The sequence below is a fragment of the Candidatus Solincola tengchongensis genome (genome assembly GCF_015711935.1).
In the GTDB taxonomy this organism is placed as follows: Bacteria; Actinomycetota; Geothermincolia; order Geothermincolales; family RBG-13-55-18; genus Solincola_A; species Solincola_A tengchongensis.
On the sequence record NZ_JACVJJ010000084.1, the window covers coordinates 1 to 57,671 of the forward strand.

Here is a 57,671-nt window from a genome sequence, read left to right on the forward strand (position 1 = left end):
GAGAGAGGTCGGTTGAGGACGGGAAAGGAGGAACACCCCCACATGAAGATCGCCAGGTATTCATATAAAGGGCACATCCGTTTCGGTATCCTGGAGGACGGCCTCCTCCACGAGCTGGAGCGCACCCCCTTCACCGGAGAGGCGACATCGTGAGGTTGTGGACGGAAAAGGGGGAACACCCGCAGATGAAGATCGCCAGGTATTCATATAAAGGGCACATCCGTTTCGGTATCCTGGAGGACGGCCTCCTCTACGAGCTTGAGCGCACCCCCTTCACGGAGATGAAAAAAACGGGTAGCACGTATCGCCTGGAGGAAGTGGAGCTCCTCACGCCCGTCTTCCCCCAGAAGATCATCGCCGTGGGTCTCAACTATCGGGACCACGCCGCGGAATTCGGCCTGCCCACCCCGGAGGAGCCGGTGCTCTTCATGAAACCGCCCTCCTCCCTCCTGCCCCACGGGGGGGAGATAGTCTATCCCTCCATGAGCGGGAGGGTGGACTACGAGGCCGAACTGGCTCTGGTGGTCGGCAGGGAATGCCGGGAGGTGAGCGTGGAAGAGGCTGCCTCCTGCATTCTGGGCTACACCTGCGGCAACGACGTCACGGCGCGTGACCTGCAAGCCAGAGACGGGCAGTGGACGCGGGCCAAGAGCTTCGACACCTTCTGCCCCCTTGGGCCCTTCATCGAGACGGAGGTGGATCCCCTGGGGCTCACCGTGGAGCTGCGCCTCAACGGGGAGTTGCGCCAGTCCTCGCCGGCCTCCAACATGATCTTCTCCCCGGCGGAACTCCTCAGCTTCACATCCCGCGTCATGACCCTCTACCCGGGAGACGTGATTATGACCGGCACGCCGTCCGGGGTGGGGGAGATGCGCCCCGGGGACGTCGTGGAGGTGGTCATCGAGGGCGTGGGCACCCTGCGCAACACGGTGGTCGCCCCGTAGCGCTGAATCCTTATCGCGACTCACGAAAGCCCGGGCCGTTGTCCGGATCACCGCCATGCCTCTCAGGCCATTCCTTATCAAGCCCGTCGCCTTTGCTGCCGAAAAATGGAAAAAGGTCGAGAGGGGGCAAGGTCATGGGATACTGGGTGTTCCTGATGTATGCCGTGGTCATCCTGCTTTTCCCGGTGGGCCTCTATTTCGCCCTCAAGGGAGAGGCGAAGAGAAAACAACAGCAGTACATGAAGATTATGGAATCCCGGGATGAGGAGGAATGCCTCGCCGCCGTCAGGGAGATGATCGCCCCCTTGAGAAGGGCGGAGAGGGGGCCTTTCGCCGGGAAGGGGGTCGACGGTCTGTCCGGCGAGGAGTGCGCAAGGCTGCTCCATTACCACTACCTTCCACTGATGGAGAAGAGGGTCAGTATATCCCGGAGGATCATACCCATAACGCTCATGACCTTCCCTCTGATTTTTCTTCCCTCACTCGTCAGGGCCTTTTCCTTAACCAGATTGTCGGTGGTGCTCGTCTTCTCCGCTTTTACCATCTCATACCTGTGGTTTTTCATAAGCCGGATAGTCTATCCCTGGAACGAAAAACACCTGGAGATGATGAGGGAGATCGACAGGCACGTCTTTCCGCTTCTGGGAGGCTCCGGGACGGTACAGGGATGACAGGGATGATGCCTGAGGGGGCGGGAGAGAGGGCTGTGAGCACGGGGTGGAAGCTCGTCATCCTGGATGTCGTTAACTGGTCGGTGTTCCTGTCCGCGGCAGGCCTTTTTTACCGGAACGCCCGGAAGGGGGAGAGCAGGATCGAGGCCATGCGGGAAGCGCTTGCCGCGCGTGACGAGGAGAGCTTCTACGAAGGGGTACGGGAGGTGGTGAGCCCGCATCCCCTGCGCCCGAGGATGGTGTGGGCGATGGCGCCCATGTTCGTGATGATGGTCCTTTTCCCCGCGATCTGCGCGAAGTTGGCCGCCGTCACGCGCAGGGAGGCGGACATGCTCCTCGCGGTGGATAAGAGGTTCGGGGAGCTCATGGCCCGGAAGCCCGAAAAGAAGGACCGTCCGGAGTCCCTTTGAAGGCCGGTTCGACCAAATCCTTGAGGTCAACGGTCTCTTCCCGCTGTCGGGAAGAACGTCCGCTGTCGAGGCGTCCGGTCGATACCCCCGACCGACAATACGCATAGACCGCCCATCTACCGATAATGACCGTAGACCGATAACAGGTGTCCTTCTCGCGGAGGAATCCGGTTTGGCGCGGAAGAGGTGGGCGAGCGGGGCGGTGACGCGCACCGAGGGCGCGGCGTGGGCGTCACCACGAGCGGCGTCCCGCTCCCGCGGGCGAGGAGTGCGTCCGGGTTATGCAGTGGGGCGGACGTCAAGCGCGGAAGCCTCGGCACCAGACGAAGCCATGCGGCCGCATGGTTTGCCCAAGGAGATCGGAAAGGTTGTGCGCGGGAAACATGATTCGGACGAGGTCCTGGCTTGAAGGGAGCGCAGAGGGGGGAGCAGCGAAATGATGGAAAGGGGGCCCTACAGGTCTCCCCCGACGGAGAACGACCCCGTGGAGGCCCACCCTCATAAGGGGAAGGGGGAGCTCTGGAGGACCGCCGGGCGCTTGGCCCTGCATGAGAGGCGCCTCTGGGCGGCGGCGCTTCTCGTCTCCGTGGGGCTTTCCGAATGCTGGCGCGTCCTCTTCGGCTGGGGTCCGCAGTGGGTCGGCGAGCGGGTCGCCGAACGGGTGCGGGTTGGGGCGGGGAAGGGCTTCCAGGACACGGCGCTCCTGGTGCTGACGGGCCTGGGCGTCTTCCTCCTCCTGCGGGCGATGGGTTACCTGGGGGAAACGGTCCTGGTGTCCCAGGTGGCCTTCCCGCGGCGCGGACAAGGGAAGGTCCCCGCCCCGGCTCTCAGGGGAGAGGGGGGAGCGACCGTCCCGGAGGAGGGCACGGTTCTCGCCTTTCGGGAGGCATTGCGGCAAGGCGGGGGACGCTGTTTCCGGCTGGCTCTCGCCCTCCTGCCCTGGGACGCGGCGAGGGTCGCGGTCGTCACCCTGGCCTCCCTCATGGTCCTCCTCTGGGGCAGGTGGGATCCGCACCTTCGCTTCATAGCCCCCTACCTCCTGGCCCTCCTGCTCTGGTTCCTGCTCCTCCTGGCGGTGTACGTGCTACTGGGCATCCCCGCGTACCTGGCCGCCCGCCAAGTGGTAATAAATGGCAAGAGCGTACCGGAGGGCTGGCGGGAAGGCCTTTCCCTTTTCCTGGGAAGGACGGAAGGTTGCCTTCAGGTCTGGCTCCAGGCCCTGTCCGCGGACGCCGCCTTCCTGGCCCTGGCATGGCCCCTTTCCTTCTTCCTGGCCTGGACCGCGGGGCGAGCGGCGGAGACTCTTCGGCCTCCGGCCCTGGCCTGGCTGGTCCGGGTGCCACTTTACGGACTGCTGGCTGTGGCCCTCGTTCTGGGGCAGGCCGTGGTGCAGGCCTTCAAATCCTCGCTGTGGACCACCTTCTTTCTCTCCGTAACGGCGACCCCGCCTGTGGTATCATAAATCCCGTTGCCGATGCGATGAGTTGGACTGTCCCGTGACGGGAGGTGGAGGAGGCTTGCGCCTGCGTTTCGCGCCCAGCCCTACCGGTTACCTGCACGTTGGAGGGGCCCGCACGGCTCTCTACAACTGGCTGCTCGCCCGCCAGTCCGGGGGCTCCTTCATCCTGCGCATCGAGGACACCGACCTCTCGCGCTCCACGGAGGAGGCCATCGAGGCCATCATGACCGACCTGCGCTGGCTGGGGCTGGACTGGGACGAGGGGCCGGACGCGGGCGGTGAGCACTGGCCTTACCGGCAGACGGGACGCTACGCCCTCTACCACGAGGCGGCCCTCCGGCTGCTGCGGGAGGGACATGCCTACCGCTGCTTCTGCTCCCCGGAGGAACTGAAGGAGAGAAGGGAGGCGGCACTCCGGGAAGGCCGCAATCCCATGTACGACCGCCGCTGCCGCTCCATACCCGAGGGCGAGGCGCAGCGCCTGGAGGAGGAGGGGCGTCCCTACGCCCTGCGCTTCCGGGTCCCGGAGGAGGGAGAGACGGCGGTGCGGGACCTCATCCGGGGCGAGGTGGTCTTCCGCAACCGGGAGATCGAGGACTTCGTCCTCCTGCGCAACGACGGGACTCCCACCTACAACCTGGCGGTGGTGGTGGACGACATCGACATGCGCATCACCCACGTGGTACGGGGCGACGACCACCTCTCCAACACCCCCAAGCAGCTCCTCATCTACCATGCCCTGGGGAAGGAACCCCCGGCCTTCGCCCACCTCCCCATGATCGTGGGTACGGACGGGAAGCCGCTCTCCAAGCGGCACGGGGACGTGGCCGTGGGGTACTACCGGGAGGCGGGCTTCCTGCCCGAGGCGATGATCAACTTCCTGGCCCTCCTGGGTTGGTCGCTGGACGACTCCACCACCATCATGGACCGGGAGACCCTGGTGGCCAACTTCGGCCTGGAGAGGGTGTCCTCCAAGCCCGCGGTGTGGGACACGGACAAGCTCTACTGGATGAACGCGCAGTACATCATGGCCATGGACGAGGAAGGGCTGGCGGAGGCCATCCGGCCTTTCCTGGTCCGTGAGGGGCTGCTGGCCGAGGGAGACGGGGAGGGGATGGAGAGGCTGCGCCGCGCCGTCCCCCTCATCCGGGAGAGGATAAAGGTGCTCGCCGACGCCGTGCCCCTCCTGGCCTTTCTCTTCCGGGAGGTGGAGACGGCGGAGGATTCCAGGGAATTTCTGGAAGGTGACGAGAACCGCGCCGTGCTTCGCGAGGCGGGAAAGCGCCTGCTGGAGCTGGAGAGGTTCGATGCCGAGAGCATCGAATCCGCGCTGCGGGCCATGGTTGAGGGGATGGGACTCAAGCCCCGAAAGGCCTTCCAGCCCATCCGGGTGGCGGTCACCGGGAGCAAGGTCAGCCCGCCCCTCTTCGAGTCCATGGAGCTCCTGGGGCGGGAGAGGTGCCTGCAGCGCATCGCCCGAGCCCTGGAGGGGAGCGAAAGGCGGGGCTCCAGGGTTCGCTGATGCCCGTCGGGAACGGGCGGGATGGCGATTACCCGCATCGGACAGGGGGAACGGGACGTCAGGGGGTGCGGCTTGCGTTACCGTTGGCTGGGAACGGCGGGCTTCGAGCTGGTAAGCGGGAGGACAAGCATCCTCCTGGACCCCTATATGACCCGCAATCCCGGAGCGCGCCCCGCCCAGCCCCTAAAGGCCCGAGACCTCGGGCACGCCGAGGCCGTGTTCCTCACCCACGGCCACTTCGACCACACCTTCGACGTTCCTCAGTTGGTAGAGAATTCCAGAGCGGTCGTCTATGCCTCGCCCACGGTGTGCGCTTCCTTGGCCCTCAGGGGCGTGGCCTGGACCCGGCTGCGTCCCAGGTGGCCGGGCGAGGCCGCGGAGGTGGGTCCCTTCCGGGTCACCGCGGTCCCCGCCTGCCATGTGACCTTCGATGCCCATCTAGTCCTCGCCACACTCTGGCGTTGCCGCGGCGTGCTGGCCGACCTGGCGCGCCTAGGCACCTCCCGCTATCCCACAGGCGAGGTACTGGGTTGGCTCGTGGAGGTGGAGGGAAAGACCTTGCTCCACCTGGGGAGCGCCTGCATGCGCTGGGTCCCCGACCGGCGGGTGGACGCCTTCCTGGTGCCGGTGCAGGGGAGGACGGACATCTGCGCCGTGGCTGCCGACCTAGTGGCCCGCGTGCGCCCGGGAACGGTCATCCCCCACCACCACGATGACTTCTACCCGCCGTTGAGCCAATATATTGACCTGGAGCCCTTCCTTCGGGAGATCGGGAGGAGGCACCCCGGCGTCAAGGTGAGGCTCCCGTCCATCAACCGCCTCGAGGAACTGTGATCTTTGAGGCGTTGGCCATCGGGGGAAAACGAGCTGGTGCCCGGATCGGGGTGGGAGCCTTCAAGACGGACCTCTCCGTTCGATGCCTATTCAAGGGGAAGGCGAAGGGCATCCCGGAAAGCAGGCCGGGGTCCCCGCGGTACCACGGCCTTTATAGTTCGTTTCAAGGGGTCGGATCAGCGGAGGCCCCGAATCGGGGGCAAGGGACCGCCTTTACTGGCGGATGAGCTTCAGGCGTCCGATCCACGGCTCAGTTCCTTTCTCTGCAGTTCAAGAGCCTTTTGAAAGCGGTGAGACTTTCCTCAAGCAGACGGCTTTTTCGGGGATAGCCGATCCGCGATGCGGCGTTATCGTCTGCGTAAGGCGGCCGGCCCTCGACGTTTTTGCGGTTTCGACGACGCCCTGCCGTCGCTCATACCTACCGTGGTTGGTGCCTCTGCGCTTTTTTCGCGCCGCGTCCTATTGTTCCGTGTTTCTTCGGGAGCCGGTGACCATAACGGAAAGCCCCTTTTGACCCTGCGTCCCGCAACAGGGATAATGAAAATGCGCCGGCTGGTGGATGGGGCATGCGGCCCATGGCGGGCGCCTTGAGGATGGCTTGTGTCGCCTCAGAAGAGCGGCAGCGATTTTCCGTAAGGCAAGCTTGTGTCGGAAGATGCCGAGGGATGGAGGAGGACGGATATGGGCAAGACTTTCCGGGCCATAGTGGTGCGCGAGCGGGAGGACGGCACCTTCACCCGCAGCATAGAGACAAGGGACACCGACGAGCTGCCTCCGGGAGAGGTGCTCATACGGGTGCATTACACCTCGGTGAACTACAAGGACGCCCTGTCGGCCATCGGCAACCGCGGGGTCACCAAAAATTACCCGCACACCCCGGGCATCGACGCCGCCGGGGTGGTGGAGGAGAGTTCCAGCGCAGACTTCAAACCCGGCGAGGAGGTGCTGGTCACCGGGTACGACCTGGGGATGAACACCTCGGGAGGGATGGCCGAGTACATCCGCGTCCCCGCCTCCTGGGTGGTGAGGCTGCCGGCGGGTCTTTCCTTGAAGGAGTCCATGATCTACGGCACGGCGGGTTTCACCGCCGCCCTCTCCGTCTACAAGCTCACCGGGGCGGGGGTCAGGCCGGACGCCGGGGAGGTGCTGGTTACCGGGGCCAGCGGGGGAGTAGGAAGCTTGGCCCTGCGTTTCCTGGCCAAGCTGGGCTACCGGGTGGTGGCCGCCGCCGGGCTGGTGGAGGAGTCCGAATATCCCCGCGTGGAGGAGAAGCTCAAGTCGCTGGGCGCCTCGCGGGTCATCCCCGCCTCGGAGGTCAACGACACCTCGGGGAAACTCCTCCTCAAGGGGATCTGGCCCGGCGCCGTTGACACCGTAGGGGGTAACGTCCTGGCCACGGTGGTGAAGCAGGCCGCCTACCTGGGGGTGGTGACCACCTGCGGGAACACCGGCGGGCACGAGCTGAACCTCAACGTGTATCCCTTCATCCTGCGTGGCGTGACCCTCATCGGCATCGACTCCGTGGAGTGCCCCATGGACCTCCGCCTCCAGGTCTGGGAGAAGATGGCAGGGGAGTGGAAGCCGGACAACCTGGAGGATTTCGCCACCGAGATAACCCTGGAACAGGTGGAGGAGAGGTTCCGGCTACTCCTGGACAAGAAATCCCAGGGCCGCGCCGTGGTGAGGGTTCAGTAAGGCGGGAACGGGTTTTTCGCCGGCCGTTTCACCAAAGCAGCCGCAGATGGCGAGACCGTCGGGGGCATGAGGGTGAGGGCCTGGGATCGGTCGATGGCCTTCGTGTTATCCCTCCTCGGTTCCCGCGGCGCTTGTCGTAAGGCGGAAGGCGTTCAGAGTCTGCCGTTGGCGGCGGCTGCCGGTGTGTGGCCTCCGATGACGTTCTTCACGCAATAAGCGATACCAGAAGTTTCCAAAGGTATTTCCAACCGCCGAGGGGCGAAATTGGAAGCCTTGCTTCTGCCGTTCGGAAGAAAGAGCGCGCGCATGGATGCCCGCTCAAGAGGTCGGGAAGGAAAGCCTTGTGGTCTCGCCGAACTTCGAGGCCCTGAGTGTGTGCCGCTCCCGCACCTTCCATGTACGGCCCTCCGCCGAAGCGACGAGGTTTATGGTAACGGCTGGTGGAGGTGGGAGGCGTTACCGGCGATACCTTCCCTGCCTTTGACCCGTGTTCGAGCCGCCCGCGGGACATTGGCCGATCGACGGCGGGTCCGCTGCCGTGACGCTGCTGTATACTTTATTAGAACGAATCTGGCAGTCCGTCGGCTGCGCGCTGAGGGAAGGCGATACGTTTGGAGGACAGGGAGTTCCGCGTGGACATGCGGCGGGTCATGGCCCGCCGCAGGCGCATGCGCCGTTTGAGAAGGTTGAGGTGGACCTGCATCGCCGCGGGATCCCTCGCGCTGCTCCTGGTGGGCTTTCTATTCTCTCCCTGGGGGCCGTGCAGGAGCGTCTTCTTCGGCCGGGACAGCGGGGAGGAGGCGGCCGGTGGGGCGGAGCAAGGCGCCGCGGTGACCTCTCCGGTGACGGCCGGCGAGTACCGTCCGGAACAGGAGGAAGGGGGCACGGGGGAAAGCGGGCAGGCTCGCGAACCGGCCAGGGAGGAGAAGGCCTCCATCGCCGAGCCCCCGGCGGTGGCCATTGTGGTGGACGACACCGGGGCCGACGTGGGAAACCTGGAGCGGTGGCTGGCGGTGGACGCCCCCCTCACCTTCGCCGTCCTGCCGCACTGCCGGGATTCAGCCTCCACGGCCGACAGGCTGTATTACGCCGGGTACCGCATCATGATGCACATCCCAACGGAGAACGATCCGCCGCATTCCTATTCCGGGGCCGGACAGCTCTCGGTGGGCATGAGCCGGGAGGCGGTGTTCGCCACGCTGGACGGAGACCTGGCCACGGTGCCCCATGCAAAGGGGATAAACAACCACCAGGGAGGGCGGGGTTGCAACGACTACCCGCTGATGTACCTCATGTGCGAGTGGGCGCGGGAACGCGGCCTTTACGTGGTGGACAGCGACAGCTCCACGCGCAGCCAGGTCACCAGAGCGGCGCAGGAGCTGGGGTTTCCCAGGAGGCGCAGCCAGGTATTCATCGACCACCAGAACGAGCCGGAATACATAAGGGAGGCCATGCGCCGAATGGCGAGGATAGCGCGGCAAGAGGGCACGGCCGTAGGTATATGCCACTTCCACCGCCCCAACACGCCCTCCGTGGTGGGCGAGATGATAAGGGAGCTCCGGGAGGAGGGCATCCACTTCGCCTTCGTGGAGGACATCCAGAACTGACCGGGATGGCGTCGGAATCTTCCGCCGCGGGCACCCTCGCCCGGTATCGGTTCGCTCAACGTCTGATGTTGAGCGGGAAAAGGCCTTGTGCTATCATATGCACCGGAGTTCCCTTGGGGGATCGTCTAATGGTAGGACGCGAGACTCTGGATCTCGTTGTGAGGGTTCGAATCCTTCTCCCCCAGCCAGAACCGAATATGGAATGCGTGGCGCATTAGTCTAGTTGGCCTAGGACGCCGCCCTCTCAAGGCGGAGATCGCGGGTTCGAATCCCGCATGCGCTACCAAGTCCAAGGCCCCGTAGGGGCCTTATATTTTTAGGGTCGCGGGCAGGCATCCGGGTGACCGGCCTTATCCCCCACGATTCCGGCGCTTCCGTGGGGGATGCACAGGCCTTTCCGGGGCATGGGTTTCCTCCACCCTCGTGCTCGACACGCGGCGGGCGCGGCGGCGTCGCTCGTGGCTGAGGCGGTAGTAGGTCTTTCCGGCGGCCTCGATGAGGCGGAACTGGTTCATGACCCAGGGGACCCGGAAGGCCCAGCGCCCGCGGGGCGGCGGGACCTCGCCCTTGCGACGGGTGGGGTCAAGCCGGACCTCCTCGACGACGACTCCCTCGTCTCCCTCCAGTTGAGCGAGGACGGTGCCGTCGGAGTCCGCGATGCAGGTGAACCCAGGAAAGGAGGACCTCTGGGTGAGGAAGGGCAACCCCGGTATGGGAGAGACCCAGGGCCCGCACTTGTTGACCATCACCGCCGGGATGCCCAGGAGGCGCGCGTAATGTGGCGCCAGCTCCCTCAGTCGGCGGTTGTACTCCTCCACCGCCCGACGCGGGAAGAGTGGATTGGGCATAGGGGAGGGGGCGGAATGGGGCATGAGGAGGAGGTCCACCCGGCCGGAGCCCATGAGGCAGGGGAGATAGGCCAGCTGGTTCTCGTAACAGATGCCCACGCCGATGCGCCCCAGCGCGGTCTCGATGAGGTGCGGGCCTCCCTCACCGCGGGTGAAGAAGGCCTCGGCGAAGGCCGGGGTCTGCTTGCGCACACGGCCCGCCTCACCGCCGTCTGGGCCGGTGATCACGAAGCTGTTGTAGAAGTCCTCGCCCTCCGCCTCCAGGTAGCTGGTCCCCAGCCACACGCCCAGCCTTCGCGAGGTCTCGCGCAGCCAGCGCATGGTGGGCCCTTCACGCGGCTCCGCGGCGTCCCATATCTCTTTGGAGAAGATATACCCGGTGGGCATGAACTCGGGGAGGACCACCAGCCGCGCTCCGCATTCCACCGCCTCCTCCACGAATCGGGTGGCCCGCTCCAGGTTTCCCTCGATGTCCCCGTTGGCCGATTCCATCTGCACCGCGCCCACGCGCAGCGTCCTGACCCCTTCTTCCATGACCTGACCTCCCGCCGTCCGAGCGGCCGCCGCAGATAAGAGCCCCGGGAGAGGAAGCGGAGCGACGGCCGTCGTCCATCACATCACCGCACGGTTTCGCCCATCGCCGACCGGAATAGGAAGGGGTGCGGATCAAGGCCTAAACCGTTCCGCTCGCCGACTTCCTAAGAATAAATGTATTTTCCACCTCCGGGAGGAGAGAAGGCAAGCCAGGCAAAAGGTCATCCTTTTCTCCACATGTTTTCTTCCTTGGTTCCTTCCAGCCCGTGAGGCGCCCGCTGAGACGTAGCGGTTTCTTGCCCTTGGCGATACATGTCAATCGCCCTTTTCCTGGAGATGGTCCTGACGCTGGCCGGCTTACGAACAACTGACATGCACGGTAATGCGCGTCCGTGTCCACCTTTTGACTGAGCCGGATGTTCCGGACGTCATCGTGAGGGCTTGCGGTGCGCCAGGCATCTTCGGGAACGATGGGCGCTTCGGTTGGTCTTGCCCGGCCTTTCTCGGGCCGGGAAGCGGCATGGAGGAGGGGTCATTGGAGCTCATAATTCCATGAAAATGAAGCATATCCATACCCGATGGACGCGATGGTGCTGTTTTGAGAGAGGTCGCTGGAGGCCGTGAACCCGGGCAAATGGAGAACATTCACATTCGTTCCACACCACCGGTGTGTTTAAAAAGAGGTCACCGGAGGCCATAATTTCTCCTGAAGGGAATATCACATGCAGGGCTGCATCTCGGCTGAAGACGGGCATCGTCTTCCGTATGCCGTTTTCGATCAACGTTGAAGGGAAGTCGGAGTTGCCGCCTCGGCGAAAAAAGGACACCGACTTTTTACGGATTTGCCTTGCCGCCCGTCTCAGGAGGGCCGGCATCGTCGGTTTCGTGAGCCACCGGGGATGGTAAAGGGGATGGGGCGGCGCGCGGTGAGGACTTGGGTGGGTTGGAGCCCGACGGGAGGATCCTCGAGGAATGGTGAAGGAAAGCGGTGGCGTGCGGAGTGGGTTCTTGCGTTGCGGCATTCGTTTCCCGGGTGGACGGGAAGCGGGTGTATCACTTGCCCGCTTTCCGGTTGTGTGGGTTCTTGCGCCGCGGCATCCGTTTCCCGAGCGCGTAGGGACGGGAAGAGGGATGAGGAGGGGGTAGAGATGGCCGGTATCACGGGAGGAGAGTTGCTGGTGAAAGCCCTCCTGCGGGAGGGGGTAAAGTACGTCTTCGGCATTCCCGGGGGGCAGCTGACCACCTTCCTGGACGCCATCCACCGCGTGGGGCGGCCGAAGGGCATGGAGTTTATCATGACCCGCCACGAGTCGGCGGCTGCCTCCATGGCCGACGCCTACTGCCGGGTGACTGGAGAGGTGGGGGTGTGCTGCGGGACGGTGGGGCCGGGAGCCCTGAACCTGGCGGCGGGCGTGGCCGCGGCCTACAACGACGGCATCCCCATGGTGGTCATCACCCCCCAGGTGCACTCCAACCGCTGCTACCCCTTCAAAGGTAGCCAGCAGCAGCTGAACCAGGTGGACTTCCTCAAGCCCATCACCAAGTGGAACGCCCTGGTGCACTGCTGGGAGAGGATACCGGAGATGGTGCAGTGGGCCTTCCGCGCCGCCACCACGGGGAGGCCGGGTCCGGCGCACCTGGACATCTGCGTGGACACCCTCTTCCAGGTGAGGGAGGAGGAAGGGGTCAAGCTCCCGCCGCCGGAGAGATACCGCCCGCTCAACCCGCCGTCTGGGGACGAGGAGGCCATGGACAGGGCTGTGGAGCTGCTGCTGAAGGCGGAGAGACCGCTCTTGCACGCCGGGGGAGGCGTGCTGCGTTCCGGGGCTTGGGAGGAGGTGCGCGAGCTGGCGGAATACCTCCAGATGCCGGTGACCACCAGCGTCTCCACGCGGGGGATCCTGCCCGAGGACCACCCGCTGCTCCTCCTCCCCAAGGGGGCGGGAGCCATCTTCGCCGAGTCCACGGCGGATGTGGTCCTCTGCGTGGGCTGCACCATGGCCGAGCTGGAATACTGGGGCAGACCCCCGTTGTGGGGCGACCCGGAGGCCCAGAGGTTCATCCAGGTGGACATCGACCCGCAGGTCATCGGCCTCAACCGGGAAGTGGACGTGGCGGTGGTGGGCGACGCGCGCCTGGTGCTCAGGAAATTGTTGGAAAAGGTAAGGGAAGCCACCGGTCCTTCCCCGGAAAGGATTACCAACACACAGTACCGCCAGGCGGAGAAGGAGGCCGTGGCCGCCTTGGAAGAGGCGTCGCGCTCCGATGCCAAACCCATCCACCCCGCACGCCTAGTGCGGGAGGCGGTGGAATTCTTTGGGAGGGAGGCCATCGTGGCCGTGGACGGTGGGAACATGGGGCTGTGGGCGTTGAACGGGGTGCGGGTGTACCGGCCCCGCTCCTTCCTGTGGTCCACGGACATGGGCATGCTGGGCACCGGGCTGCCCTTCGCCCTGGGGGCCAAGCTGGCCTGCCCGGAGCGGCCCGTTTACGTCCTGCACGGCGACGGGGCCTTCATGCTCAACAACCACGAGGTGGAGACGGCCGTGCGCTACAACCTCCCGGTGGTGGACATCATCGGCAACGACCGGGCCTGGGGGATGATCAAGGGGGCGCAGCACGCCGCCTTCGGTGGCCGTTACATCGGGGTGGACTTCGGTGAGACGCGGTACGACAGGCTGGCCGAGGCCATGGGGGCTTTCGGGGTACGGGTGGAGGACCCGAAGGACATCCGGCCGGCACTAGAGGAGGCGGTGAGGTCCGGGAAGCCGGCGGTCATCGACGCCCTCATAGACTGCCAGGTGAACCTGGAGCCGCCTCTCTTCCAGATCTACCTCGAGGTGGCCCTCATGGGCTGTGACCTCTCCGGCTGCAACCCGTGACCCGGGCGAGAACGCTTCAGTCGATCATGATGCCGCCGTCCAGGATGAGGGTCTGCCCGGTCATGTAGGTGGCGTCCTCGACGAGGAAGGACACGGCCCTGGCCACTTCCTCCCCGGTGCCGAAGCGGCGCATGGGGATGCGGGGGATGATCTTGGCCTTGTAGTCCTCGGGCATCCAGCCGATCATCTCCGTCTCTATGTAGCCGGGAGCTATGGCGTTCACCCGAATACCGTAGCGGGCCACCTCCCGGGCCAGGCAAACGGTGAAGCCGGTCACCCCTCCTTTGGAGGCGGCATATGCCGTGCCGCCGGCCATTCCGATCATGGACACGATGGAGGAGATGTTCACCACGCAGCCTGGGACCTGCCTGCGCAGCATGTCGGCTATGCAGTGCTTGGCCATGTAGAAGTAGCTGAAGAGGTTGACGTGCAGCACCCGCTCCAGCTCCTGCGCTTCCATTGACTGGATGGGGGAGAGGTGGCTCATTCCGGCGTTGTTCACCAGGATGTCCACCCCGCCCAGCTCCTCGACGCAGCGTTCCACCACCAGGCGGGCGCCCTCCTCGGTGGCCAGGTCGGACTGCACCACAAGCGCCCGCACCCCCATGCCCTCCGCCCGCTGGCGGACCTCCTCGGCGGCGTCCACCCGGCTCTGACAGCAGACCACCACGTTGGCCCCTCGCTGCGCCAGGTGCAGGGCTATGGCCCGGCCGATGCCCCGCGAGGAACCGGTGACGATGGCGTTGCTTCCCCGGATCATCTCCTACTCCTCCCTTGTCAACTCAGCGACGGACGTCTGGCTCGTCGTTCCCCGAGCGGTGGGGGCCGAGAATGCGCGGCCGTTCACCGGCGTGAGGGTATGCCGCTTTTGCACCCGAGCACGAACCGGTGCCGCCCGGGGGCCGCCTTCGCCCGCCGGGTCCGGAAACGAGAGGCCGCACGTCTCCCGAAGCCTCCGCAGAGGACGCCCAGGGTTGCACGTCAGGTTTTTTCCATTCTACATGACGGATCGGGTTGTATACACGATGCGCGGGCGTTGGTGTCGCGAGAAAGAAGGTATCGCGAATACCATGTACTTCTATCGTTTTGGCCGAGAGCTCGATGCGCGGGTCGTGGCGCCGTAAGCGGAGAAAGCCCCGCATGAGCTCCTCCAGGATGAGTGGTCGTGGGATTGTTGGGCGGGCGTTGGCGCTGCGATGGCTATAGGGCTCACGACTGCGCCAGGGTTTGAGGCATGCTCGCCCGGTGAGGGAAAGCCTCGCATCTCTTTTACCGCCGAGCCTCCCGCCCTCGCAGGGAAGGCCTCTGCGGGCCTTCGACCGGCGGGTCACGGTTTGCTGGCCAGCGCGGTGAGGGAGCTTCCCAGCGGGAGCCCGGGACCGGAAGCGACACGGGCCTCCAGTTCCAGAAGGCGGGTTAGGGCGCGGTTGATTGGCAGGGGCGGGAGGCGGAGGTCGGAGACCGCTTCCTCCTCCGGCGTGCCTCGAGTCAGCAGGCGGCGGGCAGCCAGAAGCGGCAGCAAGGTGAACATGAAGTAGGTGGCCTTCACCGGCCGCAGACCCGCGGCATCCAGCATTTCCATAATCTGGGAGCGGCGGTAGCGCCGCACGCCTCCCACGGCCAGGTCGTGGCCCCCGCGGAGCATGGGCAGGGCGGGCAGGTTGAGCAGCAGGTACCCGCCGGGAGCCAGGACGCGGGCCATCTCCCGCAACGCGGCCAGGTCATCGGACACGCTCCGGTGGTAGAGGACGTTGAAGGAGACCACCAGGTCGAAGGAGGCGTCCGGGAAAGGGAGGTATTCCACCGAGCAGCAGAGCAGCTCCTCCAGGCCCCTCTGGCCGCAACGACGGAGGGCCGCTTCACAGGCGTCCAGAGCCACCAGGCGACGGGGGTGGTAACGGTCCCTCAGCCAGGCGGTGAGCCCACCCGTGCCGCAGCCGGCGTCCAGCACCCTCCTCCGCGCCGCCTCGGGGCAGCGTGCGTCCAGGAGGCGCGCGTAGAGGGCTCGGTGACCCAGGTACCACCAGTGGGAGTCCTCCACGCCGTAGAGCCTTTCGTATTCCTCTTCCTTCATCGCCGCGCCACTCCGATCGCCTGCCCTTCGGAGGGTTCAAATGGTCTTATCCGTATATCCTCGAGAGACCGAAAGCATGCCTCGACTCGAAAGCGAAACCCCGTGACCCACGATTTGATGATAAACCGAAAACAGGGAAAAAGGCCCACCTCCGGCGCAAAAAGACAGCGGCCATGACTCCCGTAGAAGGTAAGGCAGGGAAAGCATACCTCGACTCGAACGCGAAACCCCATGACCCACGATTTGACGATGACCTGAAAGGTAGGCTGCATGCCCGTCTCCGACGGACTGGAGGACGCTGGTGTATCTCCCAAGAAGATAAGTCATAAGGCATGCCTCGATCGGAATCCTGGCTCCAACCTCCAACGGCTCGATGATTGGATGAAAGTCGGCGAGAGCTCGTGATCACGGTGGCCTGGATCCCTTCGCGTACTCCCAGTGGTCGGAAGGAGAAACTTCCATCACAAACGGCGTTTTCTAGCTTTGGCGGCATCGCTTCAGGAATGAGAGAGACAGTTGCTCACCTTTCCACCCGCGTCCCGCTCATGATATATGATTAACCTGAGTCGAGCTCGCATCGTCCCAAGTATCCAGATCGTTTCTCGGGGGAGGCATGTCCTATCTTCTAGGTCTCGACGCCGGAAGCTCCTCCATCAAGGCAGCCCTGATCGACGTGCAGACGGGCAGGGCGGTGGCCTCGGCCTCCTCCCCGCGGGAGGAGATGCCCATATCCTCGCCGCGCCCCGGCTGGGCGGAACAAGACCCCCTGATGTGGTGGGAACATCTGAGGCGAGCCGTCCTCCTCCTGGGCCGGGAGGGGGGTGTCAGCCTGGACCGGGTGGAGGCCATCGGGATCTCCTACCAGATGCACGGGCTGGTGGTCACCGACGCGTCGCTAGTGCCCCTTCGGCCGGCCATAATCTGGTGTGACTCCCGGGCGGTACCGGTGGGGGAGAGAGCCTTCCGCGAGGTGGGCGAGGAGAGGTGCCTGGCGCGGCTTCTGAACGCGCCGGGAAACTTCACCGCCTCCCGCATGAGGTGGCTGATGGACAACGATCCCGAGACCTGCAGGAGGGCGCGGTGGATGATGCTCCCCGGGGACTGGCTGGCGGCGCGCATGACCGGGGAGGCCTCCACCACGGCCCCCGGGCTCTCGGAGATGATTCTCTGGGATTTTCTGGAAGATAGGCCGGCTTATGAAATTATGGAGGCGATCGGTATAGAGGTGAGGCTTCTCCCTCCCCTGGTGCCCATCTTTTCCGTGCAGGGAGAGCTGAGGCGGGAGGTGGCGGAGGATCTGGGCCTCCGCCCCGGGATACCGGTGTCCTACCGCGCCGGGGACCAGCCCAACAACGCCTTCTCCCTCAGGGTCCTCGAGCCGGGGGAAGCGGCGGCCACCGCGGGCACCTCGGGCGTGGTCTACGCGGTCACTGACCGCGGGCTCCATGACCCGGAATCGCGGGTGAACGTCTTCCTCCACGTCAACCATGCGCCGGAGCGGCACCGTTACGGGATACTCCTCTGCGTCAACGGGACGGGAATCCTCTACCGCTGGCTGAAGCGGAACCTGGGGGGCGGGGAAGGCTGGGATTACCGGGTGATGAACGAGCTGGCCTCGCGAGTGCCCGTGGGCTCGGAGGGCCTGGTCTTCCTCCCTTACGGGAACGGCGCAGAGCGCACCCTCGGAAACCGCGACCCCGGGGCCTCGCTGCACGGCCTGGACCTCAACCTGCACCGCCGGGAGCATGTGTTGCGCGCCGCCCAGGAGGGGATAGCCTTCGCCCTGAAATACGGGCTGGAGATCATGGAGGGCATGGGTTTTCGTCTGGAGAAGGTGCGGGCCGGGCGGACCAACATGTTCCTGAGTCCCGTCTTCCGGGAGGCCTTCACCGCCCTCTCCGGCGTGGAGCTGGAGATCTACGAGACCGATGGTGCCCAGGGGGCGGCGAGGGGAGCCGGGCTGGGAGCGGGGATGTACCGGAATGCGGAGGAGGCCTTCCGTGGTCTCTCCGGGGCAGGCGGGATGCGGGTGGATGGGGACCTACGGGATGCCTACCTGGAGGCCTATACCCGCTGGCGCGAGGTCCTTCGCGGAGAGCTCCCCGGGTTGCCGGAGAGAAGGGGATGACCCGGGCATGGGAAAGGGACTCGTGGATAGGATGGGGGAGGAGGAGATGGGAGAGGTTTCCTTGCACAGCGTGTGCCGTTGGACTTTCCACGCCGGGAAGGGCGGTTTCGTCCCCGCGGATTCCATACCCGAATGGGGCCCGGAGCGCCTGGACTCACCGGGGGCGGTGGAGTTGGTGGCCGGCGAGATAGCCCCCCGCCTGCCGGAATACGTCGTGCTGGGCATGGAGTTCCACTACGACTACGAGGTGGACGAGGGGAACGCCTCCGCGGTGGCCGAGGCCCTGGTGGAGAACGGCATGTACCTGGCCCTGATAACCCCCGGCGCCCACCGGCATTTCGCCTACGGCGGAGTGGCCTCCCTGGACCCCGAGGAGAGGAGGAAGGCGGAGGAGTTCGCCCGGCGTGCCGTGGACCTGGCCTACGGGCCCCTGCGCCCCGCCTGGCACCCGGAACCGGAAAAATATCCCACCCTGGTCCTCTGGAACGGGTCCTGGGGGTACGACCTGGCCTCCCCGGCGGTGGCCGACATGTACCGGAACCTCAAGGAGAGCGTGGCCTCGCTGTGCCGCTACGAGGAGGAGAAGGGCGGGGAGCTCTTCGTGGCCTTGGAGCCCAAACCTAACGAGGGGCACCCGGCCATGCTCTTGCCCACCGTGGCCAGCGCCATCCTCTTCTGGAAGAGGCTGGCGGAGGAATACGGCATATCCCCGCGCCGCAAGGGGGTGAACAAGGAGTTCGGCCACTCGGAGATGATCGGCCTGGACCACGTCTACGACACGGTGGAGGAAGCGGACAACGGCATGCTGGTGCACATGCACGTCAACAGCCAGGGGTTGAACGACGGCATCGTCCTCGGCGGTCCGGGGAAGTTCGACGTCGACCACGGGGTGCGCATCAACGGGATGAACCTGGCCGTGGCCGCCATCGCCCGGGAAGCGGGCTTCGCGCGCTGGAAGGGGCACGACATGCAACCCCGCCCCTACGACGACCGGGAACGGGCCCTTGACCGGGTGGTGCGCTCCATACTCAGCTGGGAGGCTTGCGCCCGGGCGGAGAGAGAGATGGACCATGCCCTGCTGCGGGAGTACCTCTCCCGCCGGGATACGGCGCGGGCGGAAGACCTCATCCGCGAGGCGGTGATGGAAGCTTACCGGAAATTCCTGGAAATGTACCGGGGATAGGGCCGCCGGGGCGGGAAGGGAAAGCCCGGATACGACCTGCACGCGCAAATCCCCGAGTCGCCAGTGCTGGAGAAAGGCGGAGCGGTATACCACAAGGGGCCTCTCTACACGGGAATCCCCTGTCGCCCGCGCCGGCCGGAAGCGCTCTTCCGGCGTCCGGAGGAACGCCCCTCTACTCGCGCGGGTCGCTATGTCACGCGGAAGGAACCGCGTAGGGGCAGGTCCTCGAGGGCCGAGGAGGCCCCCACGTAGACGTCGTAGTCCGTGCGCTCCACCACCCACCTGCCGGCCCGGTCGTCGTAGTAAGCGAGGTCCTCCGCCCGCAGGGTGAAGGTCACGCGCCTGCTCTCCCCGGGCTCCAGCGGAACGCGGAGAAAGCCCTTGAGCTCCTTGACCGGCCGGTCCACGGCGGAGGCGGGATACCCCACGTAGAGCTGCACCACCTCCTCCCCGGCGCGCCGACCGGTGTTGGAGACCTCCGCCTCCACGGTGAGCGACCCGTCGGCGGGGATCTCCTCCGCACTCAGGCGGAGGGAACGGTATTCGTAGGTGGTGTAGGAGAGGCCGAAACCGAAGGGAAAGGCGGGGCGCATGCCCTTCCTGTCCAGGAGCCGGTAGCCGTGGTAGTAGCCGTATTCCACGCTCCGCGCCTTCTTGTCGAAGGGGGGCAACTGCTCGTTTCCCTCCGGGAAGGTGAGCGGGAGCTTCCCCGACGGGTTCACCAGCCCGAAGATGACCTCGGCCACCGCCCTCCCGCCTTCCATCCCGGGATACCAGGCCATGAGGACGGCGGGGATCCTTTCCCGCCAGCCAGAGGTGATGATCGCCGATCCTCCCTCCAGGACCACCGCGCAACGCGGGTTGGCCATGGAAATCGTTTCCAGAAGAACGATGTCCCGCATCCGCAGCGAGAGGTCCTCCCTGTCGCCCCCCAGCTTGACTGGCCCGGGCATGGCCTCCCCCTCGTCCCTGCCGGTGAGGCCCACGACGGCGATGCAGGCGTCCGCGGAACGCGCCGCCTCCGCCGCCTCGAAGGGGTCCGAACCGTCGCGGTATATCACCTCCGTGTTCGGGCCGGCGAGGTCGCGAAGCCCCTGCAGGACGGTCACCACGTAGGGCGGCCGGACCCGGCTTGAACCCCGGTCCCCTATGTTGGGAAGGTCGGCCAGCTTCCCGATGACCGCCAGCTTCCCGATCTTCCCGGGCTCAAGCGGGAGGAGGCCTCCTTCGTTCTTCAGGAGCACGATGCCCTTGCGCGCCGCCTCCAGGGCCAGATCCGCGTGTTCCCGGCAGGCCACGCGATGCGGTCCGTAATCCCCGGTGCCCGCGCGCGCGAACCTGGCCTTCTGGCGCAGGATGCGGGTGACCGCATCGTCCACCAGGGACTCGGGGACCGCTCCCCTGCGCACGGCGCGGACCAGCCTCCTCCCGAAGAAGACGGCATGGGGCATCTCCACGTCCAGGCCGCCGAGGGCGGCCTTCACCGTGTCCCGCGTCCCGAGCAAGAAGTCGGACATGACCAGGCCGCGGAAACCCCACTCCCCTTTCAGGATGTCCCGCAGGAGGTGGGAGTTGTGGGCGCAGTACTCGCCGTTGACCCGGTTGTAGGCGCTCATCACCGCCGCTGCCCCTTCCTCCACGCAGCGGCGGAAATGGGGAAGGTAGACCTCCCGCAGGGTGCGTTCGTCGACGCGCACGTCGACGTAGAAACGGGATTCCTCGATACTGTTGCAGGCGAAGTGTTTGACGCAGGCCATGAGGTGCTTCTGGGCGCCGCGGACCATGGCCGCCCCCATCTCGCCGAGGAGGAAAGGGTCCTCGCCGAACGTCTCCTGTGCCCGCCCCCAGCCCGGGTGACGCAACAGGTTGACGCACACCCCGCCGAAGAAATCGGCCCCCTGGGAACGGGCCTCCACGGCCATGGCCTCGGCCACCCGCTCCTCCAGGTCCACGTCCCAGGTGGCCCCGCGGGCCATGGAGACCGGGAAGCAAGTGGAACGGTTGAGGGCCACACCCCGCGGCCCGTCGGTGAAGCGCAGGGGAGGGATGCCCAGCCGACGGTCTTCCCCGGCGCGGAAGGGACGGAAGTTGTAACGGATCAGTGATACCAACATTTCCCAGGCTCGCATGCGTCCGGCCATCTGGTTCACCTTCTGGCGGACGCTCATCCCCCTCACCAGCTCCTTTATGAGCCGCTCTCGTTCCTCTCCCTCCGCCCGCAAGACGGATTCCCAGGAGGGTATCGAGGTCACCTCCCCTTTCCCGGCTCCTTTCCGGACGACTCGCACGAGCGAACCTCCTTCCCCCTCATTCGTGAAAGTTCGATAACGAAAAGTTATCATCCCTCAACTTTGGGGGCAAAGGGTGTTCGTTTGGCCGGTCCGTCACCGTGGTTCGGCTACCTTTACGGCCCCGATGAGAATCTGTCGAAAGGATACTGTAACCGTCCCCTCCAGCGGTTGTGAGGTCAATCGCTCCCTCTTGACGAATCGCCCCCACTTGAGAGGTGATCCGCATGGTTTCCCGGGCCTTTTCCGGCCCGTAGCGTCCGTGCGAACGACAAGCTGACGTTCTCGCATGACCGTTCTTCTTTTCCTCCGTTTGGATGTTTTCTCCGGGGATAGGGCGGACTTTTGAGCCTTTCAGGCCTCAAATGATCGCCGATCCGCTGGAGCAATACTCTTTGGGCTCGCCCGCCCAATCGTAATCGAGTTGCCCACGACCACCCTTGACATTCGATACGCCCGCCGCCGAAAGGAAAGGGAGGGTGGGTCTGATCGTGCGGAAAACAGAGCTCCCCCGCCTTCGTCCTCGGACCCGACGGCAGAGGCAACCGGCATCGGAGCAGATATTTTCTGTTTAAACTGTGGCTCCATGCTCACGGGGAAGGGCATGTTTATGTGCCCGCATCCGGAGGAGAAAAAGGGTTTCGATAAGGGCGCATATCCGGCCATGGCGAAGGCCCGCTCCCGGCTCGAGGGTCCGGGCGAGGACTTGGAAGGGAATGGCGGTTATAGGATAATTCCGAAAAGGCATGCGCGGCCGGCTTTTCCGCCGCTGCCGCTCGAGGAGAGAAGGGAAGAAGCGGTGGCCTTGGAGGGCCGTGAGAGCGGGGACCATGAGAGGCGGGGGGCCTGTCCCGCTGCGATGGCTGCAGGGGCGATCCTTCCTGCGGCGTCGTTCATCCTCCTGCGCCGGTGGAGGGAGCGGGTGATGCCCCGCCGCGACCCTCGAGTGCCCTTTGTGGAGTTCCGTCTCCTCTCGGGAGACGGCACGCCCATATGCGTCAGGCGCCTCGGTGAGCGTCTCGGGGAAGCGGTCGTGGTCGCCCATCCCGCGGTGACCGGCCAGCGGTACGCCCCCCTGGTGGAACTCGCCGAGCTCTTATGCTCGCGTTTTTCCGTTTACACCTTTGATTTCCGGGGTCACGGCTCGAGCGGGGGGCGACTGGAGATCGGCCTCCAGGGCCCGGTGGAGGACTTAGGCGCGGTGGTGAGGCATGCTCGTGAGCACGGCCACCGTTGGGTGGGGGTGGTGGGCTTCTCGCTCGGTGGGATGGCGGCCTTGGTGCGGGCGGCCCTCCACGGTGACCTGGACGCGGTGGTGGCGGTGAGCGCGCCACCGGTGTTCCCGGATGTCGAAGCCTATCGCAGGTGGCTGCCTCTCTGGTCGCTCTTCTTACGCTTTCTGGGAGCGCGCTTCCGGCCGGTGGGACCCTCAGGACCTGCACCGCTCGACGTGGCGGAGCGACTGCCGGATGTGCCCCTTCTTCTGGTCCACGGCGCCAGGGAGGCCTTCTACCGGCGCGAGGACCTGGACCGGTTCATGGAGTCCGCCGGAAAGCGTCCTGAACTGTGGGTTCTGGAGGGCGCCGCTCACACGGAGCTGGCCGGTCGAGAGCCGGACCTGCTGCGCTGGCTGGAGAAAGAGGCGGAGGCACGCGGGCCGGCCGTCGATGGTAATCCTCCCACGGACCTTGATAGTATATAACCGTTCGGAGGGCGGCGGCCGCCGGCGTCCTGTTCCCTGGAGGCGAAGGGTCGCATGAGCGGTCCGGGTGCGCGAGGAAAGGAGGTGATGAAGGTGATCCTGGAGAAGCCCTGGGGTACGATACGGGCCTACGCCCTGAACCAGCCCTGCACGGTGAAGCTCATCACCATAAATCCCGGCCAGGAGACAAGCCTTCATTACCACAAGCTGCGCGACGACGTATGGATAATCCTGGACGGCGGGTTGGAGGTCACCATCGGCGAGGAGACCTTCCGTCCCTCCGAGGGGGAGGAGTTCATGATTCCCGCCGAGAAGAGGCACAAGATAAAGGCCCCGCAGGGGCGGGGAAGGGTCCTGGAGATAGACATCGGCTTCACCAGCGAGGACGACACCTACCGCATCACCGACGTCTACGGGAGGGAGCTGGAGGAGAGGGAAGAACTGGGGCTCTGAGTCACGGCAGGCGAAGGCGGCGAGAGGACCACGGCCGGAGCGGCCGGATGGCGAGGGCGACTTCGAGGGTTTGAGCGGAGGGATACGGGTATCCGGCGGGTGGCGGTCGGAGAGTCGCATAAGTGGGCCCAGATCCTCCGGGTAAGGCGGGAGAGGGCGCCATCGACCCCGATGCATAGGAACGCAGTGAGGAGGGTGCGGAGAACCGCGGACCTTTAGGGCGGGCAGGGCGGAGGGGGGTTGGCTGAGAGGGAGCCGGGAAAGGGACGGAGGGAGACAAACGGGACCTGCGCAGGTCTGTTCGGGCCGTAAGGCATGAGAGCGAAAGTGGAGGAAGGAAAGGACATGCTCAAGTTCGTCATCCCCAAGGGCAGCCTGGAGAGCACCACCATGGAGATACTCGACGACGCCGACCTCACCGTCAGGCGCAGCGGGGACCGGGAATACCACGCCCGGATTGACGACCCGCGCATAGAGCAGGTGCGCATCCTGCGCCCTCAGGAGATACCCAAGTACGTGGAGGACGGTTTCTTCGACCTGGGCATCACCGGATACGACTGGATAAGGGAGACGGGAGCGCAGGTGGTGGAGCTGGCCGACCTGCCCTATACCAAGACCGCCGTGGGGACCGTGGTCCGCGTGGTGCTGGCGGTGGCCGGCGATTCCCCCTACCAGCGCCCCGAGGACCTGCCGGACGGGGTGCGGGTGTCCACGGAGTATCCCAACCTCGTGGAGGAGTACTTCCGGAAGCTGGGCAAGCGCGCCGCCGTATACCTCTCTTACGGGGCGACGGAGGCCAAGGTGCCGGAGATGGCCGACGCCGTGGTGGAGCTGACCGAGACCGGGGGGACCCTGCGCAAGCACGGATTGCGCATCATCGACACGGTCCTCGAATCCACGACCCGCCTGATCGCCAACCGCGAGAGCTACGCCGATCCCGAGAAGAGGCGGCTCATGGAGGAGATAAGGCTCCTCATCCTCGGGGCCCTGAACGCCAGGGGGAAGGTGCTCATAAAGTTCAACGTGGCCGAGAAGGACCTGGAGGCGGTCATGGAGGTGCTTCCCTCCATGAAAGCGCCAACGCTTTCCAGGCTTTTCCGGAAGGATTATTACGCCGTGGAGAGCGTGGTGGAGAAGAAGGGCATCAACCTGCTCATCCCCGAGCTGGCCAGGCGGGGCGCCGAGGACATCGTGGAGATGCCCATTACCAAGATAATCCCCTGAGGAGGAGAGATGGCCGCTCTGCGCGACCGGGCACGGGAGCTCCTGGAGCGCTGGAAGGAGGAGATACAGCGCCTCCCGGTGCCCGCTCACATCAAGCTGGTGGACGGCGAGGCCGGGGAAAACCTGGAGAGGATAGCCGCAGCGGTCCTGGAGATGGTGGAGAAGGAGGAGGCGGCGGTCTTCCAGCCGGGTGGAGAGATGTACCGCCTGGCAGGGGAGATGGGCAGGCTGCGGTTCCGGCAGGGTTTCTCGGTGGAGGAGCTGGTGCAGGAGCATGTCATCCTGCGCAACGAGTTCTGGAACCTCTTCCACCAGTCCGTGGACATGAAGCGGGTGGTGGACTTCCAGCTGGAGAAGAAGATAAACGCCTCCTTCGACGCCCTGCTGCAGGCCGCCGCAGCGGCGTATCACTACGAGAGTTCCAGGGAGATTATGGAAAACCCGCTGCGCGACCCGGTGACCGGGCTCTACAACCAGAGCTATTTCCACGGCCGCATGATGGAGGAACTGAGGAGGGCCGTGCGCTACAAGCACGAGATCACCCTGGTCATATGCGAGGTGGGCAACTATCACCGGCTGCTGGAGATCCAGGGCAAGGAGGCCGTGGAGGAAGCCCTGCGCTACACCGCCTCGGTGATAGCGCGCATGACCCGCGATTGCGACGTAATCGCCCGCATGGGCGAGGCCAGCTTCGCCGCTTTGCTCCCGGAGACGGGATGGAGGGGAGGGAAAGTGATGGCGGAGAGGCTCTGCCGCTACCTGGAGAAGGAGTTTCCCGCCAGGACGCCGGGTGTGGAGTGCCCGGAGCTCTACTGGGGGCTGGCCTCCTTCCCCGACGAGGTGCGTCAGCCGGAGATGCTCTACACCTGCGCGGTGGAGGCCCTTCGCGACGCCAGGTCGTTGGCCTGCGGGGAGGTCGCCGTGTACCGCGGCGCGGAGCACGGGGGTACGCCCTGATATGGCGGTGAAGCTGGTCGCCGACCTACACGGACGGTACTCCGACCTCCGTGACGAGGTGAAGGAGGAAGACGCCCTCCTGGTGCTGGGAGACATCCTGGACCTCATCGACTGGGCGGACCTCAGCGGCATCCTTCCCGAAGTGGTGGGCCGGGAAAGGCTGGTGGAGAAGCTTTTCGAGGCCGCGCGCAAAGGACCCCAGGCGGCGGTGGAGCTGCGCGAGGAGATAATATCCCCGCATGGAAGATATTACCATGCGATAACCGAACGCGCCCGCGAGCAATATGGTGAATTCGCGGATGCCCTCCGCAGCGCCGGATGCCGCGCTTACGTCATCTACGGCAACGGAGACCTGCCGGAACTCCTCGCCGAGGCCCTGCGGGAGACGGAGAACGCGGTATTGGCCGAGGGCAAGGTGGAGATAGACGGCACCTTGTTCGGGTTCGTCCCCGGCGCCGTGTATTCCCCTTTCCGCATGCCGGCGGAGATGGAGGACCGGGAGTTCGGCGCCAGGCTCGAGGAGCTGGGTGCCGTGGAGGTGCTCTGCACCCACATCCCACCGCGGGTGGAGGAGGCCCTCTTCGACGTGGTGGCGGGAAGGCCGGTGGAGGGGAGCGCCGCCCTCCTGCGTTACCTGGAGGGAAAGGCGCCCCATTTTCTCTACCACGGTCACGTGCACCAGCCGGCGCAACGGGAGCTGCGCGTTGGGAGCACAAGGGTGATCAACGTGGCCTACTACAAGAGGGAAGGATACGTGCACCTACACCGATGAGTTTCGACGTGGAACGTTTGCTCCGCGGGGAGGTCAGGGACCTCCCCGTCTACAGCCCGGGCAGGTCTCCGGAGGAGGTGGCCCGGGAACTGGGCATCCCCGATTGCGTGAAGATGGCCTCCAACGAGAATCCCCTGGGCCCCAGCCCCCTGGCCGTGGAGGCGGTAAGGGAAGCACTGCGCTCCGCTCACCTCTATCCGGACGCCCAGTGCCTGCGCCTGCGCGAGGCCCTGTCCGAGCGCCTCGGGGTAGGCGTGGACCGCATACTGGTCACCCACGGGGCGGACGAGGCCTTCGACCTCCTGGCCTACGCCTTCCTCGAACGCGGGGACCGGGTGGTGGTAGGAGACCCCACCTTCTCCTCCTATGAGCTGGCGGCCAGGACCATGGGGGCCGAGGTGGTGAAGGTGCCCCTGCGGGATTACCGCCAGGACGTCCCGGCCATGCTCCGTGCGGTGGAGGGCAGGACCAAGATGGTGGTCCTCTGTTCGCCCCTCAACCCCACCGGTACCACGGTCAGCGCGGAAGAGCTGGAGGAGGCCCTCTCCGGGCTGCCGGAGGATGTGCTCCTGGTCCTGGACGAGGCCTACCTGGAGTACGTCGACGATCCCGGCCACCCGGACTCGCTCCGCTACTTCGCCGCCGACCCGCGGATGGTGATAACCCGCACCTTCTCCAAGATCTACGGGCTGGCGGGTTTGCGCGTGGGTTACGCCCTCTGCTCGCCTCCCGTGCGGGAGGCCCTGGAGAAGGTCAAGCTCCCCTTCAACGTCAACCGCCTGGCCCAAGCGGCGGCGGAGGCGGCGCTGCGGGACGAGGCGCACCTGGAGAGGTCGCGGGAGATGAACCGCCGGGGCAAGCAGGCGCTGTACAGGGTGCTGGAGGAATGCGGCCTCTCCTACGTCCCCACCCAGGCCAACTTCATCCTGGTGCGCAACGGGGAGCACCCGGACCTCTTCATGCAGCTGCTGCGCCGGGGGATAATCGTCAGGGACGGAACGGCCCTGGGGATCCCGGGCCACGTGCGCATCACCATAGGCGACGAGGAACAGAACCGAAGGCTGGAAGCGGCCCTCCGAGATATCTGCGGAGGGGGTTGAGAGCGGGCCATGCCTCTTCTGGGAGAACGCGCCGCGAGAAGACCCGATGCGGACCGCATCTTCGTCTTCCTGGACGGACTGGAGTTCATCGCCGGGGAAGAGGAATACGAGCGCGTCCTGGAACCCCTCCTCGAGTTCGGGTCCTACCGCTATTACAAGAACCGCCTGGAGGAGAGCCACCTGCTACTGGAACGCATCCGCGACGCGCACGCCGTGTTCCTGGACTGGTCAAGGCTGGACGCCGGGGCGCTGGCCGCCTGTCCTCACCTGGAAATAGTTTCCTATATAGGGGTCGGGGCGGCCAGCTTCGTGGACATCCCCGAGGCCACACGGCGGGGCGTCGTGGTCACCAACACCCCGGATTACGGAAACCGCTCCGTGGCCGAGCACGCCCTGGCGCTCATCCTCGCCGTGGCCCGCAACGTCGCCCGCGGGGACCGTGACCTCCGGGCGGGGCGCTGGACCTCGGCGGAAAGGGAGGGAGTGCAGGTGGCGGGCCGCAACGTCGGCCTGGTGGGGCTGGGGGCGGTGGGCCGGGAGATGGCGAGGCTGTGCGCCTCCCTGGGGATGCGGGTCTTCTATTACGATCCCCGGCGGCAGCCGGAGATGGAGGACATAGCGACGTACATGGAGCTTGACGAGTTGCTGTCGCGCTGCGACGTCGTCAGCCTTCACGTGGCCTACACGCCCGAGACCCGAGGCCTGATAGGGGAGAGAGAGCTCTCCCTCATGAAGCCGGGCTCCATCCTGGTGAACACAAGCCGGGGAGAGGTCCTGGACCTCCGGGCACTGGCCGCCGCCCTGAGGGAGGGGAGGCTCCTGGGAGCCGGACTGGACAACTATCCGGGCGAGCCGCACCCAGACCTGAGCGAGCTGGTGGCCCTGGAGAACGTGGTCCTCACCCCGCACATCGCCTTCAACACCAGGGAGGCCAAGGACCGCATGACGGCCATAGCCGTGGATAACGTGGTCTCCTTCTACCGCGGTAGTCCGCGGAACGTGATGAATCCCGAGGCCCTGAGAAACCGCGTTCACATGCCTCGCGGAGAGCCGTGAAGGGCCGTTCGTGTCAAGGAGGATGAGAGAGGCGATGTCGTCAAACAAGTCCTTTACTTTGGTCATCCCCAGCTATTGGGGAAGGAGGAGGGACGAGCCCTTCCATCCCGAGGACGCCGTTTACGACCACCCCACGCCGGTGGACACCGAGGGCACCCTGGGGCGCGCCCTGGAGAGCATATGCCGGCTCCGCTACCCGCACTTCCGGGTGGTGGTCCTGGGGGCGGCGACGCACCCCTCTCTGGAGGCCGAGGTGGAGACAAGACTGGGGGCCGTCATCGCCCCCTTCAGGGATCGTTATCCGTTGGCCCTCTTCACCCACCGCCAGGAGAGGGAACTGCGGGAGAGGGTGGCAAGGGGGCCGAAGGGCGAGCTGGCGGAGATGATTTCCCTGCGGGGTTATTCCAATATCCGCAACCTTTGCCTGGTCGTGGCCTGCCTCAGCGACGCGGATGCAGTGGTGCTCTTCGACGACGACGAGGTCTACGAGGACTCCCAATACCTGGAAAAGGTGGCCGAGAACATCGGCGGCGTGCACGAAGGCCTTTTCGTGGGCGGCCTGGCCGGGTACTACATGAACAGGGACGGCGGTTACCGCCTTCCCCCCAACGCCGAACCGGCGCTCGCGGAGTGGCCAGCGGTGGAGTACATGAACCGGGCCTTCGAGATCATCGAGAGCCCGGAGCGCCTCCAGCCCACCTCCTGGGTCTTCGGGGGGAACATGGTGGTCCACCGGGAGCTGTACATGAAAGTGGCCTTCGACCCCCACGTCCCGAGGGGCGAGGACATCGATTACCTCATCAACTCCGCCTTTTTCGGTTATCGCTTCTTCTTGGACAATGAACTCCGGATACGCCATCTGCCGCCTCCCAAGACAGCGCCCCTCTGGCGCCGCTTCCGCGAGGACCTGGACCGTTTTCTGTACACCAGGGAGAAGTTGCGTTCCCAGGAGCCGGTGGAGGGCTGCCGCCGGGTGGAGGTCGAGGAGCTGGAGCCCTATCCCGGACGCTTCCTGCGCGATGACCTGGAGGAGCTCGTCTACCGGACCTGTGTGCTCATGGGCATGGATTATCTTTCCAGGGACGACCGGGAGGGTTATCGGGAGAGCGTGGCCAACCTGATGCGCTCCAAGGACCTGAGCCGCTTTCCCCCCTCTCCGTTCCGCTGGTACTTGGGGTGGAGAAAGAGGTGGGAGGAGCTCATGGACTTCCTGGCTTCCGACCGCGGGTCGCGGGAGTTCATGGAAGGCCTCTTCGATGCCCGCAGGAGGCGGTGAGAGACCGCGTGAGCGGCGTCGGGCGTTGAGGATACGTTCACCGAAGGTGAGGAGGATGGAACTGGATGATGCGAGGTCGGTCCTCGACCCCCGGGTGATCGAGCGCTGCCGGGAGATAGGGCGCGCGGACATCCTGGTGGGGATTCCCAGTTTCCGCAACGCGGAGACCATCGCCCACGTGGTGCGCACCGCCGCGGAGGGCATGGTCCGCTATTTCCCCGGCCTGAAGCCGGTGCTGGTCAATTCCGACGGCGGTTCAACGGACGACACGGTGCAGGTGGTCCTGGATACCCCCGTGCCTCCGGGGGTGGAGAAGATCGTGACCCCCTACAAGGGCCTCCCGGGCAAGGGCTCCGCCTTTCACGCCATCTTCGAGATCGCCGTCCGCCTGGGCTCTCGCATATGCGTGGTGGTGGACTCGGACCTGAGGAGCATCACACCGGAGTGGATAAGGCTCCTCGGTGAACCGGTGTGGAAGGGGAGCTACGGTTTCGTGGCCCCCTATTATATACGCCACAAATACGACGGGACCATCACCAACAACCTCGCCTACCCCCTCACCAGGAGCCTCTACGGGAGGCGCATCCGCCAGCCCATCGGGGGCGATTTCGGTTTCACCGGCTCACTGGCCCTCATCTATTCGCACATGGATGTCTGGGAGTCGGACATAGCCAAGTTCGGGATCGACATATGGATGACCACCACGGCGATCACCGAGGGTTTCCGGGTATGCCAGTCGGCCATGGGGGTCAAGGTGCACAACGTCAAGGACCCGGGGAGCGACCTGGCATCCATGTTCACCCAGGTGGCCTCGACCATCTTCTACCTCATGGGGGAACACGAGGTCAAATGGATGCAGGTCCGCGGTTCGACGGCCACGCGCATCTTCGGGAACACGCGCTACGAGGAACCCGCCAGCATGGAGATCAATGTGGAGAACCTCATCGACCACTTCCAGACCGGTTTCGCCGAGTACCGGGAGGTGTGGGAGAGGGTCCTCGACCCGGCCGTATTCATGGAGCTGGCCCTCGCCGCCCGCGCCCGGGAGGAGGATTTTTCCCTCCCCGAGGGCGTATGGGCCAGAACGGTCTACGATTTTGCGGTGGCCTACAACTTCGACTGCGGCCTCACCCGCCGGGAGGTGGTGGAGGCCCTCATCCCCATATACTGCGCCCGGACCGCCGATTTCGCCCTCCGCACCCGCAACATGTCCAACCTGGAAGCGGAGCAGATGGTGGAGCGTCAGGCGGAGGCCTTCGAGTTGTTGAAGCCCTACTTGGTGGAGAAGTGGCTCAGGGCCAAGGAATCCGAGGCCGGCGAACCTAGGGGCCTTCTCCCCGTTACTTGAGTCGCTGGGTTCGAAGGGCGATCCGGGGTATTCGTGGTCTCTCCACCCCAATCGTAGTTTCCGGCCGGAATCACCGCTCCGCTGGGCGGGCTTTCTCCCTATTCCTCCGGGTGGCACCCCTCCTTGAAGGCGAGGGGCATGAAGACCGGAGGGGGCCAGACGGCTTCTTCTTTCCATATATTGTATGCAAACGATGCTATTGGACCGCACATGTGGTATTTTCAGGAAATTCGTCCCTCAGGGGTTGATTTTTTCCGTTTAGGGGTCGAAAATGGTAGCAAGGTGGAGGAAAGTGGAGCAAAAGGGTAGATTTTGGAGAATATTGACGGCCCGGGGGGCGCCCGTGGAGGGAAGGGAAAGGCGGAGGAGCCGGGGGTAGCCGGAAGTGGAGCGGGAGCGGTAGAGAGATGTTCCTAGGCACCTACGAGCACAGCATAGACGAGAAGGGAAGGGTGATCATGCCCGCCCGCTTCCGCTCCAGGCTGGAAGAGGGGGCGGTCATGGTCTTCTGGTTCGAGGAGTGCCTGGCCGTCTTCCCCCGTCAGGAGTTCGAGAAGCTGATGGCCAAGATGGAGGCCCTCCCGGAGGGCAGCCGCGAGAGGCGCCAGATGGCCAGGGTACTCTTCGGCAACGCCGGGGAGGCGGTCCCCGACCGCCAGGGAAGGTTGACCATCCCCCCCAGGCTCCGGCAGATGGCCGGCCTGGACAGGGAGGTGGTGGTGGTCGGGGTGATGAACCGCGTGGAGATCTGGAATAGGAAGCGCTGGGAGGAATCCATGCGCGGGGGCATCGAGAAACTGGAACAGAGCGGGGAGAGGCTGGCCGAGTTCGGTTTCTGAGCCGCCGGTACTTGGAGGTGGACAGAGGGATGATGGAGATGATCATCGCCGGCCGGAGGCAGTGGACGCGCGGAAAAGGCGGCGCTTCGCGCTGCCTGCGCCATCTGCTGGAGATAAATGGGCGAAGGTGATGTGAGCCATGTTCCGGTACTCAGCCAGGAGGTGGTGGGCTTCCTGCGCCCCCGCCCCGGGAGCGTCATGGTGGACGCCACCGTCGGGGAGGGGGGGCACGCCCTGGCCCTCCTTCGGGAGATGGGGGGAAAGGGTTGCCTGATAGGCCTGGACGTGGACGGGGAGGCGCTGGAGAGGGCGCGGGAACGGCTTGGGGACTTTTCCTCCGCCGTGGTCCTGCGGCGTGCCAACTTCGCCTCCCTGCAGGAGGTGCTGGAGGAACTGGGAGTGGGGAGCGTGGACGGGATACTCCTGGACCTGGGAGTATCTTCCATGCAGCTCGATTCCCCGCGGAGGGGTTTCTCTTACCGGCTGAGCGGACCCCTGGACATGCGCATGGACCCGGACCAGGACCTGGATGCCTGGAAGGTGGTGAACGGCTATGAGGAGAGAGAGCTGGCGCGCATTATCCGCGAGTACGGCGAAGAGCGTTGGGCTTCCCGTATCGCTCGGAGCATCGTTGTCCAGAGAAAGCGCGCGCCCATCGACACCACGGATCGACTGGCTGAGATTGTGAGGGATGCCATTCCCGCCGCGGCGCGCCGGCGGGGCGGGCATCCGGCGCGCAGGACCTTCCAGGCCCTGCGCATAGAGGTCAACGGCGAGCTGCGCAACCTGCAGGCGGTCCTGCCGCAGGCGGTGCGGGTCCTGAGGAGGGGGGGAAGGTTGGTGGTGATCTCCTACCACTCCCTTGAGGACAGGATGGTCAAGAGGTTCATGGCCGAGCGGGGCTCGAGGTGCGCCTGTGCCGCGGACCGCGAATGCGACTGCGGAAGGGAAGAGGAACTGCGCCTGCTCACCCCCGGACCGGTAAGCCCGAGTCGCGAGGAGAGGGAGGCCAACCCGCGCTCGAGGAGCGCCAAGCTGCGGGCGGCGGAAAAGAGGTGACGGAGTAGATGTCCCTGGCCATGGAGTGGAAGTGCCTCTCCGATCCCCGCCTGGGGGAGGAAAGGCGGCGCCGGGAAGAGAGGCGGCGTCGCGAGGAGGCCCTCAGGAAGGAGATGGAAAGGGCGCGGAGGTCCAGAATCGTCTTCACGGCTTTTCTGGCGGTGGCCCTCGTGGCCAGCGGAATCCTGCTCCTGACCGTGGTCCTCAACGTGGGAGTGGCGCAGAACGAGGTTCGCCTGCGGGAATCCCAGAGGGAGATAGAACTGGAAAGGCGCCGTCAGGACGCCGTCCGCCTGGAGATCGCCTCCCTGGAGTCCCCGGCGAGGGTCGAGAAGGAGGCCGTGAACAGGCTGGGGATGGTCCGGGTAGAAGCGGCCGAATATATACAGACCCCCGCCTATCGCGCCGCCGCGGAGAGAAAGGCGCTGGAGAGGGAAGTACCGGTCCCGGAAGCCCAGGCCAGGGCGGACGGAAGTGAGGAAGGGGGAATCTGACCGGAAGCAGTGCGAGCTTAAAGGGTTGAACGCGCCGAATGGCGAAACCTACTTTGAGCCGCTTGGCATCACGGCTCGGGGCATCCAAGGAGGACGAGGTGTCGAAAGGAAAAAACAGGGATGCCAGGATAAACTTGGCAACCCTGCTCCTGCTGGCCGCCTTCGGCCTCATCGCCTACCGTCTTGTTTATCTCCAGGTTTTCAAGGCCGACCGTTACGAAGCGCTGGCGAGGGAACAGAGACAGCAGCTGGCCGACCTCAAACCTCGCCGCGGCTGCATCCTCGACCGCGACGGTGAGGTGCTGGCCATAAGCCAGGAAGCTTATTCCATCTATGCCATTCCCTACCTGGTGAAGGATGCCGGCGCCGCGGCCGCCGAGCTCTCCCTGGCGCTCGGGAGACCACGACAGGAGATAGAGGAGAAGCTCCGGTCCGGCTCCGGTTTCGTATACCTGGCGAGGAAGGTGGACCCGGACACGGCGGAAAGGGTGGAGGCCATGGGCATCCAGGGCATAGGCCTGGAGAAAGAGAGCAAGAGGTTCTACCCCCGCAGGGAGCTGGCATGCCAGGTGCTGGGCTACGTGGGAACGGACAACGTTGGTCTGGCCGGGCTTGAGCTCCAGTACGAGGAGGTACTGGCCGGCGAGGAGGGCCAGGCGGAGATGGAGGTGGATCCCAAAGGTGATCCCATACCCGGCGTGACCAAGGTGATCAAGAGGCCCGTGGACGGTTGCGACATCCAGCTGAGCATCGATTCCGAGATCCAGTTCAAACTTCAGGAGCAGTTGAAGCTGTCCGTGGAGGGCAGCGGCGCCAAAGGAGCGACAGGCCTGGTGATGGACTGCCGCACGGGGGAAATACTGGCCATGGCCTCCTACCCGCATTTCGACGTCAACGCCTATCCGGAGACGGATCCCGCCCTGGCACGGAACCGTGCCGTCACGGACGCCTTCGAGCCCGGTTCGGTGCTCAAGGTGATCACGGCTATGGCCGCTCTCGAGGAACAGGTCGTCTCGCCGGGCTCGGTGATCCACATCCCGCCCTCCATCCAGGTGGGTAAGTACGAGTTCAAGGACGACCACCCCATGCCCAAGAGCGACATCACCTTCACCGAGGTGATCGCCCATTCCTCCAACCTGGGCACCATCAAGACGGCCATGAGCCTAGGGAAGGAGGCCATGGCCGAATACCTTCGACGGTGCGGACTGGGAACCCTTACCGGGGTTGATTTCCCCGGCGAGGTCGCGGGAAAGATACCGGACCCCGCTGCCTGGACGGCCACCACCCTTCCCACCACGGCCATCGGTCAGGGCGTGACCGTCACCCCGCTCCAGCTGGCGGCGGTGATGTCCATGGTGGCCAACGGCGGCAGGTCGGTGCGGCCGCATTTCCTCCGCCGCATCATCCATCCCGACGGCAGCCGGGAGGAGTACGAGACGGCGGAGGGGGAAAGGGCGATCTCCGGGAACACCGCCGCCTCACTGCGCCATATCCTGGAAGAGGTGGTGAGAATAGGTACGGGAACACGCGCTTCCATGGCCCTTTACAACTGCGGAGGGAAGACGGGTACGGCCATGAAGCCGGACCCCAAGGGGGGCTATCGGGAGGCCTACATCGCCAGTTTCGCCGGATTCGCTCCGGCGGAGGACCCCCGCCTGGTGGCGGTGATAACCATCGACGAGCCGGTGCAGATATACGGGGGTCTGACCGCTGCCCCCTGTTTTTCGAAGGTCATGGAGTTCGCCCTGCAGCATCTGGAAATCACTCCCAGCCAGGAGAAGCGTAACACCAGCGACAGGGTGGTGCCGGAATGAGACTTTCCGCGCTCCTGGAAGGCCTTGAGGGCTTGCGGTTCTCGGGAGGGGGCGACCCCGAAGTCAGGGGTATCGCCTATCATTCCGCCCGCGTGAAGCCGGGGGACCTCTTCGTTGCCGTGCCCGGGTTCCGTACCGACGGCCATCTCTACCTCCGGGAGGCGGTGGACAGGGGTGCCGCAGGGCTGGTTGTGGAGGAAGGCCGTGAGGTGCCCTTCCCATTGCCCCCGGAGAGGGCTCTGGTGCGCGCCGTGGACACCCGCCTGGCCATGGCTCTCCTTAGCGATCGTTTCTGGGGACATCCCAGCGGAAAACTGGCCCTGGTGGGAGTCACCGGAACCAACGGCAAGACCACCACCACTCATCTGGTCGAGGCCGCGGCCTCGCGCTGCGGGATGAGGTCGGGTTTGATCGGCACGGTGACCTACCGGGTTGCGGGCCGGGAATTGCCCGTGGACCGTACCACACCGGAATCGGCGGACCTGCAGCGCATCCTCTCGGAGATGGTGGACGCGGGGTGCGGCGTGGTGGCCATGGAGGTATCCTCCCACGCCTTGGCCCTGCGCCGGGTGGACGGCTGCGAATTCCGAGTGGCCGTCTTCACGAACCTCAGCCAGGACCACCTGGATTTCCACCACCGCATGGAAGATTATTACAGGACGAAGGAGAGACTCTTCCTTTCCCGGAGGGAGGGCGGCCTGGGGGCAAAGGCGGCGGCGGTGAACGTGGACGATGCCTACGGGCGGCGTCTCGCCGCCGGCTTGGAGGGGGAGGTGCTGACCTTCGGGACAGGAGAAGACGCGCTCCTGCGCGGCCGGCTACTGGAGGCGGGCTTGAAGTCGTCCCGGGTTCTGGTGAGCTACGGGGACTGGGAGGCGGATGGGGAGACGGCGCTTACCGGGACCTTCAACCTCCACAACATCCTGGCCGCCCTGGCCGCCTGCATCCTGCTCGGCCTGGACCCCTCCACCAGCCTGGAGGGCATCCTCTCCCATCCCGGGGTCCCCGGGCGCTTCCAAGCCGTGGAGGAGGGGCAGGATTTCGCCGTGCTGGTGGACTACGCCCATACCCCGGATTCCCTGCGGCGGGTGCTGGAAGCGGCTCGGTCCATAAGCCACGGCAGGCTCATCGTGGTCTTCGGCTGCGGCGGGGACCGCGACCGGAGCAAGCGTCCCCTCATGGGGGAGATAGCCGTCCGCCTGGCGGACCTGGCGGTCATAACCTCCGACAACCCCCGTAGCGAGGACCCCCTGGCCATCATCGAGGAGATAGAGGAGGGAGCACGCCGTGCGGGGGAGGGCGCTTCCTGGCGGGTGGTCCCCGACCGCCGGGAGGCCATAGAGACGGCCGTCGGCGAAGCCGGGAGCGGGGATATAGTGGTCATAGCCGGGAAGGGGCACGAGCGGGGGCAGATCTTCGCCGACCGCGTGGTCCCCTTCGACGACGTGGAGGAAGCAAAGAAGGCCATACGGAGGAGGATGGGAAAAGGATGATACCCGTGACCGTGGAGGAGATAGCGAAGGCCGTGGGAGCGGAGGTCCTGTGCCGCGGCGACGGAAGGAGCCGCCGCATATCACGGGTATCCACGGACACCAGGACCCTGAGGAAGGGCGAGCTCTTCTTCGCCCTCCGGGGCGAGAGGCACGACGCCCATGACTTCCTCCATCAGGCACTGGAAAAGGGGGCGGCGGCGCTCGTGGTCTCCAGGGCCGACCCGGGGATATTGAGGTCCGCGGAGGCAGTTGGCGCTGCCGTGTTGCGGGTGAGGAACACCCTGAGCGCGCTGGCCAGGCTGGCGGGAAGTCAGCGGGGGATGCTGGGCTGTGTGGTGGTGGGCATCACCGGTTCCACCGGCAAGACGATCACCAAGGATTTCACGGCATCGGTCCTCGCCAGGGCGGGAGAGGTCGTCTCCCCGACGGGCAGCTACAACAACGAGATCGGCGTGCCCCTCACCATCCTGAGGGCGGGCCCGAAGACCAGGTTCCTGGTGTTGGAGATGGGGGCCAGGGGGAGGGGCCACATAAGGGAGCTGTGCGCTTTTTCCCGCCCCAGGATCGGCGTGGTGACCAACATCGGCTATGCCCACCTCCGCTGGTTCCGCACCCGCGAAAGGCTGGCGGAGTCCAAGGGCGAGCTGCTGCAGGCCCTTCCCCCGGACGGGACGGCGGTACTCAACGCCGACGACGAGTTCGCGCCCTTCCTACGCAAGCTGGCCCCATGTGCCGTGGTGCGCTTCGGGACCGGGAAAGGGGCGGAGGTGCGGGCGGAAAGGATCAGCTTGGACGACCGGGGGAGGGCGGAGTTCCTCCTGCGGCTGAAAGGAGGTGGTAAGTGCGAGGTGAGGTTGCCTCTGCCCGGCCGCCATAACGTGGAGAACGCCTTGGCGGCCGCGGCGGTGGGGGAGATCCTCGGGATCTCGGTGGAAGGGATAGTCGAGGGATTGCAGGAGGCGAAGGTGACGGGATGGAGGATGGAAATGATTACCAGACCTGACCAGATCACCATCATCAACGACGCCTACAACGCAAACCCCGTCTCCATGCGCTCGGCGCTCATGGCCCTGGGGGACCTGGCCAAGGGGAAGAGGGCCATCGCCGTTCTGGGCGACATGGCCGAGCTGGGCCCCGTCTCGGACAGGGCCCACCTGGAGGTGGGAAGGATGGCCGTGGAGTACGGAGCGGACATCCTCATCACCGTGGGCCGCAAGGCTCGGAAGATCGCCCAGGCGGCGAGGGAGAAGGGCCTGCCGCGCGGCAGCGTCTTCTCCGTGGAGCGCGTTGACCGGGCGGCGGAGATACTGCGGGCCATCATCGAGCCGGGAGACGTGGTACTCATCAAGGGGTCGCGCTTCCTGGGCCTGGAGAGGCTCGTGGATTTGGTGGCCTGAGGCGCGAAGGGTTAATATACTCGCTGAACCGCGGAGGGAGACGCGGGTACCGCGCGGCGACGCGAGAGGCGGAAAGGTAGGCTCCTTTGTACCGGGTCATGGGAGCGCTGCTGATGAGCCTGGTGGTATGCATATTCGGCATGCCCCTGTTCATCGGCTGGCTGCGCAGGAGAGGCATTGGACAGTACATAAGGGAGGACGGCCCGAAGGCCCACCTGGCCAAGGAGGGCACGCCCACCATGGGCGGCGTGCTCATCGTCGTCTCCACCCTGGTGGGGTTTCTGGTCATGGCCGTCCGTTTGACCTCGGGAACCGGTTTCGCGCTGGGCCTGGCCCTGCTGGGTTGCGGGCTGCTGGGTTTCGCCGACGACTACACCAAACTGCATTACGCCCGCTCGCTGGGGCTGAAAGCCCGCCAGAAGCTCTTCTGGCAGCTCCTTCTGTCCGTGGCCCTTGCCTACCTGGCCACCAACCATTTCGGAGTGGACACCAAGCTCTACTTTTTCCGTAGCGATTCCGTGCTCTGTGACCTGGGGCCTTTCTATTTCCTGCTGGTCTACCTGATGATCATAGGGTTTTCCAACGCCGTGAACCTCACCGACGGGCTGGACGGGCTGGCCTCGGGGGTCACCATCCTGGTGATGACCGCCTACGTGCTCATCGCCTTCATCCAGTTCCGCAACCACCAGTTCCTCTACCCGCACGTAAAGGGCTCTCTGGACATCGCCATCTTCGCCGGAGCCATGATGGGTAGTTGTGTAGGATTCCTGTGGTGGAACGCTCCGCCGGCCAAGATCTTCATGGGGGACGTCGGCTCCCTTGCCCTGGGCGGGAGCCTGGCCACCGTGGCCATGCTCTCCAAGACGGAGCTCCTCCTCCTGGTGCTGGGCGGGCTGTACGTCATGGAAGCCGCCTCGGTGGTCATTCAGGTGGCGGTGTTCAAGGCCACCCGCAGGAGGGTCTTCCGCATGGCTCCACTGCACCATCACTTCGAGCTCAAGGGATGGTCGGAGGTGACCACCCTCATCCGGCTGTGGATCGTGGCCGGGTTCTGTGTAGGTATCGGCTTCCTGCTTTTCTACATCAATTATGTGGGAGGCAAGTAGCCTTCTTGATCGGAGGATTCGTGAAAATGGAGCCGACGGACGAGGGCATGCGAGCGGCGCGAGGAGCGTCGGCGGTGAGGGCCGAGAAGGTACTGGTGATCGGCCTGGGCGTCTCCGGACGCGCCGCTGCGGACAAGCTCCTCCGCGAGGGACATGAGGTGCGCATCAACGACCTCTCGGATTCCGAGGAGATACGAGAAGCGGCGCGCCCCTTCTCCGAGAGGGGCGCCGAGGTGGTGCTCGGGCATCACCGGGAGGAGGTGCTGCGGGGCGTGGAACTGGTGGTGGTGAGCCCGGGCGTGCGTTCACGGCTTCCCCTCCTCCGGGAGGCGGAGGCGCGGGGGATACCCGTATGGAGCGAGATAGAGCTGGCCTGGAGGTACGCCCGCGGCCCGGTGGTGGCGGTCACCGGGACCAACGGCAAGACCACCACGGTGAGCATGATCGAGGCCATCCTGAAGAGAGCGGGCATGCGGGCCAGGGCCGTGGGGAACATCGGTTACCCCATGGTCTCCGCCGTCGAGGATATGGGGCCCGGCGATCCCCTGGTGGTGGAGGTCTCCAGCTTTCAGCTCTTTTACGTTCAGGAGTTCAGGCCGCGCGTTGCCGTGCTGCTGAACGTTTCCCATGACCATTACGACTGGCACTCCGACCTGGGCGAATACGTGGAGGCCAAGGGCCGCATCTGGATGAACCAGGGCCCGGGGGACCAGGCGGTCGTCAACCTCGACGACCCCTTGTGCGTGGAGGCGTCGAGGGCGGCCCCCGCCGGAAAGTGCTTCTTCAGCCGCCGGGAGGCCGAGGAGGCATGCGTCTGGCGGGAAGGGGAGACCATTCGTTTCCGCGACCCGGAGAGCGGCCGGACCGTGGAGGTCATGGGGGTGGGGGAGCTGGCCCTGCCCGGCGAGCACAACCTGGAGAACGCCCTGGCGGCCACCGCCGCATCGCTCCTCATGGGAGCGACACCGGAAGCGGTACGGGATGCCCTGCGCGGATACCGGGGCCTCCCGCACCGCCTCCAGTGGGTGGGGGAGCGCGACGGCGTGTCCTTCTACGACGATTCCAAGGCCACCAACCCCCACGCCTCCCTGCGCGCCCTGAGCGCATTCCCGGGGCCTCTGGTGCTCATCCTCGGGGGGCGCAACAAGGGGCTTCCCTTCCGGGAACTGGCGGCGGAGATAGCCGGGAGGAACGAACGGGGGGGCGTGCGTATGGTGTACCTCATAGGAGAGGCGGCGGAGGAGATAGAGGCCGCGCTGCGGGAGGAAGCCCCCGCCGTGCCCCGGAGGGTGCTTCCGGGGCTGGAGGAGGTTTTCGAGGACCTCCCCAGGAGGGTGAGGGCCGGGGACGTGGTGGTGTTCAGCCCGGCCTGCGCTTCCTTCGACCGCTACCGCGATTACCGGGAGCGTGGAGACCATTTCCAGAGATTGGTAAACGAGTACACGGGGAGAGGCATTGGAGGATAGGCGCGCTGGAAGAAGGACCGGCCGTCCGGCGTCCCGAAAGGGCAGCGGGAACAATAGGACGGTAGGCGGGCGGATTCCGACTTCCCGAGGGCATGACGCGAAGGCAAAGGTGCGTGTGCTACCCCTGAGGGAGGGAGAAGCCCTGCGGGCCGCCCCGGCCCGTTTGAACGGCACGGCGTACACCCTGCTGGCCGCAGTGCTGCTCATGTGCCTCTACGGCATGGTGATGATCTTCTCCGCCAGCTCCGGCGCGGCCCTCGAGCGCTACGGCTCAAGCTATTATTTCCTACTCCGCCAGGCCCTGTGGTTCACGGCGGGCCTGGCGGCCCTGGCGGTGCTGGCGAGGATGGACTACCGACGCCTCGTGCAGCTCTCGCCCCTTCTCCTCTCCCTTTCCCTGGTGGGATTGGTGGCCGTGCTCCTTTTCGGGGACCTGGTCTACGGATCTCGCCGTTCCCTGAACTTCGGACCTCTGGTCATACAACCCTCCGAGCTGACCAAGCTCTCTCTGCTCCTCTTTGCCGTGTATCATTACGGGAGACGCAACGAGAGGCCGGAGTCCTGGAAGGAGATAGCGGTGCCGGTGCTGGTGGTCACCGGCCTGGCCTCCCTGCTCATCATCATGGAGCCCGACCTGGGGAGCATGCTCATCGTTGCCCTTTCAGCCTTCGTGGTCCTCTACCTGTCCGGCGCGCCCCTGAGAAAGGTGCTCTCCCTGGCCTTGAGCGGCATGGGCCTCACCCTGCTGTTCATCGTCGTCTCCCCTTACCGGAGGGCGCGTTTCCTGGCCTTTCTGGATCCCTGGAGCGCGCCCAGGGAGGGCGGCTTTCACGTCATCCAGTCCATGCTGGCCCTTGGTTCGGGGCGGCTTACCGGGCTGGGGCTGGGGATGAGCCGGCAGAAGTTCTTCTACCTTCCTAATGCCCATACCGATTTCATATTCTCCATCATCGGCGAGGAGTTGGGGTTGGCGGGCACCCTCACCGTGGTGCTCCTCCTCTCCCTCTTCGTCTACCTGGGCCTGAGGATAGCCCGCCGGACACCGGACCGGTCCGGCAGGATGCTGGCGGCGGGGATCGTCTGCGTGATAGGAACGCAGGCCGTGGTGAACATGGGAGCCGCCACGGGTGTGCTCCCCATAACCGGGGTCACCCTGCCCTTCTTCAGTTACGGCGGGTCCTCCCTGGTGATAAGCCTGTGCATGACCGGTATACTCTTAAGCGTCTCCCGCTGGGGCGGGAAGCGAGCCGCCGGGTCGAAGAGGAGGAGCAGCCGTGAGGATAGCCATATGCGGGGGAGGGACAGGAGGTCACCTGCATCCCTTGCTGGCTCTGGCCGGCGAGCTCGCATCGCGTGAGGGGGTGGAGGTCGCTCTTTACTTGGGCGGGAAGGCGGGACCGCCGCCCTCGGTCTCGCGGTTCCGGACGGTATTCGTAAAGGTGAGCGGGTTCAGCCGCCGGCCGGGCATCGAAGACCTCGAGGCTCTGGCGGCGCTCGCCGCTGCCTTCTACCGCTGCCGTTGGGACATGAGGGAGAGGCGCCCTCGGGCAGCGGTGGCCTTCGGAGGGTACGCCTGCCTCCCTGGGGCGCTGGCCGCCCTGAGCCTGCGCGTCCCCCTGATCATCCACGAGCAGAACGTGATCCCCGGTTCCGCGAACCGCCTGCTGGCCGCGGCCGCGCGGGTGATAGCCGTCTCCTTCCCAGAGACCCTCACGCACAGGCCTTCCTGGAGGGCAAAAGCCGTGGTTACCGGAAACCCCCTCCTGGCCAGAGGGGGCGGGGACGGGGACCCTTACTCTCATTTCCGCCTCCACCCCGGACGCAAGACGGTGGCCGTGATCGGTGGCAGCCAGGGAGCGGCCAGCCTGAACCGGGCGGTGCTGGAGGCGCTTCCCCTCTGGAAGGAGAGGAGGGACCTGCAGGTGGTTCACGCCGTGGGGCGGGACAAGTACCAGGAATTCATGCAAGCGGCGGCGAAAGTGGATTACGGAGATCTTGTCTACCGACCGCTGGATTTCATCGAGCGCATGGATCTCCTCTACCGGGCGGCGGACCTGGTGGTGTGCCGGTCTGGCGCATCGACCATCGCCGAGCTCGCCATGGCCGGAAAGGCGGCCATCTTGGTCCCTTACCCGCATGCCACCGCCGGCCACCAGGACGCCAACGCGGAGGTCTTGAGAGCCGCGGGGGCGGCGGTGGTCATACCCGACCGGGAGATGAGCGGGGAGCGCTTGGTGCGCGAGGTGGAGGGTCTTCTGGGCGAGGAGGGCAGGTTGGCGGAGATGGGCAGGGCCGCCCTGCGGGTAGCCAGGCCGGATGCGGTCCGTAGGCTGGCTGACGCCGTCCTTTCTCTGGCTGGTGAGGGAGAATGAAGATAAAGGGAAGAGTGCATTTCGTGGGCATAGGGGGGGCGGGGATGAGCGCCATCGCCGCCGTCCTGCTGGCCAGGGGATTGGAGGTCAGCGGGTCCGACCTGAAGGAGTCCCGCAATACCGAACGGCTTCGGGAGATGGGGGCCAAGGTCTTCATCGGCCACCATCCGGGCAACGTGGAAGGAGCGGGGATGGTGGTGGTCTCTTCGGCGGTTCCGGAGAGGAACCGCGAGCTTCAGGAGGCCCGCAGGAGGGGGATTCCCGTCCTGCCCCGAGCCGCCATGCTCTCCAAAATCATGGAGGAAGGAAAGGGCATCGCCGTAGCGGGGACTCACGGAAAGACCACCACCACCTCCATGGTGGCCATGATCCTCTCCCGGGCCGGGCTCGACCCCACCTACGTGGTGGGGGGAGAGCTTAACGACGTGGGAAGCAACGCCCATGCAGGGAAGGGAGAGTTCGTGGTCGCCGAGGCGGACGAGAGCGACGGGTCCTTCCTCCTCTTGCGTCCCTGGGCGGCGGTGGTGACCAACGTGGAGGACGATCACCTGGATTACTTCCGGGAGCCGGAGAGGATAAGGGAGCATTTCAGGCGTTTCGTGGAACTGCTCCCGCCGGACGGGATCCTGGTCGTGGGAGGCGATGACTCGGCATCGCGCGCCCTCAAGGGATGGGGTCCGAGAAATACCTTCACCTTCGGAGAGGAGGAGGACAACGATTACCGTTTTGACAGCCTTCAAGTCCTTCCCGGCGGAAGCTCCTTCACCGTGCATTTCAGGGACAGCCGGCTGGGAGAGCTGCGGTTGAGGATACCGGGGCGGCACAACGTATACAACGCCCTGGCCGCGCTGGCGCTCACCCACGCCATGGGAGTGGGCTTCCGCGAGGCGGCGGAGGCTCTTGCCTCCTTCCGGGGAGTGCGCCGACGTTTCCAGGTGGTGGACGAAGTGGGCGGAATAAGGATCGTGGACGACTATGCCCATCATCCGTCCGAGGTGCGCTCCACCCTGGAGGCCGCCTCCGTGGAGGAAGGGAGGCGCATTGTGTGTCTTTTCCAGCCCCACCGCTATTCCAGGACCCATGCCTTGTGGCGGGATTTCGGCACGGCTTTCCGGCGTGCCGACCTCCTGGTCCTGACCGACGTCTACGCCGCGGGCGAGGATCCCATACCCGGGGTGGACGGCAAACTGATACTCAACGCCGTGCTGGAGGAGGAACCCTCCAAACAGGTGGTCTACGTGCCGAGGCGGGCGGCCCTCGGCGAGGCGGCGGTGCGCTTTCTCCGCCCCGGGGATCTAGTCGTGATCATGGGGGCGGGGGACATTTCTCTCTGCGCTCGCGAGATCTCCGCCCTGCTGCGGGAAAGGAACGGCGATGGCGCTGGGGAAGGGTGCGACGCGGAAGATCGAAGGTCTTTACCGTGAGCTGCACGGAAGGTTGAGGGGCGAGGTCCTGAGGGACGTGCCCCTTTCCGGCTATACCACTTTCCGTATCGGGGGCCCAGCGGACCTTCTGGTGGTTCCCAAGGGGCAGGAGGAACTCTTCCTGCTCTCCCAAGCGATCCTGGACCACGGATGCGATTTCCTGGTCCTGGGCAGGGGTAGCAACGTCCTGGTCTCCGACGCCGGTTTTCGAGGAGTCGTGGTGCTGACGCCGCCGGGCCTTAAGAGGGCACGCATAAAAGATGAAGGTAAAGTAAACATTGAAAGTGGATGCGAGTTGAACCGCTTGATCCTGTGGTGCATGGAACACGGCCTGGCGGGGCTCGAGGAACTCTCCGGCATTCCCGGGAGCATCGGGGGCGCGGTGCGTATGAACGCGGGGGCTCACGGGAGGACCATCGGGGATATAGTAGAGGAAATCAAGGTCCTCCGCCTGGAGGGAGAGGAGATAAGGGAACGCACATTAAGCGCCCGGAAAGCGTGCTTCGCCTACCGTCGCGCTCGGGGAATCGGAAACCGGGATATTATATATGAAGTTAAACTTAACCTTTATATTGATGACAAGGATAGGATAAGGGAGAGGAGAGACGGTTTTCTCTCCTGGAGGAAGGAAAGGCAGCCTCTAGGCAGACCCTCGGCGGGAAGCGTCTTCCTCAACCCCCCGGGGATGAGCGCGGGGGAGATCATCGAGAGATGTGGCCTGAAAGGGATGAGGGTAGGTGATGCCATGGTCTCCCCGAAGCACGCAAACTTCATCGTCAACCTGGGTAAGGCGAGCGCGGATGACGTGTTGCGGCTCGTGGAGTTGATAAAGCGGGAGGTTTTAAGAAAAGAGGGCGTGGAATTGGAGGAAGAGATCGATCTGATCGGTTTCGGCAGGGGGTAGAGGGATTGGAGATCGAATTGCGACGGGTGGCGGTGATCATGGGAGGAGTCTCCGCGGAGAGGGAGGTGTCCCTCCGCTCCGGAGCCGCGGTCGCTGCGGCCTTGCGCGAGCTCGGATACCGCGTCCTGGAAGTGGACCTGGGCCCATCGGCGTTGGAGCAACTCACCGCGCTGCGCTCGGAGGTGGATGCCGCGTTCCTCGCCCTTCACGGTCGCCTTGGAGAGGACGGGACGGTGCAGGGCGCCCTGGAGCTCCTGGGAGTACCCTATACCGGTTCCGGGGTGCTGGCCAGCGCCCTGGCCATGGACAAGCGCATGTCCAAGCGCGTATTCCGTTCCGAGGGGATCCCGGTGGCCGAGGACGTGACCATCACCGCCGCCGATGTCCGGGGGGCCGGCTTGAGGCGGGTTGCGGAGGGAATAGCGCTGGACCTCGGTTTCCCGTGCATGGTCAAGCCCGCCGGTGAGGGCTCCACACTGGGCTCCTCAAGGGCCTCCAACACCGAGGAACTGGAGGAAGCCCTGCGTGAGGCACTGGGCTATGACGAGGTGGTGCTGGTGGAGAGGTATATCCGGGGGCGCGAGCTGACCGTGGGGCTCCTCGGAGAGGAACCGGAAGCCCTGCCGGTGCTCGAGATCGTGGCCAGCAAAGGGGTCTACGATTACGAATGTAAATATACCAAGGGGATGACCGAGTATTTGGTGCCGGCGCCCATACCGGATAAGCTGGCCGCCGAGTTGCAGCGTCTTGCGGTGAAGGCTCACCGAGCCCTAGGGTGTGAGGGCGTTTCGCGGGTGGATTTCATGGTCGATGGGGAGGGGAGGGCGTACTGCCTGGAGGTCAACACCCTGCCCGGGATGACCGAGCTGAGCCTGGTTCCCAAAGCGGCCGCCGCGGCCGGCTACAGCTTCAAGGAGATGGTGGAGAGGATATTGCGCACCGCCAGGCTCAAGGTCGGCCGCCGCGGCTTCGCAGGAGACGGGGCAGGCTCGTGACAACGGTACCGCGACGACCCGCTGTGCCTTCCATCCGCGTCTTGGTCCCTCTACCCCGCTTGAACGGTCTGCACGGGCGATGATTCCGGGAGGAGAAAAGGGATTGGCGACCGCCGGAGGACGGAGGGCGAAGGATCCCCGGGAAGAAAAGAAACCCCCGGGCATAGAACGCTCTTCCGAAAACGCGGCGGGAAGGAAGGGAAAGCCGAGTGCATGGGGCGGCAGGGAGGCAACCGGCCCTTATGCGAAGAGCGGAGGGGTGAGAGGCGGGAGGCCGTCGGAAAAGGGAAGGGCACGCAACGAGGCGGCGCGGGGAACGAGAACCGCTTCGGGTTCCCTGACCCGGCGGGGGAACGCGGGGTCTCCTCGAGCCCTCGGGTCGGATGGAGCGGCGGGGAAGGAGAAGAGGGCCGGGACGGGAGTGGTTCGCGCCTCGGACGGGAAGAGGGCCGTCTATCGGAAAGGCCTGGTCTTTCGCACGGCACGCCGAAGGGAGCTCGATGAGCGCGGGAACGTGAGGGACGCCGGGAGGCTAAAGGACGGACATGGGGTGCCCTCCGGCGCGAGACAGAAGCCTGTTCGGCGTGGCCGTAAGCGGGGATCTCGCAAGTGGTCAATGCCTCTTCTCGCCGCGCTCCTCCTGGCCTCTCTGGCGGCCATGGTATGGGTTTATCTCTTCACCGATGTCCTTGACGTCCGCCGGGTGGAGGTCCGTGGAAACAGGAGTTTGAGCGCCGATTACCTCCGCTCCATCTCCGGGATCACCCCCTACACCCATATTCTCAAGATGGATGTGAGGGCGGTGGAAAGAGCGATACTCGCCGAGCCTTACGTCCTCCGGGTGGAGGTGCGGAGGCGTTTTCCCCATACGGTGATACTGGAGGTCACCGAGAGAATCCCGGTGGGCTGCCTGCAGCAGAACGGGAGGTTCCACCTCGTTGACCGGGAGGGTCTGGTGGTGGAGAGCGCAGACTCCCGCCGGGAAGGGGTGCCGGAGATAACCGGCCTGCGGCCGCCTTTGCTCTACCCCGGCGTCAAACTGGAAGACCCCCGGTTCGAGGACGTGGCGAGAATACTGGAAGAGATACCGGAGGAGCTGCGAGAAAGGGCGGAGGAAGTGGGTTATGCGGAAGGGGAGGGATATTACCTGGTGGCCTCCGAGACAAAGGTCATCTTCGGGGAATGCGATGACCTGGAGCGCAAGGCGGAGATCGCCTTAGCTGCTATGCAGGACATCGCGCCCCGGTACGGACAACTTCTCTACATCGACGTAACCTATCCGGACCATCCGGCGATAAGACCGCGGTAGGCCTTTCTCCTGTGACGCGGGAGGTGCTCAGGGAGCTTGCGGGGAGAAGCTCAACACAATATCACCTGCCCTCCCGCTCTCGACGTGAGGGGCCGGCCGGGCAGGGCTTTGATTGAGACTTAACATTTAGGAAAAAAAAGAAGTATAATCTTACCGTAAAGGTACATGTTACGGTATATCGACGAGGCGCGAGGACAAAAAGGGTCTTTGTGGCCAGGCGAGGAAAAGGACAGGGAGAAGGATAGCCCGCCCTTGGAGACCGCGATATCCCTTCCCGGCGAGGAGGGATGGATAGGATTTCCTTTCCGATGCAGGTGCCGGCGCGGGTAAGCACCCAAGCCCCTGAGGGCCTGGGAAGGATTTGAAGGGAAGGACTCAGCCCGGGAGCCGTCGTAGTAATTATTTGGCGTGAAAGGAAGAAAAAGGAAAGGCGAAAACATTAAAGCGATGGTGTAGAGTTTGCGAGCGCCTCGTGATGACCGTTCGAGGGGGCACGGGATAAAGGAGGGACTGGAAATGCCGGAGAGCGCGACCAATTACCTGGCGGTAATAAAAGTGGTCGGCGTGGGAGGAGGCGGGACCAACGCCATAAACCGTATGATAGACGCTGGACTCAAGGGAGTGGAGTTCGTGGCTATCAACACCGACGCCCAGGCCCTCCTCATGTCCGATGCCGATGTGAAGGTGTATATAGGAGGGAATATAACCCGGGGCTTGGGGGCGGGCTCCAATCCCGAGATCGGGGAGCAGGCGGCCCTGGAAAACCGGGAGGCCATCGCCGAGGCCATCAAGGGAGCGGACATGGTCTTCATCACCGCCGGGAAGGGCGGCGGTACGGGTACCGGCGCTTCGCCCATCGTGGCGGAGATCGCCAAGGAGCAGGGCGCGCTGACCATCGGGGTGGTCACCAGGCCCTTCTCCTTCGAGGGGCGCAAGAGGGCCCAGCAGGCAGAGATGGGCATCGAGAAGCTGCGGGAGAAGGTGGACACCCTGATCATCATTCCCAACGACCGCCTCCTTGAGGTCGCGGAACAGAAGACCTCCATCCTCAACGCCTTCCGCATGGCCGATGACATCCTCCGCCAGGGAGTGCAGGGCATAACCGACCTCATCACCGTCCCGGGGCTGATCAACCTGGACTTCGCCGACGTGCGCACCATAATGTCCAATGCCGGTTCGGCCCTCATGGGCATCGGCGTGGCCTCGGGGGAGAACCGCGCTTCGGAGGCGGCGAGGGCGGCTATCTCCAGCCCCCTCCTGGAGGCCTCCATCGAGGGGGCCAAGGGGATTCTCCTCAACATCTCGGGAGGTTCGGACCTGGGCCTCTTCGAGGTCAACGAGGCGGCGGAAATCATCGCCAGCGTGGCCGATCCGGACGCCAACATCATCTTCGGCGCGGTGATCGACGATTCCCTGGGAGACGAACTGAAGGTGACGGTGATCGCCACCGGTTTCGAGTTCGGTACCGCTCCCTCCAAGCCGGGACGCAAGGCCGTGAGGATGGAGACACCTCCGGAGAAGACCATGGTCTTCGAGTCCGAGGAGCTGGACATCCCCGTGTTCCTGCGCAACAAGTAGGCGGACCCGGGCACCCGGTGCCCCGGACCGCGCAGGGAGGATTCCGCGAGGCGGTGTGCTGCCGCTTCGCTTTTCTCTTTACGGGACGGGGAAAAGAGTGCTGTGAAGCGGTGTCGCAGGGAGGCCGGTAAGGGGAAGCGGTGCCCCGCGGCCTTCCGTCACGGGGCCACGCTTTTTTGATGGAAATGGCCGGGCCGCGACGATGCAGGGAACGAAGAGGCCGCGGCGAGCGTTGTCAATTGGTGACACCCCTCCTTAATATGTATTGGTCGGCCCCGATGGAACGGGGACCAATGGCGCCTCGCCGGGCGGTTTCCCGGGCGGCTGCGGTGAGGAAGGAAAGCGGTTTTCCTGCCCGGCAGGGATTGGGGAACGAGGTCCTTCCGGCGGGAACCCAAGGAGGTTCTAGGCCGCTCCGAGGGGACTTGCCGGAAGAAAAGGGGTCGGGTGAGGCGCGAGAAAGACGAGATGACGCTTATCGAGGATGGGATGGAGACGGGAAACGACGTGGAACTCGTGAGGTCCTTCTTTAAGCGGGACATCGCGCAGGTGAGCAAGCCGGGGCGCTACCTGGGAATCGAGGTCAACGCCAGGCGCCGGCCGCTTACCGCACGAGGTTGCAACTGCGTGCTGGTCTATCCGGACGTCTACGAGATCGGCATGTCCCACCTCGGGCTGGCCATCCTCTACGAGGAGATAAACGAGAGGGAGGACTGCATGGCCGACCGTGCTTACCTGCCCTGGGTGGACATGCAGGAGCTCATGCAGAGGAAGGGGATACCCCTCTTCGGGCTGGAGAGCCGGGTGCCCCTGAACCGCTTCGACGTGGTGGGCATAACCCTCCAGCACGAGCTCACGCTGGCCAACGTTCTGAGGATACTCTCCCTGGCCGGTATCCCCCTCCGTGCCGCGGACCGGGGATCCCGGGATCCCTTGGTGGTTGGCGGTGGTCCGGGCGCCTACAATCCCGAACCGGTGGCGGAGTTCTTCGACCTCCTGGTGCTGGGCGAGGGGGAGGAGGTCGTCCATGAGCTGCTGGACGCGGTGCGCGAGTGGAAGGACATGGAAAAGGGCGACCGCCCCGGTTTCCTGCGGCGCTGCGCCTCCATCCCCAGCGTTTACGTCCCTTCGCTGTACCGTGTGCACTACCGTCCAGACGGGACCATATCCGGCATAGAACCGCTGGAAGGCGCCCCCATGCCCGTGCGCAAGCGGGTCGTCTCGGACCTCGACAGGGTGACCAGGCCCCGGAGGCCGCTGGTGCCCTTGGTCGAATCGGTCCACGACCGCTGCAGCCTGGAGATCTTCCGGGGCTGCACGCGGGGCTGCCGGTTCTGCCAGGCGGGTATGGTCTACCGCCCGGTTAGGGAGAGGAGCGAGGATGTCCTCTACGCCTGGGGCCGGGAGATGATCTCCGCCACGGGATGTGACGAGCTCTCCCTCTCCTCGCTGAGCAGTGCAGATTATTCCAGGATCATATCCCTCGCGGAAAGGCTCTCCCGGGATCTGGAGAGGGAACGGGTGGCCGTCTCCCTCCCCTCGCTGCGCACGGATTCCTTTTCCGTTGAACTGGCCTCCAAGGTGGGGAGGATACGCAAGACGGGGCTCACCCTGGCCCCGGAGGCGGCCTCTCCCCGCTTGCGCTCGGTCATCAACAAAGAGGTGACCGACGAGGACCTCCTGGAGGCGGTGAGCGCCGCTTACCGGGAGGGCTGGAGAAAGATGAAGCTCTATTTCATGGTCGGCCTCCCCGGCGAGGAGGAGGAGGACGTTGAGGCCATCTGTTCCCTTGTGCGGCGTATCATGCGGGAGGGAGACTCCGGCAGGCCTCCGCGTGGCCTTCGCCTCTCGGTGAGCGTCTCCACCTTCGTACCCAAGCCGCACACCCCCTTTCAGTGGGTCGGCCAGTTGTCCCTGCCTGAGACCGCCCGGCGGCATTTCATCCTCAAGGAGGGGCTGCGCATCAGGGGCGTCACCTGGAAGTGGCACACACGGGAGATGAGCTACCTGGAGGGGATACTGGCCCGCGGGGACCGGCGCCTGGGGCCCGTGGTGGAGGCGGCGGCACGGGAGGGCTGCCTGGACAACTGGAGCGAGTTCTTCTCCTGGGAGCGTTGGCGGCGGGCCATGGAGGAGCGGGGCCTGGACCCCACGTGGTACGTGGAGAGGGAAAGAGGCGAGGAAGAGGTCTTCCCCTGGGATCATCTTTCCGCAGGGGTGGATAGGTCCTTCCTCTGGGAGGAGTACCAGAAAGCTCAGCGGGGAGAGGCCACGGAGGACTGCCGTTACGGGGACTGCCTGGGATGCGGGGTCTGCGACGGGAAGGAGGTCTCCGGTAGGCTGGCGGGAGGGGGAAGTTGAAGCGTATATTGGTAAAATATTACAAGAAGGGAGACGCCGCCTATCTCTCCCACCGCGAGACGATGCGGGCCATGGAGAGGGCTCTCCGCCGTTCCGGCGCGGACCTTGTCTATACCTCCGGCTTTCATCCCCGGGTGAAGGTGAGCTTCGCCCCCGCCCTACCCTTGGGGGTGTCCGCTGAGGCGGAATATTTGGAGGTGGCCGTGGAGAGGGAACCCGACCTGGTGGACATGACGAGGAGGATGAACGAGGCGCTTCCGGAAGGGCTGAGGGTGGTGTCCCTCCAGGTGCTGCCGGACTACATGCCCAAACTTTCCCGCTGGGCGCGTTACGGGCTCTACCGGGTGGAAGGGGCTGGGGGTTCTTTCCATCTTTGCCTGAGGATCGACGGAGAGGGAGGGGGGAGGTTACGCGACGCCCTCCAGAAGCTGGAAGATCGCTTCGGGGCCGGGGTCGATGCGGTGACCCGGGTGGGCATCTACGCTTCACGGGACGAGATCCTGGAGGAATATCCCGATAAAGTATATTTTTACCATACGGAGAATGGAGAGCTTGAGAACATGGAGGAGAGCGGTGCTGGATAAGAGGAGGAAGAGGAGCCTCGAGGTCCGGCAAGTGAGCCCGGCGGAGAAGGAGATCGCAGTCGCCGTTTACGACGGCGAGACCCGGGTGGCGGTCATGGAGAAAGGGGTCCTGCAGGAGATCTTCGTGGAGCATGCGGACCGCCGGAGCATCGTGGGCGACATATACAAGGGCCGGGTACAGAACGTCCTGCCGGGGATGGAGGCCGCCTTCGTGGACATCGGGCATAACCGCAACGCCCTGCTCTACGTGGGGGACATCTTCGTGGACCGGGCGAGGTCGGGAGAGAAGCCGGATATCACCAAGCTGCTCAAGGTGGGGCAACCGGTTACCGTCCAGGTCACCAAGGACCCCATGGGCGGCAAGGGCGCCCGGCTCACCACCTACCTTTCCATCCCGGGGCGTTACCTCGTGCTCCTGCCCCAGAACGACACCGTGGGCATCTCCCATAAGCTGAGCGAGCAGGACAGGGAGAGGCTGCGCCGGCTGGTGGAGGAGGTGAAGCCCCGCGGCGTGGGCCTCATCGTGCGCACCGCGGCCCGTGACGCGGAGGCCGCGGAGCTGCGGAAGAGCGTGGCCTACCTGAGCAAGGTTTGGGGCCAGGTGCGCAAGAATGCCGAGAGGAAGAGGGCCCCGGCGGTCCTCTACCAGGAACCGGAGCTGGAGGTCAAGGTGGTACGGGACATCATGGACGCCAGCTTCGAGCGCATCCTGGTGGACTCTCACCGCTCCTTCCGCCGCCTCCGCAATTATCTGAAGATGGTGGCCCCGGACCTGGCCGATAGGGTGCTGCACTACACGGGCTCCGCGCCTCTCTTCGAGGCCCTGGACGTCAACCGGCAAATAAAGGAAGCCCTGCGCCGCGAGGTGCCCCTTCCCTCCGGCGGTTACATCGTCATCGACACCACGGAAGCCCTTACGGCCATAGACGTGAACACGGGGAGGTTCGTGGGAGACAAGTCTCTTGAGGACACCGTCCTCCAGACGAACATCGAGGCGGTCACCGAGGTGGTGAGACAACTCCGCCTGCGGGACATCGGCGGCATCATCATCATCGACTTCATCGACATGAACGAGTCCCGCAACCGCCGGGCGGTCCTCAGGGCCCTGAACCGGGAACTGGAGAAGGACCGCACCAAGACCTACGTCGTGGAGCTCACCAAGCTGGGGCTGGTGGAGATGACCCGCAAGAACGTGTCCGAGGGGTTGATGGAGGCCTTCGGCGAGACCTGCCCGGTCTGCAACGGGAGGGGGATGGTCTTCCGGGAGCCTTGATCGCGGAAGGCCTTTATCCGGGATATCCGGGGCGATGGGGATAGGGGATGGATGGCTGACCGGTCGCCCGTATCCGTGGTCCGCAGGATGGCAGGGAAGGGAGTTCGTTTCCAAGGAGGAGAGGCACTGGGGACAAGGCGTGCGGGGGAGGGAAGATTTGGAGAGGGAGACGGAGCGGACCGGCCTCGCCGTGCCCGGCGGTAATGAGGAGGGCCCGGCAGGTGCGCGCGGAGAGACCGGGAAGGGGAGGAGGTCGGGGAGGCGGGGGGGCAAGCTGCTCTTGGGCATCGGCGCCTCCCTTACCCTCTGCGGGCTGCTCATCCTGGCCGGCGTGTTCGTCTACATCCACTACACGGACCGCAGGGCCGCCGCCGCCCAAAAGGAGCTCTTCCGGATCTGGGAACAGAGGCCCCCGGCGCCGGAACGCGAACCGGTGGCCGTGGGTGACGGGATAGCCCGTCTTCTGGTGAGCCGCCTGGGCCTCGACGCCATCGTGGTCGAGCTGGAGGGCCTTGAGGACACGGAGAACCTGAAACGCGGCCCCGGGCATATACCCGGCACGGCTTATCCCGGGCAGGTGGGCAACTGCGTCATCAGCGGCCACCGCACCACTTATGGAGCTCCCTTCCGCCACATCGAGCAATTGAGACCGGGTGATGAGATAGTCCTGGAGACGGCGGAGGCGCGCTATACCTATCTGGTCTACGAACAGCGCGTCGTCCTGCCCACCGACCTCACGGTGTTGGAGCAGGGGGAGGAGCGCGAGGTGACCCTGACCGCCTGCCATCCCTGGTACAGCGCCTCGCGAAGGGTCGTGGTGAAGGGACGGCTGGAAAGGACGGAAAGGCACGGAGGTCCCGACAGGGACGCCGACGGCAACTAGGGTGTCGGCGGCCGCATCTTCCTGCACCACGGAGACCTTCTTGTGCCCCCTTCCGCGCTCACACCGGGTCGGCTCCGATTCTCAGGCCCATATCGCCGTCCGGCTCCGAGGACACCGCGGGTCTCTCGGGGCGCAGCCAGCAACCGCTCTACTTTCTCCGGGGATGGCCCGACCCTCGGCACTGAGGCGGCGCGGGGACGGATGGGGCCCAAGACGCAGGGCATCCGCGTGCCTGGGGCTTGCGCAGGTGTGCGGTCCGAGGGTAGGGCCTCACCGCAGGGTATGGAGAGAAAAAAGACGACCGGAAAGCGGGCAGACTTTCCGGTCCGGGCCAAAACTCACTCGGCAATGATATTTTGGCATTTCTTTTATCGGAAAGTTCACGCCTTGCCTTTAGGGTCATAGCGGGTTTTCCACCCCGCGGCGGAAACCCGTTCCGCCCATCCGGTTGATCGAAATACGACGTCTGGAAGCTTAAAGAAAGATATATGTACTGCCGATAACTGTTTTGAAAATTGAAAACCGAATATCCCCGAAGGTGATAAAGGCAAACTCTTCCGAAAGGAGAGGGCGCAAAGCCATGGGTCTAAGACCGCGAGAGCGGTTATGATCGCCAGGCTGCCGCCTTGAAAAGCGACGCCCTTTCCGCCGGGAAAGGGCGTTTTTTTGGGGAGCGGAAGAGGTCGCCACCAGCCCTCGGGGACAAGAAGGGGGAGAACGAGATTGAAGGGGCTCACCTGGTGGCGAAAGGGCATCACATGCCTGGTGGCGATAGGTCTGATATTCCTGTCCGCCGTGCTGCCGGCTCTCATGACGGGGAACGCTCAGGCGGCTGTGAACGTCTCCGCGGAGGAGGCGCGCATGCTGGAACTGGTAAACCAGGCACGTAATGCGGCCGGCCTCCCCTCACTGCTCGTGGAACAGCAGCTCACCGACTTCGCCCGCTCCTATTCCCAGGAGATGATACAGTACAACTTCTTCGGCCACGATTCCCCGGTCTCCGGGAACCTGCAGCAACGTATCGCCGCGCGCGGGATAACGGGGTGGACGCTGGCCGGCGAGAACATCGCCAAGGCCCCCAACGTGGACGCGGCCTTCCAGGCGCTCATGAACAGCCCCTCCCACCGGGAGAACATACTGCGCCGTGAGTTCAACTGCATCGGGATAGGCGTGGTCCCGGGGCCGGGCGGGCTGTACATAACCCAGGAGTTCATGCGCTTCACCACCATCCCGCCCACCGCTGAGCTCCCGGGGGCCTCACCCGCCCCGTCGGCCACCTTCGACACCTTCGTGCTCATAATGAACCCCAACGGAGCCACGGCGAGGGTGGAGGTGACCTTCCAGGGAGAGGACGGCGAGAACCGGGTCTTCACCTACCAGGTGGGGGCCTACAGCCGTTTCACGGTGCCGGTCCGCGAGACGGTGGGGAAGGGGAGTTTCTCCGTGCACGTGAGTAGCGACCTCCCGGTCCTCGCGGAGCGGGCCATGTACTTCAATTACCAGGGGAAGAAAGGGGGGTCGGATTCCATCGGCGCCCCCAGCCCCTCCAGCAGCTGGTTCTTCGCCGAGGGCTACACCGGAGGGACCTTCGACACCTGGATCCTCCTCCAGAACCCCAACGAGAGCGGGGCCGCGGTGACCCTCAACTTCATGCGCCCCGACGGACGGGTGGTCACCCACCAGGTGAACGTGCCCGCCCGCCGTCGCTACACGGTGCACGTGGACGAGATACCCGGCCTGGAGTCCACCGACGTCTCCACCCAGGTCGCCTCAGACCTCCCCATCGTCGCCGAGCGGGCCATGTACTTCAGCTACGCCGGCCGCACGGGCGGGCACAACACCATCGGCGCCCAGTCCCTGCGCGACGAGTGGTACCTGGCCGAGGGTTACACGGGCGGGTCCTTCGACCTCTACGTGCTCCTGGTCAACCCTCACGAAAGCGAGTCCACGGTCACCCTGAGCTTCATGCGACCGGGCGGTCAGCGCGTGGAGCGCACGGTCAAGCTGGCGCCGCACGCTCGCCGCACGGTGCACGTGGACGAGATACCCGGCCTGGAGTCCACCGACGTCTCCACCCAGGTGAAGGCCTCGCTCCCCGTGGTGGCGGAGCTGGCCGAGTACTTCAACTTCGGCGGCATCACCGACGGCAACAGTTCCGTGGGAGCCGCCCAGCCCTCCACGGACTGGTTCTTCGCCGAGGGCTGCGTGCTTTGACCGGTTGAGGGTTTCATATAAGAGGGGCCGTCCGGTCTCCGGGCGGCCCCGCTCTGTCGGACCTGCTCCACCCCTTCCTGCAAGAGGTTGCCCGACGGGGTGGAACCCGGGAGGTTCACGGAAGGAGGCCGTACAGGGTCGTAGGGGACGGACCGTCTTCCTTTACAGTGCACGGGCACCGTGTTATCTTATAAAACCGTGTTAAAATGACCCTGGAGGTTGGATGTCATGTACGCAGTCATAGAGACGGGCGGGAAGCAGTACCGGGTGGAGAGCGGCTCGGTGATCCGGGTGGAGAAGCTTGACGTCCCGGTGGGCGAGAAGATCGTCTTCGAGCGCGTGATCATGGCCGGAGGGGAGGGCAAGGTATTGGTAGGCCCGGAGGCCGGCAAGGTCAAAGTGGAGGGCACCGTGCTGGGGCATGGCAAGGGAAGAAAGGTAGTGGTCTTCAAGTACCGCCCCAAGAAGGGATACCACCGCAAGCGCGGGCACCGGCAGCTCTTCACCGAGGTCCGTGTGGAGAGCATAAGCGGCGTTCCGGGCGCGGAGGTCGCCGCCAGGGGGAGCCGCAAGAAGAAGACGAGCTCCGAAGGGAGTGATTGAGCATGTCGAGCAAGAAAGGCGTAGGTAGCTCCCGCAACGGAAGGGACAGCCGGTCCAAGAGGTTGGGCGTGAAGAGTTTCGGGGGGCAGTTCGTGACCGGGGGGTCCATACTGGTGCGGCAGAGAGGGACCAAGATAAAACCCGGCGAGAACGTGGGTCTGGGGAAGGATTATACCCTCTTCGCCAAGATCGACGGGTACGTGAGGTATCACCGTTCTGGAGACCGCCATTTCGTGAGCGTCATGCCCGCGGAGGAATCCTGAGCAACGCGCGGAAGCCCTCCAAGGGACGCTGGTTACGAAGACCCCGGGCATCCGGGGATTTTCATTTTCCGCTGCCCCCGGTAAGGGAAAGACGATGAGAGACAACGGCCGGATGAGGATCGTCGTGGAGGGGCGAGGAGTTGTTCATTGACGAGGCTGAGATTCACGTGCGTGGCGGCGACGGCGGCGACGGCTGCGTCAGTTTTCACCGCGAAAAGTACCGCCCGCTCGGAGGTCCTGACGGGGGAGACGGAGGCCGGGGGGGATCGGTCA

General features: G+C 65.1%; 47 protein-coding genes, 2 tRNA genes, 1 pseudogene and 1 riboswitch (1 of these 51 running past the window's edge). Of the genes and pseudogenes, 46 read left to right on the plus strand and 4 right to left on the minus strand.

What is annotated here, in order from left to right:
* Positions 1 to 42: 42 nt before the first annotated feature.
* From H7007_RS13710 to H7007_RS07390, 11 genes are all read left to right on the plus strand, one after another.
* Positions 43 to 153: a DUF2437 domain-containing protein gene (locus tag H7007_RS13710; RefSeq protein ID WP_350340631.1), complete on the plus strand. Its 111-nt coding sequence runs from the start codon at positions 43 to 45 to the stop codon at positions 151 to 153.
* A gap of 32 nt (positions 154 to 185) precedes the next feature.
* The gene (locus H7007_RS07345; protein ID WP_287154340.1) at positions 186 to 944 is read left to right on the plus strand and encodes a fumarylacetoacetate hydrolase family protein; all 759 of its coding nucleotides are present in this window, start codon (positions 186 to 188) and stop codon (positions 942 to 944) included.
* A gap of 134 nt (positions 945 to 1,078) precedes the next feature.
* Positions 1,079 to 1,615, plus strand: a complete 537-nt coding sequence (locus H7007_RS07350) for a hypothetical protein (protein WP_287154342.1) — start codon at positions 1,079 to 1,081, stop codon at positions 1,613 to 1,615.
* A gap of 5 nt (positions 1,616 to 1,620) precedes the next feature.
* Complete coding sequence (locus H7007_RS07355; protein WP_287154344.1) at positions 1,621 to 2,025, plus strand: hypothetical protein; 405 nt, start codon at positions 1,621 to 1,623, stop codon at positions 2,023 to 2,025.
* Between the two features lie 436 nt (positions 2,026 to 2,461).
* A complete protein-coding gene (locus H7007_RS07360) occupies positions 2,462 to 3,487 on the plus strand; it encodes a hypothetical protein (protein WP_287154346.1) in 1,026 nt (341 codons plus the stop codon).
* Between the two features lie 55 nt (positions 3,488 to 3,542).
* Positions 3,543 to 5,006: a glutamate--tRNA ligase gene (gene gltX, locus H7007_RS07365; RefSeq protein WP_287154348.1), complete on the plus strand. Its 1,464-nt coding sequence runs from the start codon at positions 3,543 to 3,545 to the stop codon at positions 5,004 to 5,006.
* Between the two features lie 21 nt (positions 5,007 to 5,027).
* Positions 5,028 to 5,840: an MBL fold metallo-hydrolase gene (locus tag H7007_RS07370; protein ID WP_287154350.1), complete on the plus strand. Its 813-nt coding sequence runs from the start codon at positions 5,028 to 5,030 to the stop codon at positions 5,838 to 5,840.
* A 681-nt stretch (positions 5,841 to 6,521) separates the two neighbouring features.
* A complete protein-coding gene (locus H7007_RS07375; protein WP_287154352.1) occupies positions 6,522 to 7,535 on the plus strand; it encodes a YhdH/YhfP family quinone oxidoreductase in 1,014 nt (337 codons plus the stop codon).
* Positions 7,536 to 8,146: 611 nt separating this feature from the next.
* On the plus strand, positions 8,147 to 9,142 hold the full coding sequence (locus H7007_RS07380) for a divergent polysaccharide deacetylase family protein (RefSeq protein WP_287154354.1): 996 nt from the start codon (positions 8,147 to 8,149) through the stop codon (positions 9,140 to 9,142).
* Positions 9,143 to 9,256: 114 nt separating this feature from the next.
* Positions 9,257 to 9,330: transfer RNA gene (locus H7007_RS07385), tRNA-Gln, on the plus strand.
* 20 nt (positions 9,331 to 9,350) lie between these two features.
* A tRNA-Glu gene (locus H7007_RS07390) sits at positions 9,351 to 9,428 on the plus strand.
* 64 nt (positions 9,429 to 9,492) lie between these two features.
* Here the strand turns inward: H7007_RS07390 and H7007_RS07395 are convergent.
* Positions 9,493 to 10,524: a carbon-nitrogen hydrolase family protein gene (locus tag H7007_RS07395; protein WP_287154356.1), complete on the minus strand. Its 1,032-nt coding sequence runs from the start codon at positions 10,522 to 10,524 to the stop codon at positions 9,493 to 9,495.
* A 1,148-nt stretch (positions 10,525 to 11,672) separates the two neighbouring features.
* On the opposite strand from H7007_RS07395, the gene H7007_RS07400 reads away from it, so the two are divergent.
* The gene (locus tag H7007_RS07400; RefSeq protein ID WP_287154358.1) at positions 11,673 to 13,406 is read left to right on the plus strand and encodes a thiamine pyrophosphate-binding protein; all 1,734 of its coding nucleotides are present in this window, start codon (positions 11,673 to 11,675) and stop codon (positions 13,404 to 13,406) included.
* 16 nt (positions 13,407 to 13,422) lie between these two features.
* Here the strand turns inward: H7007_RS07400 and H7007_RS07405 are convergent, their stop codons facing one another.
* Positions 13,423 to 14,166, minus strand: a complete 744-nt coding sequence (locus H7007_RS07405) for an SDR family NAD(P)-dependent oxidoreductase (protein ID WP_287154360.1) — start codon at positions 14,164 to 14,166, stop codon at positions 13,423 to 13,425.
* 567 nt (positions 14,167 to 14,733) lie between these two features.
* Positions 14,734 to 15,480, minus strand: a complete 747-nt coding sequence (locus tag H7007_RS07410) for a class I SAM-dependent methyltransferase (RefSeq protein ID WP_287154362.1) — start codon at positions 15,478 to 15,480, stop codon at positions 14,734 to 14,736.
* A 613-nt stretch (positions 15,481 to 16,093) separates the two neighbouring features.
* Here H7007_RS07410 and H7007_RS07415 point away from each other — a divergent pair.
* Both H7007_RS07415 and H7007_RS07420 read left to right on the plus strand, forming a co-directional pair.
* Positions 16,094 to 17,608: a xylulokinase gene (locus H7007_RS07415; RefSeq protein ID WP_287154364.1), complete on the plus strand. Its 1,515-nt coding sequence runs from the start codon at positions 16,094 to 16,096 to the stop codon at positions 17,606 to 17,608.
* Between the two features lie 7 nt (positions 17,609 to 17,615).
* On the plus strand, positions 17,616 to 18,791 hold the full coding sequence (locus tag H7007_RS07420; protein WP_287154366.1) for an apurinic/apyrimidinic endonuclease family protein: 1,176 nt from the start codon (positions 17,616 to 17,618) through the stop codon (positions 18,789 to 18,791).
* 188 nt (positions 18,792 to 18,979) lie between these two features.
* On the opposite strand, the gene H7007_RS07425 is transcribed toward H7007_RS07420, so the two are convergent.
* A complete protein-coding gene (locus H7007_RS07425) occupies positions 18,980 to 21,079 on the minus strand; it encodes a glycoside hydrolase family 3 C-terminal domain-containing protein (protein ID WP_287154368.1) in 2,100 nt (699 codons plus the stop codon).
* An 805-nt stretch (positions 21,080 to 21,884) separates the two neighbouring features.
* Between H7007_RS07425 and H7007_RS07430 the strand changes: the two genes are divergently transcribed.
* The 32 genes and pseudogenes from H7007_RS07430 to obgE form a co-directional block, all read left to right on the plus strand.
* Positions 21,885 to 22,781, plus strand: a complete 897-nt coding sequence (locus tag H7007_RS07430) for an alpha/beta hydrolase (protein WP_287154370.1) — start codon at positions 21,885 to 21,887, stop codon at positions 22,779 to 22,781.
* An 87-nt stretch (positions 22,782 to 22,868) separates the two neighbouring features.
* The gene (locus H7007_RS07435; protein WP_287154436.1) at positions 22,869 to 23,234 is read left to right on the plus strand and encodes a cupin domain-containing protein; all 366 of its coding nucleotides are present in this window, start codon (positions 22,869 to 22,871) and stop codon (positions 23,232 to 23,234) included.
* 345 nt (positions 23,235 to 23,579) lie between these two features.
* The gene (hisG, locus tag H7007_RS07440) at positions 23,580 to 24,458 is read left to right on the plus strand and encodes an ATP phosphoribosyltransferase (protein WP_303646134.1); all 879 of its coding nucleotides are present in this window, start codon (positions 23,580 to 23,582) and stop codon (positions 24,456 to 24,458) included.
* A 9-nt stretch (positions 24,459 to 24,467) separates the two neighbouring features.
* A complete protein-coding gene (locus H7007_RS07445; RefSeq protein WP_287154374.1) occupies positions 24,468 to 25,415 on the plus strand; it encodes a diguanylate cyclase domain-containing protein in 948 nt (315 codons plus the stop codon).
* A gap of 1 nt (position 25,416) precedes the next feature.
* Complete coding sequence (locus H7007_RS07450; RefSeq protein WP_287154376.1) at positions 25,417 to 26,187, plus strand: metallophosphoesterase family protein; 771 nt, start codon at positions 25,417 to 25,419, stop codon at positions 26,185 to 26,187.
* 8 nt (positions 26,188 to 26,195) lie between these two features.
* The gene (hisC, locus tag H7007_RS07455; protein WP_287154377.1) at positions 26,196 to 27,287 is read left to right on the plus strand and encodes a histidinol-phosphate transaminase; all 1,092 of its coding nucleotides are present in this window, start codon (positions 26,196 to 26,198) and stop codon (positions 27,285 to 27,287) included.
* A 9-nt stretch (positions 27,288 to 27,296) separates the two neighbouring features.
* Positions 27,297 to 28,343: a 2-hydroxyacid dehydrogenase gene (locus H7007_RS07460; protein ID WP_287154379.1), complete on the plus strand. Its 1,047-nt coding sequence runs from the start codon at positions 27,297 to 27,299 to the stop codon at positions 28,341 to 28,343.
* A gap of 34 nt (positions 28,344 to 28,377) precedes the next feature.
* Positions 28,378 to 29,619 carry a glycosyltransferase family 2 protein gene (locus H7007_RS07465; protein WP_287154381.1) on the plus strand — a complete coding sequence of 414 codons (1,242 nt, stop codon included), beginning with the start codon at positions 28,378 to 28,380 and terminating at the stop codon, positions 29,617 to 29,619.
* A gap of 55 nt (positions 29,620 to 29,674) precedes the next feature.
* On the plus strand, positions 29,675 to 30,967 hold the full coding sequence (locus H7007_RS07470) for a glycosyltransferase family protein (RefSeq protein WP_287154383.1): 1,293 nt from the start codon (positions 29,675 to 29,677) through the stop codon (positions 30,965 to 30,967).
* A 407-nt stretch (positions 30,968 to 31,374) separates the two neighbouring features.
* Positions 31,375 to 31,806, plus strand: a complete 432-nt coding sequence (gene mraZ / locus H7007_RS07475) for a division/cell wall cluster transcriptional repressor MraZ (RefSeq protein WP_287154384.1) — start codon at positions 31,375 to 31,377, stop codon at positions 31,804 to 31,806.
* 117 nt (positions 31,807 to 31,923) lie between these two features.
* Positions 31,924 to 32,865 (plus strand): 16S rRNA (cytosine(1402)-N(4))-methyltransferase RsmH, encoded by a 942-nt coding sequence (gene rsmH, locus H7007_RS07480; RefSeq protein WP_287154387.1) that lies wholly within the window; start codon positions 31,924 to 31,926, stop codon positions 32,863 to 32,865.
* Positions 32,866 to 32,873: 8 nt separating this feature from the next.
* Positions 32,874 to 33,359: an FtsB/FtsL family cell division protein gene (locus H7007_RS07485; RefSeq protein ID WP_287154388.1), complete on the plus strand. Its 486-nt coding sequence runs from the start codon at positions 32,874 to 32,876 to the stop codon at positions 33,357 to 33,359.
* A gap of 98 nt (positions 33,360 to 33,457) precedes the next feature.
* Positions 33,458 to 35,173, plus strand: coding sequence for a peptidoglycan D,D-transpeptidase FtsI family protein (locus H7007_RS07490; protein ID WP_287154390.1), 1,716 nt, complete (start codon positions 33,458 to 33,460; stop codon positions 35,171 to 35,173).
* Positions 35,170 to 36,666, plus strand: a complete 1,497-nt coding sequence (locus H7007_RS07495; RefSeq protein ID WP_287154392.1) for a UDP-N-acetylmuramoyl-L-alanyl-D-glutamate--2,6-diaminopimelate ligase — start codon at positions 35,170 to 35,172, stop codon at positions 36,664 to 36,666. Before H7007_RS07490 ends, H7007_RS07495 begins: the two co-directional genes overlap by 4 nt.
* Complete coding sequence (locus tag H7007_RS07500) at positions 36,663 to 38,063, plus strand: UDP-N-acetylmuramoyl-tripeptide--D-alanyl-D-alanine ligase (RefSeq protein WP_287154394.1); 1,401 nt, start codon at positions 36,663 to 36,665, stop codon at positions 38,061 to 38,063. Before H7007_RS07495 ends, H7007_RS07500 begins: the two co-directional genes overlap by 4 nt.
* Positions 38,064 to 38,149: 86 nt before the next feature.
* Positions 38,150 to 39,169 (plus strand): phospho-N-acetylmuramoyl-pentapeptide-transferase, encoded by a 1,020-nt coding sequence (gene mraY, locus H7007_RS07505; protein WP_287154396.1) that lies wholly within the window; start codon positions 38,150 to 38,152, stop codon positions 39,167 to 39,169.
* A gap of 74 nt (positions 39,170 to 39,243) precedes the next feature.
* Positions 39,244 to 40,635 carry a UDP-N-acetylmuramoyl-L-alanine--D-glutamate ligase gene (murD, locus tag H7007_RS07510; protein ID WP_287154397.1) on the plus strand — a complete coding sequence of 464 codons (1,392 nt, stop codon included), beginning with the start codon at positions 39,244 to 39,246 and terminating at the stop codon, positions 40,633 to 40,635.
* Between the two features lie 115 nt (positions 40,636 to 40,750).
* The gene (gene ftsW / locus H7007_RS07515) at positions 40,751 to 41,992 is read left to right on the plus strand and encodes a putative lipid II flippase FtsW (RefSeq protein WP_287154399.1); all 1,242 of its coding nucleotides are present in this window, start codon (positions 40,751 to 40,753) and stop codon (positions 41,990 to 41,992) included.
* Positions 41,910 to 43,007 (plus strand): undecaprenyldiphospho-muramoylpentapeptide beta-N-acetylglucosaminyltransferase, encoded by a 1,098-nt coding sequence (gene murG, locus H7007_RS07520; RefSeq protein ID WP_287154402.1) that lies wholly within the window; start codon positions 41,910 to 41,912, stop codon positions 43,005 to 43,007. Before ftsW ends, murG begins: the two co-directional genes overlap by 83 nt.
* Positions 43,004 to 44,431: a UDP-N-acetylmuramate--L-alanine ligase gene (gene murC, locus H7007_RS07525; RefSeq protein WP_287154403.1), complete on the plus strand. Its 1,428-nt coding sequence runs from the start codon at positions 43,004 to 43,006 to the stop codon at positions 44,429 to 44,431. The genes murG and murC overlap by 4 nt, the downstream gene beginning before the upstream one ends.
* A complete protein-coding gene (murB, locus tag H7007_RS07530) occupies positions 44,382 to 45,335 on the plus strand; it encodes a UDP-N-acetylmuramate dehydrogenase (protein WP_287154405.1) in 954 nt (317 codons plus the stop codon). The genes murC and murB overlap by 50 nt, the downstream gene beginning before the upstream one ends.
* Before the next feature lie 5 nt (positions 45,336 to 45,340).
* Entirely contained in the window at positions 45,341 to 46,330 is a 990-nt protein-coding gene (locus H7007_RS07535; RefSeq protein WP_287154407.1) for a D-alanine--D-alanine ligase, read from the plus strand.
* A 616-nt stretch (positions 46,331 to 46,946) separates the two neighbouring features.
* Complete coding sequence (locus H7007_RS07540) at positions 46,947 to 47,639, plus strand: cell division protein FtsQ/DivIB (RefSeq protein WP_287154409.1); 693 nt, start codon at positions 46,947 to 46,949, stop codon at positions 47,637 to 47,639.
* A gap of 516 nt (positions 47,640 to 48,155) precedes the next feature.
* Positions 48,156 to 49,217: a cell division protein FtsZ gene (gene ftsZ / locus H7007_RS07545; protein WP_287154411.1), complete on the plus strand. Its 1,062-nt coding sequence runs from the start codon at positions 48,156 to 48,158 to the stop codon at positions 49,215 to 49,217.
* A 447-nt stretch (positions 49,218 to 49,664) separates the two neighbouring features.
* Positions 49,665 to 51,578, plus strand: coding sequence for a TIGR03960 family B12-binding radical SAM protein (locus tag H7007_RS07550; protein ID WP_287154413.1), 1,914 nt, complete (start codon positions 49,665 to 49,667; stop codon positions 51,576 to 51,578).
* On the plus strand, positions 51,575 to 52,162 hold the full coding sequence (locus H7007_RS07555; RefSeq protein ID WP_287154414.1) for a TIGR03936 family radical SAM-associated protein: 588 nt from the start codon (positions 51,575 to 51,577) through the stop codon (positions 52,160 to 52,162). Before H7007_RS07550 ends, H7007_RS07555 begins: the two co-directional genes overlap by 4 nt.
* A complete protein-coding gene (locus H7007_RS07560; RefSeq protein WP_287154415.1) occupies positions 52,152 to 53,435 on the plus strand; it encodes an Rne/Rng family ribonuclease in 1,284 nt (427 codons plus the stop codon). The genes H7007_RS07555 and H7007_RS07560 overlap by 11 nt, the downstream gene beginning before the upstream one ends.
* A 157-nt stretch (positions 53,436 to 53,592) precedes the next feature.
* Complete coding sequence (locus H7007_RS07565; protein ID WP_287154417.1) at positions 53,593 to 54,318, plus strand: sortase; 726 nt, start codon at positions 53,593 to 53,595, stop codon at positions 54,316 to 54,318.
* A gap of 536 nt (positions 54,319 to 54,854) precedes the next feature.
* Positions 54,855 to 54,944: riboswitch (cyclic di-GMP riboswitch) on the plus strand.
* Positions 54,945 to 55,041: 97 nt separating this feature from the next.
* Positions 55,042 to 56,532, plus strand: a complete 1,491-nt coding sequence (locus H7007_RS07570; protein WP_287154419.1) for a CAP domain-containing protein — start codon at positions 55,042 to 55,044, stop codon at positions 56,530 to 56,532.
* A 228-nt stretch (positions 56,533 to 56,760) separates the two neighbouring features.
* Positions 56,761 to 57,063: pseudogene (rplU, locus tag H7007_RS07575) on the plus strand (50S ribosomal protein L21); the annotation flags it as partial.
* Between the two features lie 74 nt (positions 57,064 to 57,137).
* On the plus strand, positions 57,138 to 57,398 hold the full coding sequence (gene rpmA, locus H7007_RS07580) for a 50S ribosomal protein L27 (protein WP_287154420.1): 261 nt from the start codon (positions 57,138 to 57,140) through the stop codon (positions 57,396 to 57,398).
* Positions 57,399 to 57,538: 140 nt separating this feature from the next.
* A protein-coding gene (obgE, locus tag H7007_RS07585; RefSeq protein ID WP_287154422.1) for a GTPase ObgE crosses the window boundary here: on the plus strand, positions 57,539 to 57,671 show its 5' portion. The gene runs 1,148 nt beyond the window's last position; 133 of the gene's 1,281 nt are visible here — the first part of the coding sequence; it begins with the start codon at positions 57,539 to 57,541; its stop codon lies off the right edge, out of view.

Excerpts from the sequence above, each read along its gene's own strand:
- H7007_RS13710 (WP_350340631.1), top strand. The coding sequence starts at position 43 with ATGAAGATCGCCAGGTATTCATATAAAGGGCACATCCGTTTCGGTATC.
- H7007_RS07345 (WP_287154340.1), top strand. The coding sequence starts at position 186 with ATGAAGATCGCCAGGTATTCATATAAAGGGCACATCCGTTTCGGTATC.
- H7007_RS07350 (WP_287154342.1), top strand. The coding sequence starts at position 1,079 with ATGGGATACTGGGTGTTCCTGATGTATGCCGTGGTCATCCTGCTTTTC.
- H7007_RS07355 (WP_287154344.1), top strand. The coding sequence starts at position 1,621 with ATGATGCCTGAGGGGGCGGGAGAGAGGGCTGTGAGCACGGGGTGGAAG.
- H7007_RS07360 (WP_287154346.1), top strand. The coding sequence starts at position 2,462 with ATGATGGAAAGGGGGCCCTACAGGTCTCCCCCGACGGAGAACGACCCC.
- H7007_RS07370 (WP_287154350.1), top strand. The coding sequence starts at position 5,028 with ATGGCGATTACCCGCATCGGACAGGGGGAACGGGACGTCAGGGGGTGC.
- H7007_RS07375 (WP_287154352.1), top strand. The coding sequence starts at position 6,522 with ATGGGCAAGACTTTCCGGGCCATAGTGGTGCGCGAGCGGGAGGACGGC.
- H7007_RS07395 (WP_287154356.1), bottom strand. The coding sequence starts at position 10,524 with ATGGAAGAAGGGGTCAGGACGCTGCGCGTGGGCGCGGTGCAGATGGAA.
- H7007_RS07400 (WP_287154358.1), top strand. The coding sequence starts at position 11,673 with ATGGCCGGTATCACGGGAGGAGAGTTGCTGGTGAAAGCCCTCCTGCGG.
- H7007_RS07405 (WP_287154360.1), bottom strand. The coding sequence starts at position 14,166 with ATGATCCGGGGAAGCAACGCCATCGTCACCGGTTCCTCGCGGGGCATC.
- H7007_RS07410 (WP_287154362.1), bottom strand. The coding sequence starts at position 15,480 with ATGAAGGAAGAGGAATACGAAAGGCTCTACGGCGTGGAGGACTCCCAC.
- H7007_RS07415 (WP_287154364.1), top strand. The coding sequence starts at position 16,094 with ATGTCCTATCTTCTAGGTCTCGACGCCGGAAGCTCCTCCATCAAGGCA.
- H7007_RS07420 (WP_287154366.1), top strand. The coding sequence starts at position 17,616 with ATGGGAAAGGGACTCGTGGATAGGATGGGGGAGGAGGAGATGGGAGAG.
- H7007_RS07435 (WP_287154436.1), top strand. The coding sequence starts at position 22,869 with ATGAAGGTGATCCTGGAGAAGCCCTGGGGTACGATACGGGCCTACGCC.
- hisG (WP_303646134.1), top strand. The coding sequence starts at position 23,580 with ATGCTCAAGTTCGTCATCCCCAAGGGCAGCCTGGAGAGCACCACCATG.
- H7007_RS07445 (WP_287154374.1), top strand. The coding sequence starts at position 24,468 with ATGGCCGCTCTGCGCGACCGGGCACGGGAGCTCCTGGAGCGCTGGAAG.
- H7007_RS07450 (WP_287154376.1), top strand. The coding sequence starts at position 25,417 with ATGGCGGTGAAGCTGGTCGCCGACCTACACGGACGGTACTCCGACCTC.
- H7007_RS07460 (WP_287154379.1), top strand. The coding sequence starts at position 27,297 with ATGCCTCTTCTGGGAGAACGCGCCGCGAGAAGACCCGATGCGGACCGC.
- H7007_RS07465 (WP_287154381.1), top strand. The coding sequence starts at position 28,378 with ATGTCGTCAAACAAGTCCTTTACTTTGGTCATCCCCAGCTATTGGGGA.
- H7007_RS07470 (WP_287154383.1), top strand. The coding sequence starts at position 29,675 with ATGGAACTGGATGATGCGAGGTCGGTCCTCGACCCCCGGGTGATCGAG.
- mraZ (WP_287154384.1), top strand. The coding sequence starts at position 31,375 with ATGTTCCTAGGCACCTACGAGCACAGCATAGACGAGAAGGGAAGGGTG.
- rsmH (WP_287154387.1), top strand. The coding sequence starts at position 31,924 with ATGGGCGAAGGTGATGTGAGCCATGTTCCGGTACTCAGCCAGGAGGTG.
- H7007_RS07485 (WP_287154388.1), top strand. The coding sequence starts at position 32,874 with ATGTCCCTGGCCATGGAGTGGAAGTGCCTCTCCGATCCCCGCCTGGGG.
- H7007_RS07495 (WP_287154392.1), top strand. The coding sequence starts at position 35,170 with ATGAGACTTTCCGCGCTCCTGGAAGGCCTTGAGGGCTTGCGGTTCTCG.
- H7007_RS07500 (WP_287154394.1), top strand. The coding sequence starts at position 36,663 with ATGATACCCGTGACCGTGGAGGAGATAGCGAAGGCCGTGGGAGCGGAG.
- murC (WP_287154403.1), top strand. The coding sequence starts at position 43,004 with ATGAAGATAAAGGGAAGAGTGCATTTCGTGGGCATAGGGGGGGCGGGG.
- murB (WP_287154405.1), top strand. The coding sequence starts at position 44,382 with ATGGCGCTGGGGAAGGGTGCGACGCGGAAGATCGAAGGTCTTTACCGT.
- H7007_RS07540 (WP_287154409.1), top strand. The coding sequence starts at position 46,947 with ATGCCTCTTCTCGCCGCGCTCCTCCTGGCCTCTCTGGCGGCCATGGTA.
- ftsZ (WP_287154411.1), top strand. The coding sequence starts at position 48,156 with ATGCCGGAGAGCGCGACCAATTACCTGGCGGTAATAAAAGTGGTCGGC.
- rpmA (WP_287154420.1), top strand. The coding sequence starts at position 57,138 with ATGTCGAGCAAGAAAGGCGTAGGTAGCTCCCGCAACGGAAGGGACAGC.